This is a genomic window from Pseudomonas sp. Irchel s3a12, assembly GCF_900187485.1.
Lineage (GTDB): Bacteria > Pseudomonadota > Gammaproteobacteria > Pseudomonadales > Pseudomonadaceae > Aquipseudomonas > Aquipseudomonas neuropathica.
In genome coordinates, this window is the sequence record NZ_FYDN01000004.1 from 286,743 (window position 1) to 343,436 (window position 56,694).

Consider the following 56,694-nt stretch of genomic DNA (forward strand, 5'->3'; position numbering starts at 1 on the left):
CCAGCCGCCGGATTTGACCAATTCCCACACAGTGACAGTCCCCTCGAAAAAGTGCGCCACTTTACCATACCGATCCACGATTAAGACCCGCCGCCCCGACGACCGTGACGCCCCATCAACCCACGTCCCGATCAGCGGGCCAGTGCGGGCGGATCACGCCAGAAACGCCGCTGATGACGCATCGTGCGTGGCGCCCTGAAGGTGCCCAGTTGCAGATGAATGGCGCCCTGCTCGGCACTGTCGTAAATGTGCAGGCCCAGTTTGCGATAACGCGCCAGCACGGTCGGGTGCGGATGGCCAAAAGAGTTGCCATGACCTCGAGAGATCAGCACGGACTCGGGTTTCAAGACGTTGAGCAGCGCCATTGACGATGAACTGCGGCTGCCATGATGGGGCGATTGCAGCCATTGCGTCGGCACGGCCAGTGGACCGTCGAGCAGCACGCGTTCGGCATGGCTGTCGATGTCGCCGGTCAGCAGCAGGCGCTCGCCATTGGCCTCGATCTGCAATACGCAGGAACGCTGATTGCTGTCGTCAGCGTCCGCCCACTGCCAGAGTTGAAAACGTACGCCGTCCCATTGCCATTGCTGGCCACTTGCACAGGCTTCGGCGTTCAATTGCGCGGGCAGCCCCGCCGGGTCACCGCTGATTACCTGATCGACAGTCAAACCCCGGCTGATCGCCAAAGCGCCGCCGGCGTGATCGGCGTCGGCATGGCTGAGCAGCATCAAATCGAGTTTTTCCACGCTCAGTTTGCGCAATGAAGGCAGCACCACACGCTCGCCGAGATCGAACTCACCAAAGCGCGGCCCCGCATCGTAGAGCAACGCGTGATGGCGGGTCCGGATCAGGATGGCCAAGCCTTGGCCTACATCAAGCTGCCAGATATCGGCCAATCCTTCATCTATCTGATCGCGTGGCGGCACGACCAGCAGCAGCAACAACGGCCAGCCCAATGGACGCAGCGGCACGCCGCGCGGCAATAGCAACAACCCGGCGCCGAGGCTGCCAATGACCCAGACCCAAGCGGGTATCGAGGGTGCGATCCATGCCGGCCAATGCCCGGCAATCGTCGCCAGCGCGTGAAACAACCCATCGATCAAACCGCCGGCCAGCCACAGCAGGCCGGCGCCGACAAAAGGAACAGGCAGCAACACGGTTCCAAGCAGCGCCGGCGGTAACACCGCAAGACTGACCCAAGGCACTGCAAGCAAATTGGCCAGCGGCCCGCTGAGGCTGATCGGCAGATTCAGCGCCAGCAACACCGGACATAAGCCGATCGCGATCAACCACTGCGCCCGCGTCCAGGTCTGCCACCAGCGCCACGCACCCAAGCGGCCGCCAAAGGTAAAGATCAACACCGCCACCGCCGCAAACGAGAGCCACAGACCCGGACGCAAACTGGCGAGCGGGTCCAGCAACAGCACAGCGTTGAACGCCAGCAACAACGGCCATCCTGCGCCAAGATGACGAAAGCGCAGGCGCCACAACAGCACCAGCCCGACCATCACGCAGGCGCGCTGCACCGGCACGTCGAACCCGGCAAGCAGGCCATAACCGAGCGCTGCCGCGAACCCCAGACCACATGCCCACGGCAGCCACGGCCAGCGCAGCGGCCACAGGCCATATCGCGCCATGCCGGCGACCAGCCCATACATCATCGCCGCCAGCAAACCGATGTGCTGACCGGAAATCACCAGCAAGTGCACGGTGCCGGTGTCCTGCAGAGTCTGCCAGTCCTCGCGACTGAGCCCCGAGCCGTCACCCAGCACTAACGCCGCCAATGCGCCATTTCGCCCCTGCGCATCCACGCTCAGCAAACGCTGGCGAATACTGTCACGCCAGGCCCAGCGCGCTTCGCTCAAGCGCTGGCCGTCCTTGATTGTGCCGGTGGCGCCAATGCGTTGCGCCAGCAGCCAAGCCTCGTAGTCGAAGGCCTCGGGATTGCGCAATCCACTGGGACGCTTGAGCTTGACCGCCAAGCGCCAACGCTCGCCGCTGTTGACCTGCGGCCCGGCGTACCAGGCAAGCCGCATCAGCGATGGCAGTTTTTCATGACGCGAGTGCGCATCAGCCAATTCGAAGCGCACCACGCCGTCGCTGTTCTGCGGCAAACCGACGACCCGCCCTTCAACCCACCGGGTTTCGCCATCCAGCCCGGCCGGCAAACGATCATTCAACGCCCATTGCGCACCGACGCTGGCCCACGTGAAGCCAAACAGCAAAAACGCCAGCGGATAGCTGCGAAACGGCAGCAGCATCAAAGCCACGACCGGCAACAACAGCATCAACCAGACCGGCGGTAATGCCGGCATAAAAACCGCGACCAGCAGACCGACTGCGAGCGCCATCATCCCTGTGCGCATAAGCCCGTCCTTGAGAGTCCCGCACTTAGGCATAGCGGTTGTCAGTTACACGCGTCGTCAACAATTGTCACAAAGTCTGAATAGGCGCTTCGTAGAATCCAGACATACTTGCCGCCTTAACCGACCGAGAAGCCTTATGCCCCGGCGCTTATTCAAACGTTATATGCCCGACCCGACGAGCATCAGGGAACACAAATCCTTACGCTTTCTCGGCAAGTTGCTGCATGACCCGAACCTCTGGCACCTCAATCGTCACTCGGTCGCCCGGGCGATGGCGGTTGGCCTGTTCGCCGCGTTCCTGCCGATCCCGGCGCAGATGCTGGTGGCCGCCGCCCTCGCCGTCACGGTGCGCGGCAACATGCCGATTGCGGTCAGCCTGGTCTGGCTGACCAATCCGATCACCATGCCAGCGGTGTTCTTCTGCACCTATCAGGCCGGGGCGTTTTTGATGGATGTGCCCGCCCGACATCTACCGGACGAGCTGACCTGGGAGTGGATCAGCGGCGAGTTGTCGACGTTGTGGCAGCCGTTTCTGCTCGGCTCGGTGGTAGTCGGACTGGTACTCGGTGCCCTCGCCTACTGCATTGTGATGATGTATTGGCGTTGGTGGGTGGCGCGGCAATGGGCGCGGCGTAAGAAGAGTCGCATGCGCTGAACGCAAAACGGCCTCTGCAGTGGGAGGCCGTTCTGATTTGTGGCGTCTGGATTGGCCCCATCGCAAGCAGGTTCACTCCTACATTGGAATGCGTTCCCCTGTAGGAGTGAGCCTGCTCGCGATGGCCACGACTCGGTCTGGAGTCAGGTACGCATCCCGCGCCCGCTTACCAGCAACCGAGCACAACCGAGATACAGCACCACCGTCGCCACCAGCATAAAGGTGATCGCGATGCCGATCTTGATATCCGACACACCCAGAATGCCGTAACGGAAGGCGTTGACCATGTGCAGCACCGGGTTGGCCAACGACACGGTCTGCCAGAACGGCGGCAGCAAGGTGATCGAGTAAAACACCCCGCCCAGGTACGTCAGCGGAGTCAGCACAAAGGTCGGGATGATCGAAATATCATCGAAGTTGCGCGCAAACACTGCGTTGATGAAGCCCAGCAGCGAGAAAATCGTCGCCGTCAGTACCACCACCAAAATGGTCACGCCTAAGTGATGCACCTGCAAATGGGTGAAGAACAGCGACAGAATGGTCACGATCACGCCAACCATCAGACCACGCAACACGCCGCCAATGGTGAAACCGATCAGAATCGTGTGCGGCGACACCGGCGACACCATCAGCTCTTCGATGGAGCGCTGGAACTTGCTGCCGAAGAAACTCGAGACCACGTTGCCGTAGGAGTTAGTGATCACCGACATCATGATCAGCCCCGGCACGATGTACTCCATGTAAGTGAAGCCACCCATGTCGCCGATCTGCCGACCGATCAGGTTACCGAAGATCACGAAATACAGAACCATGGTGATCGCCGGCGGCAGCAGCGTCTGCGGCCAGATCCGCGTGAAGCGTTTGACCTCGCGGTAAACAATGGTCTGCAGGGCGACGAGGTTGGGACGGAATTCGGAACTCATACCGCCACCTTCGACAGATTTTTCTCCACCAGGGACACGAACAGCTCCTCGAGGCGATTGGTTTTGTTACGCAGGCTCAGCACTTCGATGTTCTGCTGCGCCAACTGGGTGAACAACGCCGTGATGCCCATGGATTTGTCGACCTGGACTTCCAGGGTATGGCTGTCGATCAACCGGGCAGGGTAGCCGAGCAATTGCGGCGCGGCGTTCAAGTCGTTTTTCAGGTCCAGCAGGAAGGTCTCCACGTGCAACTGGCCCAGCAATTGTTTCATGCTGGTGTTCTCGACGATGGTGCCGTGGTCGATGATGCCGATGTTGCGGCACAACTGCTCAGCCTCCTCCAGATAGTGCGTGGTGAGGATGATGGTGATGCCTTTCTGGTTCAGCTCGGTGAGGAACGTCCACATCGAACGGCGCAACTCGATATCGACGCCTGCGGTCGGTTCATCGAGGATCAGCAGACGTGGTTCGTGCACCAGCGCACGGGCGATCATCAAGCGCCGCTTCATGCCACCGGACAGCGAACGCGACGGCACGTCACGTTTGTCCCACAGGCCGAGCTGGGTCAGGTACTGCTCGGCGCGTTCCTTGGCGATCTTCGCCGGAATGCCGTAGTAACCGGCCTGGGTCACGACGATGTCGAAAGTCTTTTCAAACTGATTGAAGTTGAATTCCTGGGGCACCACGCCGATCGAGCGCTTGAGCTGCGCAGGATTTTTGTCCAGGTCATGACCAAAGATATTCACTGTGCCGCTGGTCTTGTTCACCAGGGTCGAGAGAATGCCGATGGTCGTGGATTTGCCAGCACCGTTGGGGCCGAGCAAGGCGAAAAAATCACCTTCGGCAACGTCCAGATCGATACCACTCAAGGCCTGGAACCCGTTGCCGTAGGTTTTGGTTAGCTGCCGGATGGACAGAGCGGAACTCATATCTGATTTACGCACCAAGAAGGGAAGAAAGGGATAAATAAGGGCGGGCGGCGAGGGAAACAACCGCAGCACCAGAGCGCAATGGTGCTTGCCGCCGCTGCACAAGTACAGTCAAGTGTGTCGATAGTAAGTATTAAGTCAACGCGGTCATAACCGCTTTCTGGTAAGCCGGACGCTGCTTCAAGCGCTCGTACCAAGCTTGCAGATGCGCTTGTGGTGCGCGTTCGATGGGCATCTCGAACCAGGCATAAATGAAACTGCCCAATGGGATATCGCCCATGCCGATGTCTTGTCCAGAGAGATAAGGCTGACTGGCCAAGGCATGGTCGGCCATGCTCAGCAACTCATTGCATTCCTTGATCGCAGCGTTGATCGCAGTCCAGTCCTGCTTGTCCGCCGGGGTGCGCAACACGCCCCAGAAAACCGTGCGGAACGGGCCGGCAAAACTCGACGTGGTCCAGTCCATCCATTTGTCGGCGATGGCGCGAACTCGCGGATCTGCCGAATACCAGTTGCTGTCGGGCGCATGCTTAGCCAGCAGATAGCGGACGATGGCGTTGGACTCCCACAGCACGAAACCGTCGTCTTCGATCACCGGCACCCGGCCATTCGGGTTCATCGCCCGGTACTCGGGTGTGTCGACTACGCCGAATGTGCCACCGGCATCGATTGCCTCGTAGGCCAGGCCAAGCTCTTCAGCCGCCCACAATGGCTTCCTGACATTCGATGAGTTTTTCCGTCCCCAGATCTTCAGCATGAGCGCCTCTTTTCAAATGAGTGGGCAGGCAGCATACGCCGGATCAGGTACGGCTCAAATCACTCTGCATATCGCCCAGCCGTTGCGGCTGCTGATCAGTGAATAGATGCGGATAGCACTTTTGCAAATGTTCGAAGAAGAACGTTTCCGGGACATCGGCGAATTGGCCGTGATCGACCAGATACTCCATGAGCTGCGCGCCGTCGCGATTGAATGGGTGGAAAACGCTGTCGTTGATACCGTCGAACTCCAGCGGTGCTACGTTGAACAATTCGCAAAGCTTCTGATTGAACGCCGGCGTGGCTTTGACCCAGCGTCCATTGAGGAACAGTTCGGTGTACCCGTGCATGGCGAACATGTCGCTTTTCAGCAACTCAAGCAGACGTGGCGTCGATAAGTGATTTTTTACGTCGGCCAGACCGATACGCGCCGGGATCCCGCAATGCCGGGCACAACCGGCAAGCAGCGTGGCTTTGGGCACGCAATAACTCTCCCCCGTCGTCAGCGCATAGCTGCCACGCAAGGTCTGCGGATCGCGACTGAAGGTGTAGGGGTTGTAGCGCACCGCCTCACGTACCGCGTAATAAAGATTGATCGCCCGCTCGAGCGGATCGCGGCTGGCACCCCGATGTTGTTCGGCGAACTCCACCACTGCCGGGTGGTCACTATCGATGAAGCGGCCGGGACTCAGATACTCGCGCATGACGACAATCTCCTGGGTGAGCCCCGAGTCTAGCGACAGCGTCAGCACAGAGATAACGACGTTTCGGCCAAACTTGGACGCAAAGACGCGGGATCAGCGAACGATTTCCCACACGTGTTGCCCACCGAACCTACGAAAACCATCCGGGGTTTCCCACGATTTCAATCACCTTGGTCTGACCACCCGGTTTTACAGATGCCGTCTAAGCTCTGGAGGGTCGATTTGCCTTGGTTCACGGAGGACTGAATATGCTGTTGTTGTGGATACTGGTTTTGATCGTTGGTGTGGCGTATCTCGCCCACCGGCGTATTTCACCTCTGCCTGCGTTGGGCATCGTGGCCGTCTACCTGCTGGCGATGGGTATTTTCAGTCATGCGCCGGGCTGGCTGTTGCTGGTGTTCTGGGTGCTGCTCGCGGTGGTCGCTGCTCCGCTGCTGCTGCCTGATCTGCGTCGCAAGCATTTCACTGCGCCGTTGTTCAACTGGTTCCAGAAAACCCTGCCACCCATGTCGCAGACCGAACGCGACGCAATCGACGCCGGCACAGTGTGGTGGGACGGTGAGCTGTTCAGCGGCCGCCCGGACTGGGACAAACTGCTGGCCTATCCCAAGGCGCAATTGAGCGAGGAAGAACAGGCGTTCATCGACGGCCCGACCGAGGAACTCTGCGCGATGGTCACTGACTGGCAGATCGGCCAGTCGATGGACCTGCCACCCGAAGCCTGGGCGCATATCAAGGAACACGGTTTCTTCGCCCTGATCATCCCGAAAGAATTTGGCGGCAAAGGCTTCTCGGCTTACGCCCACTCGCAGGTGGCGATGAAACTCGCTACCCGTAGCGGTGACCTCGCCTCCACCGTGATGGTGCCGAACTCCCTCGGCCCGGCCGAACTGTTGCTGCATTACGGCACCGACGAACAACGCAATCACTACCTGCCGCGCCTGGCTCGGGGCGATGACATCCCGTGCTTCGCCCTCACAGGTCCGCTCGCCGGGTCCGATGCCGGTGCGATGCCCGACACCGGGATCATCTGCAAAGGTCAATGGGAAGGTCAGGAAGTCATCGGCCTGCGCCTGAACTGGGAAAAACGCTACATCACCCTCGGCCCGGTCGCGACCCTCCTCGGCCTGGCTTTCAAGGCCTACGACCCGGAGCATCTGCTGGGCGACAAGGAAGATCTTGGCATCAGCCTCGCGCTGATTCCGACCGACACCGCAGGCGTGGAAATCGGTCGTCGTCACCTGCCACTAGGCGCGGCGTTCATGAACGGCCCGAACTCGGGCAAAGATGTGTTTATCCCTCTGGACTTCCTCATCGGCGGTCAGGAGATGCTCGGCAAGGGCTGGATGATGCTGATGAACTGCCTGTCGGTCGGCCGTTCGATCTCGTTGCCGGCGGTCGGCACTGGTGCGGCCAAATTCACCAGCCTGGTCACCGGTCAATACGCGCAGATTCGCGAGCAGTTCAATGTACCGCTGTCGGCTTTCGAAGGTATTCAGGAAGCCATGGCGCGCATCGGCGGCAACGCGTGGATGATGGACGCGGCGCGCATGCTCACTGCCAACGCAGTGGATCTGGGCGAAAAACCCTCGGTGCTGTCGGCGATCCTCAAGTATCACCTCACCGAGCGCGGCCGCGAATGCATCAGCCACGCCATGGATGTGCACGGTGGCAAGGCGATCATCATGGGCCCGAACAACTACCTCGGGCGTAGCTGGAACGGCGCGCCGATCTTCATCACTGTAGAAGGTGCGAACATCCTCTCGCGCAACCTGATGATCTTTGGTCAGGGCGCGATTCGTTGCCATCCATTCGTGCTGAAGGAGATGGCCCTCGCCGGTCGTGAGGACAAGGATCAGGCGCTGAAAGAGTTCGATGGTTTGCTGCTCAAACACATCGGTTTCGCCGTGAGCAATGCCGCCAGCACGCTGGTACTGAACCTCGGCTTCGGTCACTTCGAACATGCGCCGGGCGACAAGATCAGTCAGGGTTACTTCCGCGCACTGAACCGTCAGGCAGCGGCGTTCGCCATGCTCGCCGACTTCAGCATGATGTTGCTGGGCGGCGAACTGAAACGTCGCGAGCGTCTGTCGGCACGTCTGGGTGATGTGTTGAGCAACCTGTATCTGGCCTCGGCCGCGCTCAAGCGTTATCACGATCTGGATTCGCCGGCGTACATGGAGCCGCTGTTCAGATGGGCGATGGAAGAAAGCCTCGGCCAATCGGAACGGGCGCTGGATGAATTGCTGCGCAACTTCCCGAACAAGGTATTCGGTTGCCTGCTGCGAGCCATCGTGTTCCCGTTCGGTCGTCGTCACAAAGGCCCGTCGGACAAACTCGGTGCCGAAGTGGCAGGCGTGATTGGTCGCGCCAAAGGTGATCCGGCGCTGGAAGAGTTGCTTGCCGGTTGCTATCGCCCGCAATCGGCAGACGATGCAGTCGGCGCGCTGCAACACGCCAGTGATTTGCTGAATGCCGCGCAGCCACTGCACAAAAAACTGCACACGTCGCTGAAAAGCGGTCAGGTCAAACCGGTCGCAGGTGAGCACGCCATCGATGCGGCGCTGGAGGCCGGGGTGTTGCAACCGGGAGAAGCACAGAGCCTGCGCGATGCCGAAGCCGCACGACGCAAGGTGATCGACGTGGATGACTTCGACAAAGAGGAACTGAAACTGGCAGAGGGCAAAGTCCGCTGATCCTGACAACCATGTCCAAGAGGGCGCGGGAGCTTTATACTCCCGCGCCCGTTTTGCTCTTGAGGACTTATCTCGTGTCCAACGTCGTTGCCGATCATCTTGTTTTGCTCGACCACCTGCGCAGTATCCTGGTCGCCGTAGGTGAGGCCGAACAGGTTCCCGAAGAAAGCCATGCCTTGTTCCTGGAGCGCTTCGACGAACTGCTGGCATCGCTGCCGATCGATCCGATCGAAAGCCAGTACCTGGGCCAGGACATCCTGACTCAAGTGATTACCCGTTATCCGCAAATCGCCCACCTGATCCCGCGCGATCTGTTGTGGTTCTTCGCCGGCGACTGCCTGCATTACTTGTCCGATGAAGAGATCGACCTGTATCAGTCACTGGAAGAACGTCGCTACGAAGCCGAACAGAACGATGAACCGTTCGACTGGAACCAGGAAAAACAACTGCTGGCGATGTCCGCTCAGGACAGCAAGCACTGATTTAACAGTGGGTTGAAGATCAAAAGATCGCAGCCTTCGGCAGCTCCTACAGTGGACTCACGCAATCCCCTGTAGGAACTGCCGAAGGCTGCGATCTTTTGCTTTGCGCTACAACAACCCTTCGCTTTCGGGCAATTCATACGCCATCGCCGCGTTGCTTTCCCCCACTGATTTGCCCGGTTTGCTCAAGGTCGGCTCTTTCTCCAGGCACTCCACCAGATAGTCGATGAACACCCGCAACTTGGGTGGCAGATAGCGCGTCGGCGAGTGCAGTAACCACAGTCCGCCGTGATAGGACGCGAGGAACGTCCAGTCCGGCAACACCTGCACCACCAACTTTTGCTCAAGCGCGTAACGGGCGGTGAAATACGGCAGGCTGCCGATGCCGATGTGCTGCAACACCGCGCCCAGCCGCACACCGGTGTGATTGGCGGCATACCGACCGCGGACACCTACCGTCACCGCCTTACTGCCCTTCTTGAATTTCCAGCGCGCATCACTCGGGGTTTCCCCCAGATAAATACAACTGTGATTGAGCAGATCATGCGGGTGAGTCGGTATGCCGTGCTCGGCCAGGTACTGCGGCGTGGCACAGAGCAAATGGTCGATGGTCAGTAACTGCCTGCCGGCCAGCCCGGCCGGTGGTCGATCCGTAATACGAATGGCCAGATCGACATGGTCGTCGATCAAATCGACCTGACGATCCTCCAGCAACAACTCGACATCGACCTTGGGATAACGCCGCAAAAACTCGGGCATGTGCGGATGAATCACGAAACGCCCCACCGCTTTCGGCACACTGACGCGCACCAGTCCTTCCGCTTCATGGGTGAACTGGCCGCTGATTTCCATCACCGACTTGGCCGCGCTGACCATCTCCTGGCAGCGTTTGAATACCTCCTCGCCGCCGTCACTCAAGCGCAGCTTGCGCGTGGTGCGCTGCAAGAGTCGCGTGGCCAGGGCTTTTTCCAGCCGCGAAATACTGCGACTCACCGCTGACGGCGATGAACCCAACTGCCGAGCCGCTTCAGAGAAGCTTCCGGTCTCGACGACCTTGACGAAAATCGCCATTTCACCAAGCAGCGGTAGCGGCAGATTGATGCTCACAGCGCACAAGTCCTTTGATGTTTGAACGGATTATCACGTTATTGCACGATTCATATAATAAAAAAAGAAACTTTAATAAGGGCATGGAATATGACGCTTCGCCTCTTTTTCCATAGTGATGACCTCAAGGCCAATGTGGAAGTCCTCGACTGCACGCCCCAAGAGAACGAATTCGCCGTGGTCTTGCGCGCCACGCTGTTTCACCCGCAGGGCGGTGGTCAGCCGTGTGATACTGGCTGGATCGGCGAAAGCCAGGTACTGCGTGTAGTGCAGGAACCGGACCGGATCATTCATTTTGTCGACCGACCGGTAAAGCTCGGCATGACCTGCATCCGCATCGACGAACAGCGCCGCCAATTCAATACACGCATGCATTCGGCCGGGCACCTGATCGGGCATTTCGTCCAGGCGCTGGGCTGGATGCCGATCAAAGCCCATCACTGGCCGGATGAAGGCCGAGTGCAATTCAAACCCGGCGACACCGCGCAGGAAGTCGATGCAGAGACCGTTCAACACGGGATCGACCAGTGGATCGAGCACGACCTGCCCCGCCTGACCTCGCTACGCGAAGGTGCGCGGGAAATCGGTTTTGGTGAACTGCCCGCCTATGGCTGCGGTGGCACCCACGTACGCAGCCTGAAGGATCTGGGCACAGTCACGATCGCGTCCCTTTCGCAGAAGAAAGGCACGTTATCCGTCCACTACAACGTGGATTGAGCATTTCGGGCGCTGCTTCAGGCAGCGCCCGACGCCGGGGAACCGCATTCGCAGGTTCCGTTGACTATCGATAGATGGACCTAAAAAAATGATGCTAGACGTCGAGCGTCTCGATGAGACGTGCATAAAAAAACTGGCCAACGAAGAAGTCCTCGCCATCCGCGTCAAAGGCTTTTTGCCTGAGCCGCTGGCCATTCAGATTGGCGACAAGATTCTCGCTCCAGGCTTCGAGGGTTACATCAACGCACCGAGTATCGGCCGCATCGGCATGGCGTTTTACGAGGCGGAAAACCAGCCGCTGCTGATTGAGGACTACTTCGAACGCGCCACCAGCAACATCGCTGAACTGCGCAATCGCTGCGCGCCCTACTCCTCACCGATCGACACCTTGCGCTGCATGCTCGACGAATCCTGGCCGGCCGGCGCGCACCTGGAAAACCTCTACGGCCGGAAAATGTATGTCGGCCTTTCGCGCGTGGTGAAGCCCGGGGTGTGCTTCCTCGCCCATCACGACATCTTCGCCAAGGACGCTCCGGACAGTTTCCAGGCCCGCAGCCTGGAGGCGCAGTTCGCCTGCAATGTCTACCTGAACATGCCGACCGAGGGCGGTGCGTTGCAGATGTGGGACGACGACATCACCCCGGATCAATTCGACGAGATGCGCGGTGACAGTTACGGCATCGAACCGGCACTGCTCGGCCCACCCGCGCTGGAAGTCCGACCGCAACCCGGCGATTTCATCATGTTCAATTCGCGGCGCATGCACTCGGTGACCCCGGGCGTGGCCGATCCGCGTTTGAGCCTTTCCTTTTTTGTCGGCTATCGCGGCAATGCTTCACCCCTGACCTATTGGAGCTGAGATGTATTCGAATTATCTGGGCGAGTTTCTGGCGCTGGCAACCATTCACTTTCTGGCTGTGGTTGCTCCCGGCCCGGACTTCGCAGTCACCATTCGCCAAAGCGTACGGTTCGGCCGATTGGTAGGGATCTGCACGGCGCTGGGTATCGGCGCGGGGATTTCCGTGCACGTGCTCTACACGTTGTTGGGTGTCGGGGCATTGATGCACACCACCCCGTGGTTGCTGACCGTCGCCAAGGTGATTGGCGGTGCCTATATCCTGTATCTGGGCGTCAGCCTGTTGCGCAGCAAACCCAAATCGGCCGTTGAAGGTGAAAAAGCTGCGGATGAACCCGTGGTCGAACAAACCCTGTTCAAAGCTTTCAGCACCGGTTTTCTGACCAATGCAACCAACCCCAAGGCCACGCTGTTTTTCCTGGCCATCTTCACCACGATCATCAGCGCCAGCACGCCCCTGCAGATCCAGGCCTTTTACGGGCTGTGGATGTGCTTTGTGAATGCGCTGTGGTTTGTCGTGGTCGCGCTGTTCTTCTCAAGCAATCGGGTTCGCCTGCTGTTCATGCGCATGGGCCATTGGTTCGAGCGCACCATGGGCGTGGTGCTTATTCTGTTTGCTGGCCGACTGATGCTGTCCTGGTAAGCAGACGCAAAACGCAAAAAGGCCCGCCGAATCGCTTCGGCGGGCCTTTTTCTTTATGACAGATGACACAACCACAAATCGCGCGCATACAAAAACGCCGCTCTGTTGAGCGGCGTTTTTGTGAATATGGAGCGGGAAACGAGACTCGAACTCGCGACCCCGACCTTGGCAAGGTCGTGCTCTACCAACTGAGCTATTCCCGCAATGGCGTCCCCTAGGGGACTCGAACCCCTGTTACCGCCGTGAAAGGGCGGTGTCCTAGGCCACTAGACGAAGGGGACACAGACTACAACTTTCACTAATAAAAACGCCGCTCACTGAGCGGCGTTTTTAGAATTTGGAGCGGGAAACGAGACTCGAACTCGCGACCCCGACCTTGGCAAGGTCGTGCTCTACCAACTGAGCTATTCCCGCAAATGGCGTCCCCTAGGGGACTCGAACCCCTGTTACCGCCGTGAAAGGGCGGTGTCCTAGGCCACTAGACGAAGGGGACACGCTACCCGGAACACATGGTGTGTGTTTCGGTGTCCAGATCCGTATCCGAAGACTTGGTTCTGGTTTCACTCAGCACCGCCCGAAAGCGCTACTGTTTAAAATTGGAGCGGGAAACGAGACTCGAACTCGCGACCCCGACCTTGGCAAGGTCGTGCTCTACCAACTGAGCTATTCCCGCATTGGCGTCCCCTAGGGGACTCGAACCCCTGTTACCGCCGTGAAAGGGCGGTGTCCTAGGCCACTAGACGAAGGGGACACACTACAACATTCACTCCCTGCCGCGCTTCGCTGTGTGCTTTACGCTGCAAGTGGCGCGCATTCTATGGATGGATTGAGAGGTCGTCAACCCCCTGATATAAATTTATTTAAATCAATGACTTCGACGACCTTTACGGCGGCAATCAGGCTTTTCCGTCGCCCGACGATTGACGCCTATATTCCGCCACTCGCCAAGACGCTATAGTCCACCCACAGTGATGGCAATCTGCACTCGCAGCGCCAGCATTCATATAAGCAGCGTGCGGCCGATACAGATTGAACCTGCCGATCCAACTCGTCGAGCGGCGCTAGGCGACTAAATGCCCAGCCACTACACTCGCATGCGAACCCTATAAAGAGGTCTTACCGGTGACACCACTCATGATCACCCTGCTAGTCGTAGCCGGGATCGCAATTCTGATCGCCATTGGCTACATGAACCATGTGGTGGAAAACAACAAACTGGAGAAGGCCCGCACCAAGGTCGAACTCAACGACCGCCTGCGCCGTTGCGGCGAACTGACCGAAACCTTCCCCGGCCAGTTCATGACCCCGGCGCTCAAGCTGCTGCTGACCCGTCTGGAACTGAACGTCTGCCAGCGCCTGCTGAACCTGGAAAAAACCAGCGCCACCACCAAAGCACGCATCACCGAACTGAGCGCCCTGGTCGCCCAAGGCGAATCGATCCCGGTCAACAACCCACCGGCACCGATCCTGACCGAAGCCAAAGCCAAAGACGTGCGCTTCCTGCTCGAAGCCCTCCACGGCCAGATCACCCGCGCCGCCCACGATGGTTTCCTGCCACCGAATGAAGCCAAACACTGGATCCGCGAAGTCCGCCACATTCTGGTGCTGCTGCACATCGAATTCTTCAACAACCTCGGCCAACAGTCCCTGCAACAAAACCAGCCCGGCCAGGCCCGCCTCGCCTTCGAACGCGGCGTGCAATACCTGCGCAAACAGCAGGATCCGCAGATGTACGCAGAACAACTGCAATACCTGGAAAAACTCCTGGCCCGCGCGAACGCCCAGGTCATGGACAAGATTGCACCGGTTGAAGGTGAAGAGAACCAACTGACCGCCGGCCTCAAAGATGTCGAGGCCGATGCGGACTGGAAGAAGAAAGTGATTTACGACTGAATGCAGAGGTTGAAAGAGAAGCCACCGAGAGGTGGCTTTTTTGTGGGCTCGCGGGAGTGAACCTGATAGATACCCGGTGGACGTGAGGCCGTCATCGCGAGCAGGCTCACTCCTACATTGGGACTGAGTACATCCGATAGCGGATTGGTCGGCTGTCAGGCCGCCTTCGCGAGCAGGCTCGCTCCCACAGAAAAGCAAAAGCAACGCCCACCTCACAACCGCATCTGCTTCTCACCACTCAACAGGATGAGCGTTAGCTCGGCTGCCGCTCTTGATCTTGATCTGAAAGCCCGTCGGCAGGCTGAGTGGAGGGATTGATCCGGGGGTGGGAGCGCAGCGACCGTTCGACGAAGTCGAACACATCGAGAGGAGGTGCAGCGAAGCAAACCGTAGGCGATGCCCCCGGAGCGATCCCGGAGCGAAGGAACCCCGAGCCCCAGCGAGCGGGCCGAACGTCAGGGCGAAGACCTTTTGGTTACTTTTGGGGCGTTTGCCAAAAGTGACCCGCCGTAAGGGCGGAACCCTAATCAGCAACACCCGCAGCAACGGATATCCCCCCAAAACCCCAAGAACCTGGTCGGCCCAAAGGCCGCCAAGCGTCAAAGCGTCAAAGCGTCAAAGCGTCAAAGCCGAAAATGCCCAACCATCCCGCGCAACTCACTCCCCAACTGCGCCAACTCAACACTCGAAGCCGCATTCCCACGCATCGCAATCGACGACTGATCCGCACTCGCACGAATACTCGTCACACTGCGATTGATCTCCTCCGCCACCGAACTCTGCTCCTCCGCCGCCGCCGCAATCTGCTGATTCATCTGCTGAATCAACGACACCGCCGCCGCAATACTCCCCAGCGCACTCTCGGTCTGCAACGCATCACTCACCGCCAGCTTCACCAACTCGCCGCTGCTCTGAATCTGCTGCACCGACGAATGCGCCGCCAAGCGCAAAGCACTGACCAGCCGTTCAATCTCCTCAGTCGATTGCTGCGTGCGCCGAGCCAGCGCGCGCACCTCATCGGCCACCACCGCAAAGCCCCTGCCCTGCTCCCCGGCCCGCGCCGCCTCGATGGCGGCATTCAGCGCCAATAGATTGGTCTGTTCGGCAACACTCTTGATCACCCCGAGTACCGTGCCGATATTCTGGATTTCAGCACTGAGGCTTTCGATGCTCGAACTGGCCGAAGTCGCCGAATCAGCAAGTTGCTCGATGCGCGCCATACTCTGGCGCACCACCTGCTGCCCACTCTCGACTTTGTCATCCGCCGTTTGCGCCGCCCGCGCCGCTTCTTCGGCGTTGCGTGCAACGTCGTGAACGGTGGCGGTCATCTGGTTCATCGCCGTGGCAACCTGCTCGGTTTCTTCCTTCTGACTGCTGACCTCAAGGTTGGTCTGCTCGGTGACCGTCGACAACGATTGCGCTGAACTGGCCAATTGCTCAATCCCCGCCTGCAAACCACTGACGATGGTGCTCAGACCCGCGCCCATCTGTTGCATCGCCAGCATCAACTGGCCGATCTCGTCGCGACGGGTCACTGCCACGGTCGCACTCAAGTCGCCGGCGGCAATCTGCTGCGCGACCTGAATCACACTGCGCAATGGCGCGACGATAAGTCGGGTGATCAGCCACGCGGCGAGTAATCCCACCAGCAATGCCAGCGCCGATGAGCCGATGATCAGCAGCGAGTTTTTCTTCAGTTCTGCCTGCATCGCGCCGTCTTCAGCGACATACGCCTGATTCACCCGCTCAACCACTTGGTCGGCACGCTGGTGCAATTGCTCGTAGACGGTTTTTTCCTGCGCGAGCAACCCGGTGTATTCGGCCAATTTGTCGTTGAAACCGGCGATGTGCCCGGACACTTCATTGAGCACGGTCAGGTAGCCCTCGTCCTTGACCGTAGTTTTCAATTCTTCGGCCTGCGCCTGCGCCTGCGCGGCCTGTTCGATATTGCCCTTGCCGGCACTGTCGGCATCGCCCTTGCGGCTTTGATCGAGGCGAATCCGCGCTTCATTCATCGCTTGCAGCATCAACCGCGAAACCTGGCTGACCTGACTGGCCTGCTCGATGAACTGCGCGCCATCCTTGCCCTCGGTGTCCTTCAAGGTATAAGCACCGTCGTCGGCAAGCCCGGCCTGCAATACGTCGAGGTTGTTGGCCACACTGGACACCGACCAACTGGCCATTTCCAGCGCCAGGTCCTTGGCCTGAGTCAACGAGACAAACTCGTCGAACGCCTTACGATAAGCGCCCAGCGACTGCTGCACATCATTCATTACCGGCCCATTCGCCGCTGACTGCGTCTTGAGTTGATCAGCCAGAGCAACCAGTTCGTCGACGCCCTTACGCAGGGCATCGGCCGTCTTCGGATCGCCCCGCAAGGCATATTCCTGCTCGAGCAGGCGCACCTTGAGCAAACCACTGTTGAGCGAAGACATCTGTTTCAGCCCGTCGAAATGCTGACTGATGGTTTGCAGGGACCAAACGCCGATGGCCGCCACCAGCGCGGTCAGAAGCAAAACCAGCACAAACCCGATACCCAGTTTTTTCGCCATACCGAGGTTGGCAAAACGTCCTTGCATGGCCGAAATCATTGCGCGTAGTCCCCTGCCATTGTCAGTAGAGCGAAGAGTCGCAACGGCCATGAAGCAGCACAAGTCTCTGGCGTCGGAATAATGGCAAAAAGCTACGCTTGCGTCGTTTTCAGAACACTTGAGGTCGATCCGAACCGGTGTTGCGAAAAAACTGCCGGGCGCGTGGATCACAAGCATAGGCGACGTTGATGCGCAGCCAGTCGCCCGACTCGCCACTGGGGCTGAACGCCTCAGACGCTGAGAGCAATACGCCGCAGCGTTGAGCCTGCCGACGCACCCGAACCTGATCGGCCATGCGCGAGCGGGCCCAGATGAACAAGCCACCCGCAGGCTTGCCGAAAACCTCCCAATCGGCGTCCTCCAGCGCCTGCAATGCGGCCGCGCGATCGGCATTCAGGCGTTGACGCTGGCGCTGCACCAGTTTGCGGTAAGCGCCGCTGACCATCAGGCTGGCCAGCACCGCTTCGGTAAACCTTGACGCCCCCAGACCGCTGATCATCTTGACCTGCGCCAGCCGTCTGACCATGTCGCTGTCGGCAAAAACGAAACCGACCCGCAACGAGCTGCTCAGCGTCTTGGAAAAACTGCCCACGTAAAGGACTCGCCCCTCATTATCCAGAGCCGCCAGGCGCGTGCCGTTGCCGGTGTGCAAGTCTGCGTAGACATCGTCTTCGATCACGCGCAAATCATAGGTCTTGCTCAGTTGCAGGATGCGTTGCGCTACGCTCGGCGACAGGCAACTGCCGGTGGGGTTGTGATGATGGCTGTTGATGAATAACGCGCCGGGGCGAAACTGTTGTAGCAAAGTCTCCAGCGCGTCGATATCCGGCCCGTTCGGGGTGCGACGCACCTCGAGCATGTGCACGCCGTGCATCCGCAGGAGATCGAACAACGGCGCGTAACCGGGCGTCTCGACCACCACACAGTCTCCAGCCTTGAACAAGGTGCGCACGATCAGATCAAGCGCATGGCTGGCGCCGCAGGTACTCAGCAACTGCGCACTGCGGGCCTCGATACCGAACAGTTTCAGGCGCTTGGCGATTTGCTCGCGCAACGCTGGAAGCCCCAAGGGCGTGCTGTAGTTGAACAGGCTGGCCATGTCGGTGCGCGCCACCTCGCGCAGCGCATAGCTGAGGTCGTCAGGCTCGCGCCAGCTTTGCGGCAGGCTACCGGCACCAAGCTTCAAGCCACCTGCTGTATCGCACACGGCATCGCACCAGGCAAACCGGCCCTCGAATGGCGCCAGTTCGTCCTCTGCGCCGGGTGTCGATGGCGAGGCGGCGACAACGAAACCGGTGCCTTGGCATGAGTTCAGAACGCCCTGCGATACCAACCGTTCACACGCCTCGACCACGCACGACTGGCTGAGCAGATTGCCCCGGGCGATTTGCCGCACGGACGGCAAACGGGTGGCCGGCGGTACGCCACTTTGCAGGATCCACTCGGTCAGTCCGTCAACAATCTGCTGCACGACCGGCACCATTGCCTGTCGATCAATTCTCAATTCCATGAGCAAGCAAACTCCTGTCCGTTTTGCTGGCGGCAGTAAATCACAGCCGCGCCGGACAGGCTGTGCGACAACGCCGCCAAAAGCGACCGTTCTAACCGTTTGATACACATTGTTTAAGAGGCTTCACGGAACTGACCGCTGCCCACAAAAAAGCCCGCAACGAATGCGGGCTGTTGTTCTTGGGCGTGATTCAGAAAGCGGTGACGCCGCCATCCACTGCCAGCGAGTGGCCGGTGGTGAATGCCGCACCGTCGCTGCACAGGTACAACACGGCACTGGCGATTTCCTCGACTTTGCCGATGCGCCCGACCGGGTGCATGGCGTTGGCGAACTCACCCTTCTTCGGGTCGGCCTCGTAAGCACGGCGGAACATGTCGGTATCGATCACCGCCGGACACACAGCGTTGACACGGATTTTCTTCTTCGCGTATTCGATGGCCGCCGATTTGGTCAGACCGATCACCGCATGCTTGGACGCCGCGTAGATGCTCATCTTCGGCGCCGCGCCCAGTCCCGCTACCGAGGCGGTGTTGACGATCGCCCCGCCGCCCTGCGCCAGCAACAGCGGCAGTTGATACTTCATGCACAGCCAGACGCCTTTGACGTTGACGCCCATGATCGCGTCGAATTCATCCATCGAGCCGTCGGCCAGTTTGCCTTTTTCGATTTCGATGCCGGCATTGTTGAAGGCATAGTCGAGACGGCCGTAGGTGTTGATGACCTCGTCCATCAGATTTTTCACTTCGCTTTCGACGGTCACGTTGCAGCGCACGAAGGTCGCTTCGCCGCCGGCTGTACGAATCAGCGCCACCGTGCCCTCGCCCCCTGCCGCGTCCAGGTCGGCGACCACCACTTTCAGGCCTTCGGCGGCGAACGCCTGGGCGGTCGCACGGCCGATGCCGTTGGCCGCGCCAGTGACTACAGCAACCTGACCGGAAAACGTCATGCTCATTGTTATGTCCTCGAAGGGATAGATGCAGGGGATGTATGGAATGGCAGCATAGCCATTGGGGTCTGCCGTGCGTCAGCACTATCCAATGGCTGTTTATGTGACCATGCGTCGCAGTGATAGAACCATCCCGGTGATCATCACTGCACTGGATCGGCGTGCATTCGCCGCATCAGCCAACCTTGCGCCAATGCCGGCGAAGGTCTATCAACAAGGCTTCATTCCGTTCGAGTGCCTGCCATGTCCAACCACACCAATCGCCAGTTCCTGCTCGCCAAACGCCCGGTGGGTGCGGCTACCCGCGAGACCTTCACCTATCAGGAAGTACCGGTCGGCGAACCGGCGGCGGGCCAGATTCTGGTCAAGAACGAATACCTGTCCCTCGATCCGGCGATGCGTGGCTGGATGAACGAGGGCAAGTCCTACATCCCGCCGGTCGGTATCGGTGAAGTCATGCGCGCGCTGGGCGTAGGCAAAGTCATTGCTTCGAACAACCCTGGCTTTGCGGTCGGGGACTACGTCAACGGCGCCATTGGCGTGCAGGATTATTTCCTCGGCGAGCCAAGAGGTTTCTACAAAGTCGATCCGAAACTGGCACCGCTGCCGGTGTACCTGTCAGCGCTGGGCATGACCGGCATGACCGCCTACTTCGCCCTGCTGGATGTCGGCGCACCGAAGGCCGGCGACACCGTGGTGTTGTCCGGTGCAGCGGGCGCAGTGGGCAGCATCGCCGGGCAGATTGCCAAGCTCAAAGGCTGCCGCGTGGTTGGCATTGCCGGCGGCGCCGACAAGTGCAAATTCCTTATTGATGAGTTGGGTTTTGACGGTGCCATCGACTACAAGTCCGAAGATGTCGTGGCCGGGCTTAAACGCGAATGCCCGAAAGGCGTCGATGTGTATTTCGATAACGTTGGCGGCGACATCCTCGATGCGGTGTTGAGCCGTTTGAACATGAAGGCGCGGGTGGTTATCTGCGGCGCGATCAGCCAGTACAACAACAAGGAAGCGGTCAAAGGCCCGGCCAACTACCTGTCGTTGCTGGTCAACCGTGCGCGGATGGAAGGTTTTGTGGTGATGGATTACGCGGCGCAATACGCCAGCGCCGCGCAGGAAATGGCCGGCTGGATGGCCAAGGGGCAGCTCAAGAGCAAGGAAGATATCGTCGAAGGGCTGGAGACCTTCCCGGAAACGCTGATGAAATTGTTCAGCGGTGAGAACTTCGGCAAGTTGGTGCTGAAAATCTAAAACCACCACAAAACAAATGTAGGAGTGAGCCTGCTCGCGATAGCGGTGTGTCAGTCAACATTAACGTTGTTTGACACACCGCTATCGCGAGCAGGCTCACTCCTACAGGGTTTTGCGGTGCCTGATCAGGCGATTTCGGCGACAACCGAAGCCAGTGCCTTGGCCGGATCCGCCGCCTGGCTGATCGGACGGCCAATCACCAGATAATCGGAACCGGCATCCAGCGCCTGACGCGGAGTCAGAATGCGGCGCTGATCGTCCTGCGCGCTGCCGGCCGGACGAATTCCCGGGGTCACCAGTTGCAGCGAAGGGTGCGCAGTTTTCAGTGCCGAGGCTTCCAGCGCCGAGCACACCAGACCGTCCATGCCAGCCTTTTCGGCCAGCGCGGCCAGACGCAGCACTTGCTCTTGCGGCTCGATATCCAGACCGATACCAGCCAGGTCTTCACGCTCCATGCTGGTCAGCACGGTCACGCCGATCAGCAACGGCTGCGGGCCGCTGCGTTTATCCAGCTCTTCACGGCAAGCGGCCATCATGCGCATACCACCGGAGCAATGCACGTTGACCATCCACACGCCCATCTCGGCAGCGGCTTTCACGGCCATCGCGGTGGTGTTGGGAATGTCGTGGAATTTCAGGTCGAGGAATACTTCAAAACCCTTGTCACGTAGGGTGCCGACAATTTCGGCGGCGCAACTGGTGAACAGTTCCTTGCCCACTTTGACCCGGCACAGTTTCGGGTCCAACTGGTCGGCCAGCTTCAGTGCGGCGTCACGGGTAGGGAAATCCAGGGCGACGATGATAGGAGTCTGGCAGGCGGACATGAATGGGCTCTCAGGCAGGTCGAAATCGGCGCGCATTGTAGCGGAACCGGCGGCAGCGCGGCACCCGATGATCGGTAAATCGTCGCGCTGGCCGTGATCAGCATAGCGCTCGCTGCTATTGTGTCGACTCCGATACACAACCGACACGCCAGCAACAAGCACCCGCGCTAGCCTCGCCAGCCGCAATACGTCCTTACATCAGCACTTCCCGCCTCACGGCCGGACGCCTATGCTGAAACCACAACCTCGCAGCCCATCTTTTGTGGTTGGCGGCCTACTGGCAGATGAACAGCCTCATGCACAACACCCAAATGACCGCGACGGATGAGCCTAAAGACGACAAGCGCTGGAGCATTCGCGCGCTGATCGTCGATGATGACGTGCCGATCCGCGAGCTGATGATTGACTACCTCGCGCGTTTCAATATCCACGCCAGCGGCGTCACCGACGGCGCGGCGATGCGTCAAGCGATGCAGGCCGAACATTTCGACGTTGTCGTGCTGGATCTGATGCTGCCCGGCGAAGACGGCTTGTCGCTATGCCGCTGGCTGCGCGCTGAATCGGACATCCCGATCCTGATGCTCACCGCACGTTGCGAACCGACCGACCGCATCATCGGCCTGGAACTGGGCGCCGATGACTATATGGCCAAACCGTTCGAGCCACGCGAACTGGTCGCGCGCATTCAAACCATTCTGCGCCGGGTGCGCGACGATCGAACCGAACAGCGCGCGAACATTCGTTTCGACAACTGGCGTCTGAACAGCGTCCTGCGCCAGTTGATCGCCGACGATGGTCTGGTGGTGCCGCTGTCCAACGCCGAATTCCGCCTGCTGTGGGTGTTTATCGAACGTCCGCGTCGGGTACTCAGCCGCGAGCAACTGCTCGATGCGGCCCGGGGTCGCTCGATCGAAGCCTTCGACCGCAGCATCGACCTGCTGGTCTCGCGTCTGCGGCAGAAACTCGGCGACGACCCGAAAGCACCGCAGTTGATCAAAACCGTGCGCGGTGAGGGTTACCTGTTCGACGCGCGAGACATCGGCTGATGCGGGCGCGCTTCGACACGCTGTTCGGGCGCCTGTTTGGCGTGCTGTTCGTGGCGATTGTCCTGGCGCACCTGCTGGCGTTCGCCTGGTTCCGCCTCTACGGGCCACCGCCGCCCCCGCCGCCACCGGAGTTCTCCCAAGGCGCCGAAGGGCAACCGATGGCACATGATCCGCGCTACCCGCCACGGCCACCGCGTCCGTGGTTCGGTGGCCCGGTGGTGCCGCTGACCTTTCAGTTCATCACGCTGATGATCGCGGCCTGGTACGGCGCCAAACTGCTCAGTCGCCCGATCCAGCGCCTGAGCGACGCCGCCGAACGTCTCAGCGAAGACCTCGACAGCCCGCCACTCGACGAGTCCGGCCCGCGGGAATCGCGACAAGCCGCCTACACCTTCAACCTGATGCAGCAACGCATTCGCGAACAGGTGCAACAGCGCGCACGGATGCTGGGCGCGGTCTCACATGACCTGCGCACACCGCTGTCACGCTTGAAACTGCGCCTGGAGAACATCAGCGATGAAAAGCTGCAAGGCCAGATGCGCCAAGACCTCGACGACATGATCGGCATGCTCGACGCCACCCTCACCTATCTGCACGAACAGCGCACCAGCGAAGCCTTGCAGTTGATGGATGTGCAGGCGCTGGTCGAATCGCTGTGCGAAAACGCTCAGGACCAAGGTGCCGACGTGCAGGTCAGCGGCCATTGCGCACCTCTGCCGGTGCAGCCGATGGCGCTGCGTTCGTGCCTCAACAACCTCATGGACAATGCCCTGCGTTATGCCGGCCAGGCACGCATCGAATTGCAGGATCAACGCGAGCAACTGCTGATCCGCGTGATCGACCACGGCCCGGGGATTGCCGAGGACAAGCGTGAAGCGGTGTTTGAACCGTTTTATCGCCTGGAAGGCTCGCGTAATCGCAACTCCGGCGGTGTGGGGCTGGGTATGACGATTGCCCGCGAAGCGGCCCAGCGCCTGGGTGGTCAGCTCAACCTCGAAGAAACCCCCGGCGGCGGCCTTACCGCCATCATTCGCCTGCCGCGCACCTGAGAACACCACCGCCCCCCTGTGGGAGCGAGCCTGCTCGCGAAGGCGTCAGTTGATCCAGTATCTCCTTTGAATGTACCGCCCTCTTCGCGAGCAGGCTCGCTCCCACAGGGTTCGGGGGTGTTCATTGCATCGTGTGTACTCACCGGTACAAACCCCACATACCCCCGACAACTTGCGCCCCGACGCTGCATAAGCCGGTACACCCACCGGTTTTCCATTCCAGGGAGTGAGTCCGATGATCGGTAGCGTCAGCAACTACACGAGCTATACCAGCACCAGCAGTACCTCCACGCAAAACGCCCGTAGCCAGCAACTGCAAAAAGAACTGTTCGCCAAACTCGACAGCAACGGCGACGGCGCGGTGGATCAGGACGAACTGAAAAGCGCCCTGTCGCAGAAGAACGACGACGGTCTGCTGGTCAACCTGAGTAAACAATTCGGTGATCTGGACAGCGACGCCAGCGGCAGCCTCAGCGCCGAAGAAATGACCGCCATGGCGCCCCCGCCACCGCCACACGATCAAGCACCGGACACCGACCTCGCCGACGCCCTGATCAGCGCCCTCGACAGCGACGGTGACGGCGCCATCAGCAGCGACGAACTGAGCAGCGGCCTGACCAGCGCCGGCAGCACTGCCGACAGCAACGAAATCTTCTCCGCCCTGGACAAGAACAAGGACGGCACCGTCAGCCAGGACGAACTCACCGCCAGCCTGACACCGCCACCTCCACCGCCGCCACACATCAACAGCGACGAACTGTTCAGCCAACTTGATGCGGATGGCGACGGTAGCGTGACCGCGACAGAACTCGGCAGCGCACTGCAAGCCAGCGACAGCGCGACTTCAACCACCAGCACTGACACCAGTGCCGCGCTGCTCAAGGTTCTCGATAGCGACAGCAGCGGCGGTGTAAGCAGCGACGAGCTGAAAGCGGCTTTACAGGCAGGGCGAGAACGGCCGGATGAAGAACAGACCGCTTCTACCCAGAGCACCACCGAAGCCCTGAACCGCATGATTGCCAATCTGAGCAAACAGTACTCGCTGGAGAAAACGGCGTCGGTGGGCAAGTATTTGAATGTGGCGACTTGAGTCGAAGACACTATTTGCCGCGGACAATCAAAAGCCCCTCACCCTAGCCCTCTCCCAGAGGGAGAGGGGACTGACCGAGGTGTTTGGGAGAGGCACGCCGACGTGCGATACCGCGTCGAACTGAGGCTTTGAAAAGCACACATTTCGGCCCCCTCTCCCTCGGGAGAGGGCTGGGGTGAGGGGCAGCTACAACGCAAATCAAACGCCGAACACTCCACGCTCTTCACCACTCAACAGGATGAGCGTTAGCTCGGCTGCTGCTCTTGATCTTGATCCACCAGCGACGTCGGAAGGCTGAGTGGAGGGATTGATCCGGGCGTGGGAGCGCAGCGACGGTTTGGCGCAGCCAAACACAGCGAGAGGAGGTGCAGCGAAGCAAACCGTAGGCGCTGCGCCCGGATCGATCCCGCAGCGAAGGAACCCCGAGCCCCAGCGAGCGGGCCGCACGTAGGAGCAAGCCTTTTTGGTTACTTTTCGCTGGGCCGGCATTCCGGCGTCTGGAAAAAGTGACCCGCCGTAAGGGCGGAACCTTAATCAGCAACACCCGCAGCAACGGATATGCCCACAAAAATCAGCGCCGCTCCTCAACCCGCCCCTGACTCTTGCTCCAATCCGTCAACAAACTATAAGCCACCGCCAACAACGTAGGCCCGATAAACAACCCGATAAACCCAAACGCAATCAACCCGCCAAACACCCCAAGCAACACAATCACCAACGGCAAATTCCCCCCGCGGCTGATCAAATACGGCTTGAGCACGTTGTCCACGCCACTGATGATGAACGTCCCCCAGATCCCGAGAAACACCGCCATCCCGTACTCACCCTTCCACGCCAGCCAGGCCGTCGCCGGCACCCACACCAACGGCGGCCCCATCGGAATCAGACTCAACAGGAAGGTGACAATCCCGAGCACCAGCGCCCCCGGCACCCCGGCAATCAAAAACCCGATCAACGCCAGAACCGCCTGCGCCGCCGCCGTGCCGATCACCCCGTTGACCACCCGCTGCACCGTACCCGCCACCAACTCGATGTAATACCCGGCACGATCCCCGATCAAGCGCTCCAGCAGACTGTGCACAAACGCCGCCAGTCGCGGCCCGTCACGATAGAAAAAGAACACAAAGACAATGCTCAACGTCAGCTCGAGAATCCCGCCACCAATCTGCGCACTGCGCGCCAGCAGCCAGTTACCGACCTGCCCCAGATAAGGTTTGATCGACACCATCAGCGCGGCGCCCTGCTGATCGATGCTGTTCCACAGCCCGACCAGGCGCTCGCCCACAAACGGCAAAGTCCCCAGCCACACCGGCGCTTCCGGCAGACCGTCGACCTGCACATCCTTGATGAACGCCGTGGCATCACGCACATGATCCCCCACGTTGAACCCCAGCCAGACCAGCGGCGCGGCCACCAGCAGCATCCAGCCCAGCGTCAGAATCCCCGCAGCCAGCGACTCACGGCCATTAAGCCAGCGGGTCAACAGACGCATCAGCGGCCAACTGGCGAATGCCAGCACCGCGCCCCAGAACAGGGCCGACCAGAACGGCGCCATCACCCAGAGGCTGGCACCAAACAACACCAGCAGCAGGATCTGCACCAGCAGGCGATCGTTATTGAGCATGTAAGGTCTCGAAAAAGTCAGTCAGGCAAAGAGTAGGCGAACACGCAGTTCGTGCTCGCCCGAAACAGCTTAACGCAACAGATCGATGCGCAGGCCAGAGCCTTCGACACTGCCGGTCTCCATGCGTGCCGCCCGCACGCCCTGATTGATCAGAGCCTGTCGCCAGGCCTCGGCTTTCGGCCCGGACACCGTCACGCGCAACGTCGTATCGAGATTAAGGCCACGGGAAATCAGGCGTAGCCATGTATAGTCCGGGTCATTCACGCGATCAGGAAAATCCAGCTCACCGGTGCTTTTCAACTGACGCAACAGGGTCGCCGAGGTCGGCAGCAGCTCACCCAACGGTGCAGCCGCCTCGAACTGTTCGACATGCAGATAGGCTTTGCGGTTGCCGCGCGTGATGCTGTAAAGCGCCACCAGCGTGTTGTCACGCGGTGCGGCCAGTCTCAACAACAGATACGCCTGTTGTTCGTCAGCACCGTACAACTTGGCGTTGCCGAACACCTCGTTGGCCCACAGGCTGCTTTCGCCGCAATCACGCGCCTGACACCAGAACAGCAATTCGGCGTCCTGCTTTTGCAGGGCTTCACGAGCGGCGGTAAAAGCTTCGGTGGCGGAGTGTTCGGGGGGTAACTCGTAGGTCACCGAAGTGGTCTGGCCACGGGCGGTGACCTGGCCGTCGAAACGCAACTGCCCGCTGATCTTGCGGATCGAACCCAGCGGATAGATCCGCTCAAGCTCCACAGGCGGGCGGTAGTCGACGATCTGTGCATCGGCCAGACGCGGCACGATCTGCAGATCCTGACTGCCCGGCACATCGGCGGCGAACGAAACAGTACTGAAACAGCACAGTGCCAACAGACTGAGTGACCGCATAGTCAGGCTCATCGGATCGGCATGACTGGGTAATTCGAGGTCGCAGCGGTATAGAAATCCATCGTAGTTGTCTCCCATTTCAACCCGCCCAGCCTCGACAGTTGCCCGCAGCAAGTCAAGGAATGGCGAAGAACCGATTGAAACAGTCTGCGACAAGGATCGCCCCGGCCTCATCGTTCAGGTGCAAATGGTGCCCGCCCGCCAACTGTTCCCGGCTAAAGGGTAGACGCTCCAGCAGCTCCGGATGTTTGGCCAGCATGCCGTCAGCCGCGACCACTAGCTGCGCCGGACAACTGACCCGCAGCGCGAAAGCCATTGCCTGTTCCTGGGTCAGACGCAGCGGCGATGGCAGGGTCAGGCGATTGTCGGTGCGCCAGGTGTAACCGCCGGGCACCGGCATCAAACCGCGCTGGGCCAACAATTCAGCCGCCTCACGGCTGACCGCCACCAGACCTTTCATGCGCGCTTCGATGGCACGGTCGAGGGTGCTGTAAACCGGTTTGCGCTTCTCGCGCAGATCCAGTTGCGCTTGCAGGGCCATGCCCATGCGCTCGGCGGCGTTTTCGCCTTTGTCTGTAGGAGGAATGACGCCGTCGATCAGCGCCAGATGGCTGATGCGTTCCGGCAGCGACCCCGCCAGCACCATGGAAACGATGGCACCCATCGAATGCCCAAGCAGGCCGAAACGCTTCCACCCCAGTTGTTCGGCGACTTGCAGCACGTCATGGGCGTAATCCCACAGCGCATAGCCGGGGCCGTTCGGCCGATGCCCGGAATGACCGTGCCCGGCCATGTCCAACGCAATGATGCGCAAGCCTTTGAGTTTGGGCGCCAATCGGGCAAAGCTGTTGGCATTGTCGAGCCAGCCATGCAGTGCAATCACCGGCAGACCGTCCTCGGGGCCGAACAAATGCGCGGCCAGCTCGATATGCGGCAGGCTCAGGCGCACTTCTTCGAAGGTCGGGCTCATGCGCAATCCTTGTCCTGACGGTTTTCCCAGCGAGTAAACAGATTCTTCAATAGTCGTGCGGTGTCCTGTGGCCGCTCAAGCGGGAACATGTGGCCGCCAGGCATGCTCAGCGCCTCGCCCTGGGCCAGACGCGAAACGAAACGGGTGTGATGACGCATGACCACGCGACTCTTGTGCCCGCGCACCACCGCCAGCGGTACCTGTAATTGGCGGGTACGACCAGGGCTGGTATGCGGCACGCCACGATAGATGCTGATTTCGGTCGCCGGATCGAAGCGCAGGCGCAGCTTGTCGCCGACCTGGTGCAAACCATGTTGCAGGTAGGCATCGAAGCATTCCGGATCGAAACCACGGAACAGTGTCTTGCCAGCAAAATAGCTGCGCGCACTGTCGAGGTCGGCGAACTCTTCCCGCCGGCCCAGGGTGCGGCCGGCCGGGGTCAGTCTGTCGATGAAGCCAAAGCGCTTGGCCGCGCGAATCACCCATTGATCAGTGCGGGTCAGCACCGGCGAATCGAGCATCACCACGCCGCGATACAGCTCAGGGCAACGCAGCGCCGCGTGCAAATGCAGTACGCCGCCGAACGAATGGCCGACGCCCCACACCGGCTGATCCTGCTGCTGCAAATGGTGGATCAACTCGTCGACGAGGTTGTACCAATTGTCATCCGCCGGGAAACGCGGGTCATGGGCATGCTGCTCCAGATGCGCAACCCGGTACTCGGGCGCCAGCGCCGCGAACAATTTGCCATAGGTGCCCGAGGGAAACCCGTTGGCGTGGGCGAAAAAGATTGGTTGCGACATACGGGCAAATCCATGAGCGGGAAACGTGGCGTTGATTGTCCGTAAGACCGCGCCTTACAGCAATGACCGTAACTGCCAGGAATGATGACAGTCCGGTCAGCGTGATGGTGTGTCAGGGAGATCGCTTCCCCCTCACCCCAGCCCTCCCGAAACGTCGGACCGCCCCCAAGGGGGCGAGGGGAAAGGGAGCAGATTTGCATGAGTTTCAAAACCTGAGTTCGGCTCGATAACTCAGGTCGGCGCAACTCGAACATCCAGCCCGGTCAGTCCCCTCTCCCTCTGGGAGAGGGTTAGGGTGAGGGTGGCTGCTCACCCAGCGGTACCACCGCCATGGTCAACCGCGACACACAACTGGCCTTGCCTTCATCGCTGGTCAAACGGATATCCCACACATGAGTCGTGCGACCGATGTGAATCGGCTTAGCCACCGCCGTCACCCGCCCACTGCGCAAGCCGCGCAGATGGTTGGCGTTGATCTCAAGTCCCACGCAGTAAAACTTGCTGGCATCGATGCACAGATAGCTGGCCATCGAACCGACGGTTTCCGCCAGTACCACCGAGGCGCCGCCGTGCAACAAACCGTAGGGCTGATGGGTACGATGGTCGATGACCATGCTCGCGGTCAGCGATTCTTCGTCGAACGCTTCGAAGCGGATGTCCAGCACTTCGCCGATGGTGTTCTTCTGGATTGCGTTCAACTGCTCGATGTTCGGAGTGGTACGCCACAAGCTCATCGCAGACTTCCTTTATTGTTTTAGTGGTCGCTCAATCCTGCCACAGCACCGCCTCGCTGCGCTCGCTCCATTCTTCGAAACGCGCGCCATAGGTGTCTTCGATGACGTTGCGCTTGATCTTCAGGGTTGGCGTGAGGAAGCCGTTTTCCACCGCCCAACTGTCCTTGACCACCACCAACCGGCGCAGGCGTTCATGCTTGTCGAGTACGGCGTTGACCTCCTCCAAGAGTTTTTCCAGGCTCGAGTGCAGGCTCGCCCGGCCCTCTTCCTGATTGACCGTGGACAGCACACACAAACCCAGCGGCGCACTCAGGCCATCACCGACCACACACACCTGTTCGATCCGCGAATGCACGGCCAAGCGATTTTCGATCGGTGCCGGGGCAACATATTTGCCCTTGCTGGTCTTGAAGATCTCCTTGAGTCGGCCAGTCAGGCGCAGGCGCCCTTCAGCATCCTGTTCGCCCTTGTCACCGGTGCGCAGAAAGCCGTCCTCGGTCAACGTTTCGGCGGTTTTCTGCGGTTCCTTGAAATAGCCGAGCATGTTCGCCTGACTGCGCACCTGCACCTCGCCCGACTCATCGATGCGTACTTCGACATCCGGGCACGGCTTGCCGATCCAACCCTGCTTGTATTGCCCCGGCAGACAGATGTGCGAGTAGCCGCAACTCTCGGTCATGCCGTAGACCTCCAGCACATCCAGGCCAAGTTTCTGATACCAGGCGAGCAAGGTCTGCGGCACCGGCGCGGCGCCGGATAACGCCACGCGCAAAGCATCCAGCCCCAGGCCTGCCAGTACCTTGTGACCAACGCGCTTGCCAATGAATGGCAGGCCGAGAAGAAAATCCAGACGTTTCGCCGGGATCTTGCTGTACACGCCCATCTGGAATTTGGTCCAGATGCGCGGCACACCGAACATCGCGGTCGGCCGTGCTCGCTGCAGGTCAGTGATGAAGGTCTCAAGGCTCTCGGCGAAGAAAACCGTCTGCCCGGTGTAGATCGACGCCAGTTCCACGAACATGCGCTCGGCGACGTGGCACAGCGGCAAGTACGAGAGCAATCGATCGTTCTCGTTAAGCCCGAACAGTTGCGTGCCGCGGGTGGTGGCGAAACCGAGATTGGCAAAACTGTGCATCACGCCTTTGGGCAGGCCGGTGGTGCCGGAGGTGTAAATGATCGTCGCCAATTGCTCGGCCGCCGGACGTGGATCGTCCTGAATTGGCGAGCTGCGCTGCAAGTCCGCCCAACTGAAATCGAAATCCCCGGGCGGGTGCAGTGGCAGACTAATGGTCGGCAGATCCGCCGGCACGCCTTTGCACATGCCCGGCCAGTCGTCGAGCTTGCCGATGAAGGCCAGCGCGCTTTCCGAATGATTGAGCACTTGCGCAACGGAGTCGGCAGTGAGGTTGGGATACAACGGAACCGAGACGTGCCCGGCCATCCAGATCGCCAGGTCGGCGATGATCCAGTGCGCGCAGTTTTTCGAGATCAGGGCGATATGGCTGCCCTGCGGCAACTCCCGCGCACGCAACCAATGTGCGGCGCAGCGGGCCTGATGGCCGACATCCGCCCAGCTCAGCGTCTCGACCTGGCCGCCGCCAATGGGCTGCACGAGGAAGCGCTGGCGCGGGTGCCGGGCTTCACGTTCGTAGAACACGTCCAGCGGCAAACGGAAGGCGGCAGACATGCGACTCGCTCCTGTTTTTTGGGTCTGGAGCAAGCGTAGTCAACCAAGCAAGTGCTTGGTTGGAAAATTCACACAAATAATTTCATGGTGTACGCAGTACCTGTAGGCCTTCGCCTGCTCGCGATAGCGGTATATCAGTCGACATAAATAGCGACTGATATACCGCTATCGCGAGCAGGCGAAGGCCTACACGGTCGGTGTTTACAACTTCAGGGATGTTTGAGGCTGTTGAGGTTCATCGAGCCGATCAGCAGTTCAGGGCTTTCCAGCTCAGCCAACCCGGCAGTACTGACCTTCTCCGGCGGATACCCGGCGCCATGTTGCAGATAACTCAGCAGATTGCCCACCAGCGGGTTGTGACTGACCAGCAGGACGTTGCTCACCGACACCAGTTGATCGGTGACCTTGTCCGGATCAACCTCCGGCGTCAGCCACTCGACCGTGCGAATCTCCGGCTCGAAACCCAGCGCCTCACGAACTATCTGCGCAGTCTGTTGCGCGCGCAGATAAGGGCTGGCGTAGATCGCCGTCAGCGGTTGGCCGATCAAATGGGCCGCGCTGTTCAAGACTTCTTTACGGCCGTGATCGGTCAGTTCCCGTTCGGAGTCGGGGCACGAGCCGTAAGGCACGGCTTCACCGTGACGTAATACCCAGAGTTTCATAGCTTGGGTTCCTCATCTCGAACCGGATGCGGTGCCGGTGCGACGGCGTGCGGCGCTTCACCTTCCGGAGTACGCGGGGTTGGCCAGTCGGCGAACGGCCACGGTTTCTGGTCGCTGTGGAAACTGCCGAAACGGCCGATCTGCGCCAGAAACTGGCTCAGGCTGTCGCCGAAATTCATCAGGCTGGCGCTCGGGGCGCCATAGATCAAACGATAGATCAGTTGCACCAGCACCACCGCGCCGAGGATGAACTGCGCCACTTGCCAGACCAGCACGTAGACGATCATCCACAACACGCGCAGAAGGATGGATTCGTACTTGGCTTCGGTTTTCGGATCGTTCATGGCTTGCTACTCCCGGCTCACTCAGTTGAAACCACTGGTGGAAATAAAGTCGACGTCGGTTTTCGGCTCGGCCCGCATCAGTAGACCGATCACCTGTTCCAGCGTGCGTCCTTCGAACAGGATTGCGTGCAGCCCGGCGACCAGCGGCATGTACACGCCGACTTCCTGAGACTTGGCCTTGAGCACCTTCAAGGTGTTGACCCCTTCAGCGACTTCACCGAGACGTGACACCGCTTCGTCGAGACTCAAGCCCTGACCCAGCGCAAAACCGACTTGATAGTTGCGACTCTTCGGCGACGAACAGGTCACGATCAGATCGCCGACACCGGCCAGACCGAGGAAGGTCATGGGGTTAGCGCCCTGATTCACGGCAAAACGGGTCATTTCCGCCAGTGCCCGGGTGATCAGCATGCTCTTGGTGTTCTCGCCCATCTCCAGCGCCACCGCCATGCCGGCGATGATCGCGTAAACGTTTTTCAACGCCCCGCCCAGTTCCACACCGAAACGGTCGGCGCTGGCATAAACGCGGAAGGTACGACCGTGCAGCGCGGCTTGCACGGCTTTACACAGTTCTTCGTCTTCGCTGGCGACCACGGTGGCGGTCAGTGCGTGTTCGGCAATCTCGCGCGCCAGGTTCGGCCCGGACAACACGCCGATGCGCGCCTGCGGGGCGATCTCTTCGAGAATCTGGCTCATCAGTTTGAAGGTCTGGGCTTCGATGCCCTTGGTCAGGCTGACCAGCATCTTGCCGCTCAACCGCTCGGCGTGGGCGGCAAGCACCGTGCGCAACGCGCTGGACGGCAGCGCGACAAAGCACAAATCGCAGGCGTCGAGGGTTTCCTGCAGGTCGGTGACGGCAGTCACCCCCGGCAGAATCTTGATGCCTTTGAGGTAACGCGGGTTTTCGCGATTGACCCGGATGGCCTCGGCCTGCTCGGGGTCACGCATCCACTGCCGGACTTGATGGCCGTTCTCGGCCAAAAGATTGGCCACGGCGGTACCAAAACTTCCGCCTCCCAGGACCGCAATCGGGCGCTGTTCAGTCATATGCAATCCGTTAATCCATACCAGTGGCGATGCCGGCATTATACGGGGCGGCCAACGCGCGGCCAGCCCCAGCAACAATTACCGACACTTGTAGGAAGAAGACCAATAAAACCTAGGAAAATGCCTGCAACGTGACTGGAAAAGTCACTGCCCTCGGTTAACATGCGCGCCAATTCTTCGCTATCAAGGTTGTGTCGTGTCTTTTGGCTCTGCGTCCCCGCGTTCGTCCGTCTTACTGGCGCTGCTGTTCAGCCCGCTAGTGCTGGCCGACGACCTGTTCATGGACAACGAAGCACTGCCACAGGTGCTGACTGCCACGCGCCTGAAACAAACCCCGGCGGAAGTGCCAGGGAGCATGACCGTAATTGACAACGAACTGATCCACGCCAGCGGCGCCCGCGATGTCAGCGAACTGCTGCGCCTGGTGCCGGGGATGATGGTCGGCAACATCAGCGGCAATCAGGCGGCGGTCAATTACCACGGCACCAACGCCAGCGAAGCACGGCGCATGCAAGTGCTGATCGACGGCCGCTCGGTGTACCGCGCCGGTTTGTCCACGGTGGACTGGAGCGATATTCCGGTGGCCATGGAAGACATCGAGCGCATCGAAGTTTTTCGCGGCCCCAACACTGTCAGCTACGGCGCCAACGCGCTGATGGCGGTGGTCAACATCATCACGCGAAACCCGGCGGACAGCCACGGTACACGGCTGAAGTACACCCGTGGTCAGCGCGGCATCAACGATTTCTACGCCAGCCAGGGCACCGGCTGGAATGGCGGCGATCTGCGCCTGTCGCTGTCCGGGCAAGAAGACGACGGCTTCGACAGCGATCGCAGCGGCGCCGATTATCGTGACAGTCGCCGCTTGAACCGTTTCAGTCTCGCGGTCAGCCACACCCTCAGCGATAACCAAAGCCTCGACTGGCAGGTCAATGCAAAGGACGGCAGCAACCAGCGGCCCTACACCTATCGTCCGGTGTTCTCAGGGATTACCGCCGCCGGGAACAATTCCGACGTAGTCGCCAAAGATTACGCCGGCTCGGTGCGCTGGAACCTCGATATCAACCCGGAGCACAGCCTTTATATACAAGGCTCGGCGCAACACTGGGATCGCCAGCAAACCTGGCGCGCCTGTGATGCCGAGGTGTCATTCAGCCCCGAGCTGACGCAACTGTGGCAGCTCAATCCGAATTACACCGAACGTCTGGCGCGCAACATCACCCGCTTCACCGGCCCCGGCGCGGCGCCCGGCACTCCGCAAGAAATGGCCCTGGCCAATCAGGTGCTCGAGCAATGGCGTAACGGCGCCAGCCGCACCCTGTGCGGCGACATCGACCAGAGCGCGCGGGAATCGCGTTACGACCTCGAATTGCAGGACACCCTCAGCCTGTCCGACAGCCTGCGTCTGGTCAGCGGTATGAACTATCGTTACGACCGCGCCGACTCCGAAACCTACTTCAACGGCACACTGGACGACACCACGTGGCGCGCGTTCGGCCAACTGGAATGGCGCGCCACGGAGCATTGGCTGTTGCAGGGCGGTGCGATGTTCGAAAACACGCAACTGATCGGCAGTTCGCTGACCCCCCGATTTGCCGTCAATTACCTGATCAACCCGCGCCACGGCCTGCGCGCGGTTTACTCGGAAGCGATCCGCTCGCCGGACATGTTCGAGAACAACGTCAACTGGAGCTATCAGGTCAGCAACCTGCGGCCTTCGGCTTACGGCCAGTCGTCGGCGCGTTACTTCGTCAAGACACGCGGCCCGGGCGATCTCGATCAGGAGCACATGCGCTCACGGGAGCTGGGCTACAACGGCTATTTCGCCGAGCGGGGTCTGGCCCTGGATGTGAAGCTGTTCTACGACGAGATCACCGGAATGATCAGTGAGCCGCTGCGTAACAACCAATACATCGCCAGCAACGCTAACAGCTCGCGGTTTCGTGGCGCCGAAACCCAGCTCGACTGGCGCGTGAGCCTGGCCGACCGCTTGCGGTTCACCTACGCCTTCGTCGATGCCGAAGCGAGCAATCCGCTGGATCAACAATTCACCTCACGCAATAGCGGTTCGGCCGGTTGGCTGCGCGATTGGGGCCATGGCTGGAACAGCGCCCTCTTCTATTACGGCGACAACGCGCTCAATGGCTACCGTTTCGAGCGGGTCGACACACGCATCGCCAAACGCATCCCGCTGGGCAAAGCCCAGCTGCAACTGGCCGGCGTGCTGCAACAGCGCCTCGACCATGAGCCGACCACCTTCGTCGACAATAATTACGACGAGCGTCGGGTGATGTATTTCAGCGCTGAGCTGGAGTTCTAGGATGCGCTACGGGCCGTCACGGAAGCTGCCAACCCTTGGCCACTGGCTGGCCGGGTTTTGCCTGTTTCTGACCGCATGGCTGCATGGCATGGCGGTGCAAGCCGCCGATATTCTGTTGACCGGTGCCGAGGAAAGTCCTGGCGTGCAAGCATTCGTCCAGGCACTCAGCGAATTGCGTCCGACTGACAACGTGCGTTTCCAGCCGTTGGCCAGTCTGCCGGCACCGGGAAAACTGCCTGCCAGTCTGCGCCTGATTCTGCTCGACCTGCCGAGCCTCGACTGGCGCCTGCAAGACCCCCAAGGCCCGGCAACGCTGGTGCTGCGCATCAGTCGTCTGCAAGCGCGCCAGCGCCTCGGCAGCGCGCAACCGGCGCACCTGAGTTTGCTGTGGAGTGATCCACCGCTGAGCCGCCAGTTGCAGTTGATCCGACGCATTCTGCCCCAGGCCCAGCGGATCGGCGTGCTCTTCGATCAACACAGCGAATTCCTCCTCAAGGAACTCAATCTCGCCGCCGAACCACTGAACCTGCAAATCGTCAGCCAGCGCTGGGACAACATCCACGACAGCCGCCCGCTGCAAACCGTGCTGAAGAACAGCGATGTGTTACTCGGCCTCGACGACCCCGATCTGTACAACCCGAAAACCGCGAAAAACCTGCTGCTCAGCAGCTATTCACGGCAAGTCGCGCTGGTCGGTCCCAACGTGGCGTTCGTCCGCGCCGGCAGCCTGGCGAGTACCTACAGCGATCAGAACGACTGGCTGGCCGTGCTCGATCATTTGCTCGACCAATCGCCGGCCAGTTGGCCGCGAACGCTTTACCCCGCACGTTTTAAAGTCTCAAGTAATGCGCAGGTCGCTCGTTCCCTAGGGATCGAGCCGCTAAATGAAGCGTCTGTCGCCCAAGCGCTGGCTGAAGGAGAACGCCGCCCATGAGTTTTCGTCGCCGTTGGGACATCAACACCCGCACCCAGCTGATCAGTCTGGGCCCGGCGCTGTTGTTGACCCTGTTGTTGATCAGCTTCTTTACCTTTGTGCGCATTCAGGATTTGCGCCAGGAGCTGAACCACACCGGCCAACTGATCGCCAACCAACTGGCACCCGCCACTGAATACGGGGTGATTTCCGGCAATAACGAAGTGCTGGAAAGCCTGCTCAAAGCGACACTGGCCACGCCCAACGTGCGCTTTCTCGAAATACAGGACAGCGCCAACCGGATTCTGGTGTACGTCGAACAGCCCGCCGCCGCGCACAGTCGCCCGCATCAGGTTGAAGTGTTTCAGGCACCGGTGCGCCTGCAACGCATCGCCCTGCACAATGATTTCTTTCAAGACGGCAAGGTCAGCAACGGCGGGGCCAGCGAGGACTATCTGGGCCGAGTGATCGTTGGCTTATCCAACGATGCCTTCAGCCAGCGCCAGCAGGAGATTCTGTTCAAGGCCGGGATTCTCGCGCTGTTCGCCCTGCTCTTCACTTTTGTATTGGCACGACGCCTGGCCGGCAGCCTGTCGCAGCCGATTCGCGACATCGGCGATGCGGTCAAGGCGATTCAGGACGGCGATTACAAAACGCCGCTACCGATTGTCGATGACACCGAACTGGGCGCGCTGTCGCAGCACATCAATAACCTCGCTCAAGCGCTGGAACAGGCCAGCCGTGAGCAGCATCAAGCCATGGCGCAACTGATTCAGACCCGCGAAGAGGCGGAAAAGGCCAACAACGCCAAGTCGGACTTCCTGGCGATGATGAGCCACGAACTGCGCACGCCCATGAACGGCGTGCTGGGTATGCTGCAACTGCTGGAAACCACCGAGATGACCGAGGAGCAGGTCGAATACGCCGCACTCGCCTCGGAATCCACCGAACACCTGCTGAAAGTCATCAACGATATTCTCGACTTCTCGCGCATCGAACGCTCGGAGCTGGAACTGGAGCACATCCCCTTCAACCTCGCCGAACTGATCAGCGCCTGCGCGCAGTCGTTCCAGCACAGCGCGGTACAGCGAGGGCTGGCGCTGAATCTGCGGATCCCGGACGACATGCGCGGTTTGCAGGTGCAGGGCGATCCGACGCGGATCCGGCAGATTCTGGTCAACCTGGTTGGCAATGCGCTGAAATTCACCGAACAGGGCCGGGTCAGCATCGAGGCGCAGTGGCAATCGCTGGATCACGAATTGCTGTGGTTCACCTGTTCGGTGCGTGACAGCGGCATCGGTATTTCTTCTGAAAGTCTGGAGTTGATGTTCAATGCCTTCCAGCAGGCCGACAGTTCGATTTCACGGCGCTATGGCGGCACCGGTCTCGGTCTGCCGATCGCCCGCACGCTGGCCGAACGCATGGGCGGCACCTTGCGCGCGCAGAGCGAGGAAGGTCGCGGTTCGGTATTCACTCTGGAAATTCCGCTGGCACTCTATAAGCAGGCGCTGCCGCCCCTGGCTGCGCCGCGTGCACTGAACGGCAAAGAGCATGGTGAAGGACGCAATGTCTTGCTGGTCGAAGACAATCCAGTGAACCAGACAGTTATTGAAGCGATGCTGCGCAGTCTGGGCTTTACTGTCAGTGTTGCTACCGATGGCGCACAAGCCGTGCGCAGCGCCGAGGGCAGCGACTTCGAAGTGATTCTGATGGATTGCCGATTGCCGATCATCGATGGCTATGAGGCCACCCGACAGATCCGTTGCCTACCCGGACGCAGCGAAGTGCCGATCATCGCGCTGACCGCCAACGCCTTGCAGGGCGACCGGGAAACCTGCCTGTCGGCGGGCATGAACGATTATCTGGCGAAGCCGTTCAAACGTAATGATCTGCAGCAGATTCTGCAGCGCTGGGTGTCGTAGTGTGGGCCTTTCGACCATCTGCGACTGGCGTGAAAAGCGAAAGTGCGGCAGTCTTAGGCACCCGAACGAGCCTCAAAAGGGGCTTGAATAAAAATTTCAGTGCACAAGTGTACATTCATGTCCTTGGTGCTGTGACTTTCACCACAACGCAATAGTCTATGAGTAGGCTGCCGGTTCGAGGCATGAACGCTTCGAACGGTCGGGAAGATTTGCCCCACCTGCCGCATGGGATTATTGAGGAGCTCGCATGACCAAACAAAACGCCTTTACTCGGGAAGATCTGCTGCGCTGCAGTCGCGGTGAGCTGTTCGGCCCAGGTAACGCGCAACTGCCCGCCCCGAACATGCTGATGGTCGATCGCATCACCCTGATCAGCGAAGAAGGCGGCAAGTACGGCAAAGGTGAATTGGTCGCCGAGCTGGATATCAACCCTGACCTGTGGTTCTTCGCGTGCCACTTCGAAGGCGATCCGGTGATGCCGGGCTGTCTGGGTCTGGATGCCATGTGGCAACTGGTCGGTTTCTTCCTGGGCTGGCAAGGCCTGCCGGGCCGTGGCCGTGCGCTGGGTTCAGGCGAAGTGAAGTTCTTCGGTCAGGTGCTGCCGACCGCCAAGAAAGTTACTTACAACATTCATATCAAACGCGTCCTCAAGGGCAAGCTGAACCTGGCCATTGCCGATGGTTCGGTGACTGTCGACGGTCGCGAAATCTACACCGCCGAAGGCCTTCGCGTCGGCGTGTTCACCTCCACTGACAACTTCTAAGGGTTATTCGCATGCGCCGCGTCGTTATCACTGGTCTGGGCATCGTTTCGTGCCTGGGCAATGACAAAGAGACCGTCTCCGCTAACCTGCGTGCAAGCCGCCCTGGCATCCGGTTCAACCCGGAATATGCTGAAATGGGTCTGCGTAGCCAGGTTTCCGGCTCCATCGACCTCAACCTTGAAGAACTGATCGATCGCAAGATCTATCGCTTCGTCGGCCACGCAGCCGCGTACGCCTACCTGGCCATGAAAGACGCCATTGCTGACTCCGGCCTGACCGAAGAGCAAGTGTCCAACCCGCGTACCGGCCTGATCGCCGGCTCGGGCGGTGCTTCCACGCTGAACCAGATGGAAGCGCTGGACATCCTGCGCGAGAAAGGCGTGAAACGCGTTGGCCCATACCGCGTGACGCGGACCATGAGCAGCACCGTTTCCGCTTGCCTGGCCACGCCATTCAAGATCAAAGGCCTGAACTACTCCATCGCATCTGCCTGCGCCACCAGTGCTCACTGCATCGGTACTGCCATGGAACAGATCCAGATGGGCAAACAGGACATCGTTTTCGCCGGTGGCGGTGAAGAAGAGCACTGGAGCCAGTCGTTCCTGTTCGACGCAATGGGCGCTCTGTCCAGCAAGCGTAACGACACCCCAGAACAAGCTTCCCGTGCCTACGACGCCGACCGTGACGGTTTCGTCATCGCTGGCGGTGGCGGCATGGTCGTGGTTGAAGAGCTGGAACACGCTCTGGCCCGTGGCGCGAAAATCTACGCCGAAATCGTTGGCTACGGCGCAACGTCCGACGGCTACGACATGGTTGCCCCAAGTGGCGAAGGCGCGATCCGCTGCATGCAGATGGCGATGTCCACCGTTGATACGCCGATCGACTACCTGAACACCCACGGCACCTCGACTCCGGTCGGCGACGTCGCGGAAATGAAAGGTGTGCGTGAAGTGTTCGGCGACAAGGCACCGGCGATCAGCTCGACCAAGAGCCTGTCCGGTCACTCCCTGGGCGCCGCCGGCGTTCACGAAGCGATCTACTGCATGCTGATGATGGAAGGCAACTTCATTGCCGGCTCCGCCAACATCGACGAGCTGGACCCTGAAGTGGCCGACCTGCCGGTGCTGACCAAGACCCGCGAGAACGCCACCATCAACACTGTGATGAGCAACAGCTTCGGCTTCGGCGGCACCAACGCCACGCTGGTACTGAAGCGCTGGGAAGGCAAGTAATTCCCCCCGCTTGAGCCACACATGAAAACGCCCCGACTGGTTCGGGGCGTTTTTTTTCGTCTGTAGAAAATAGCCGGGACACCGCTGATCCCTGTGGGAGCTGGCTTGCCAGCGATAGCGGAGTGTCAGGCAACGAAGATGCTTGCTGTGCCGACGTCATCGCTGGCAAGCCAGCTCCCACAGGGATCCAGAGCGTTCTGGAGATGAAACTTCTGTCATGAAACTTTGCCCCCTGCGACCGAATGTCGCGGATTACGCGGGCTGCAGCACTGTTGCAAAAAACGCAATAACACCTTGCGCAAATCAAGCGTTTACTTAGCAAGCTAACAAATCATATAAAAGAGTCCTGCACACGCCTTGCTGCAGATAACTTGAGATTTGGAGCTAGCAGATGACTGTAAAAGTAACTGAACGCGACGATTCACACATGTCCCACGAAGGCGTAGCCGCCGGTATCCGCATCTGGGACGTGCATCAACAAGACTTGCTGGTCGGCATGTTCCACAACGAGATCGATGCCCACAACTACAAGGCCGAACTCGAAGTACAAGAGCAACAACGCGAAACCCGTTCCTCCTGATTCAACCACAGCATTGAAAACGACAAACCCCGCCATGAGCGGGGTTTGTCGTTATTACAGCTTTATCGATTTACCACATCAGATCATCAGGGATCTGATACGCCGCGTACGGATCGTCCTCGGTGCTGACCTCTTCGGTCTGCACGTTGAGCTGGACGATGCGCTGTGGATCGCGCTCCTGGATCTTCAGGGCCGCTTCACGCGGGATCACTTCGTAGCCGCCGGCATGGTGCACGATCGCCAGCGAACCGCTGCTGAGCTTGTTGCGCATCAGCGTGTTGACCGAGATGCGCTTGACCTTCTTGTCGTCGACGAAGTTGTAGTAGTCCTCGGTGGTCAGCTTCGGCAGACGCGAGACTTCGATCAGTTGCTTGACCTGTGCTGCACGCGCCTTGGCTTCGGCTTTCTCTTTCTGCTGGCGGTTCAGCTCCTGGTCACGCTTGACCTTCTCAGCCATGGCTTCCTGGGCGGCACGCTGCTGCGAGTCATCCAGTTCGATCTGACCTTTGTGCGCCAGACGTTGCTGCTTCTGCTTGTCCTTGCTGACCTGCTTGGCCTGCTTTTGGTTGACCAGGCCTGCTTTGAGCAACTGGTCGCGAAGGGAAATACTCATGGTGCTTACTCACTTGGGCAGTGGCTCAGCCGCAGCCGGGCAAATTCTTTTCCTGACGTTTGGCTTCACCCCACAGGGCGTCCAACTCTTCGAGGGTGCAATCTTCTATGGGACGGTGGGTGTCGCGCAATGCCTGTTCGATAAATCGGAAACGTCTTTCGAACTTGCCGTTGGCGCCACGCAGCGCAGTTTCCGGGTCGACCTTCAGATGCCGGGCCAGGTTGACCACGGAAAACAGCAGATCGCCGATCTCGTCAGCCACGGCGACGGGATCGTTTTCGGACATGGCTTCGAGGACTTCATCGAGTTCTTCACGCACCTTGTCGAGCACCGGCAAGGCGTCTGGCCAGTCGAAACCGACCTGGCCTGCGCGCTTCTGCAACTTGGCCGAACGCGACAATGCCGGCAACGTCGCCGGCACGTCATCGAGCAGTGACAGTTGCTCGGGCGCGGCAGATTTCTCGGCGCGCTCTTCAGCCTTGATCTCTTCCCAGCGCTGCTTGACCTGTTCTTCACTCAAGCGCGGCACATCCAGCGGTGCGTAGAGATCACCGGTGGGGAACACGTGGGGATGACGACGGATCAGTTTGCGGGTGATGCTGTCGATCACCCCGGCAAATTCGAAACGCCCTTCTTCCCTGGCCAACTGGCTGTAATACACCACTTGGAACAGCAGATCGCCCAGCTCGCCCTGCAAGTGATCGAAGTCGCCGCGCTCGATGGCGTCGGCCACTTCGTAGGCTTCTTCGAGGGTGTGCGGAACGATGGTCGCGTAGGTTTGCTTGATGTCCCACGGGCAACCGTATTGCGGATCGCGCAGACGGTTCATCAGGTGGAGCAGGTCTTCAAGGCTGTACATACAAAATCTCACTCAACCCTTTCTGCGATCTTGATCGTTCCCACGCTCTGCGTGGGAATGCAGCCCGTGACGCTCCGCGTCACTGGACGCAGAGCGTCCCTAGAGGCATTCCCACGCGGAGCGTGGGAACGATCAATCGAAGTCATCTTCAAGGGGTACGGTTACGCCGCGTTTCGATGATGTTCGGCAACTGCGAAATCCGCCCGAGCAACCGCCCCAGTGCATCCAGTCCCGGGATCTCAATGGTCAGGGACATCAGCGCGGTGTTGTCTTCCTTGTTCGAGCGGGTGTTGACCGCCAGCACGTTGATGCGCTCGTTGAGCAATACCTGCGAGACGTCACGCAGCAGACCGGAACGGTCGTAGGCGCGGATGACAATGTCCACCGGGTAGGTGAGCACCGGCACCGGGCCCCAGCTGACCTGGATGATCCGCTCCGGCTCGCGCCCACCCAGTTGCAGCACCGAGGCGCAGTCCTGACGGTGAATGCTCACACCACGCCCCTGAGTGATGTAACCAACGATCGCATCGCCCGGCAGCGGCTGACAGCAACCGGCCATCTGCGTCATCAGGTTGCCGACGCCCTGGATCTGAATGTCGCCACGCTTGCCCGGTTTGTAGCCGGTGGCCTTGCGCGGAATCAGTTCTAGCTGCTCGTTGCCGCGTTCCGGTTCGACCAGTTGCTGCGCGAGGTTGACCAGTTGCGCCAGACGCAGGTCGCCGGCACCGAGGGCGGCGAACATGTCTTCGGCGGTTTTCATGTTGGCCTTGTCGGCCAGCTTGTCGAAGTCCACCGCTGGCAGGCCGAGGCGCGTCAGTTCGCGCTCGATCAGGGTTTTACCGGCGGCAACGTTCTGATCGCGCGCCTGCAATTTGAACCAGTGAACGATCTTCGCCCGCGCCCGCGAGGTAGTGACGTAACCGAGATTCGAGTTCAGCCAGTCGCGGCTCGGCGTACCGTGCTTGCTGGTGATGATCTCGACCTGCTCACCGGTCTGCAGGCTGTAGTTGAGCGGCACGATGCGCCCGTTGATCTTCGCGCCACGGCAGTTGTGGCCGATCTCGGTGTGCACGCGATAAGCGAAGTCCAGCGGTGTCGCGCCCTTCGGCAAGTCGATGGCGTGGCCATCGGGGGTGAAGATGTAGACCCGATCCGGCTCGATATCGACGCGCAGTTGTTCGGCCAGACCACCGATATCGCCCAGCTCTTCGTGCCACTCGAGGACCTGTCGCAGCCAGGAGATTTTCTCTTCGTAGTGGTTCGAGCCGGATTTGACGTCGGTGCCCTTGTAGCGCCAGTGCGCGCAGACGCCGAGCTCGGCTTCTTCGTGCATCGAGTGCGTACGGATCTGCACCTCGAGCACTTTACCCTCAGGGCCGATCACCGCCGTGTGCAGCGAGCGGTAGCCGTTCTCTTTCGGGTTGGCGATATAGTCGTCGAATTCTTTCGGGATGTGCCGCCACAAGGTGTGGACGATACCCAGCGCGGTGTAGCAGTCGCGCATTTCCGGGACCAGCACGCGCACCGCACGCACGTCGTAGATCTGGCTGAATTCCAGACCCTTGCGTTGCATTTTGCGCCAGATGGAATAGATGTGTTTGGCCCGGCCGCTGATGTCGGCATCGACGCCGGTGGCTTGCAATTCATCCTTGAGCTGGGTCATCACATCGGCGATGAAACGCTCACGGTCCAGCCGTCGCTCGTGGAGCAACTTGGCAATCTGCTTGTATTGATCCGGCTCGAGATAACGGAAGGACAAGTCCTCCAGTTCCCATTTGATATGACCGATGCCGAGGCGGTGCGCGAGCGGCGCATAAATGTCGAAGACTTCGCGGGCGACGCGGTTACGCTTTTCGTCGTCGGCGGTTTTCACCGCACGAATGGCGCAGGTGCGTTCGGCGAGTTTGATCAGGGCAACGCGAACGTCATCGACCATCGCCACCAGCATCTTGCGCAGGTTTTCCACCTGCCCTTGCGTGCCCATAACCATCGACTGACGCGGGCTGAGGCTGGCACTGATGGCGGCCATGCGCTGCACGCCGTCGATCAGTTTGGCCACCACCGGGCCGAAGCGCTGGCCGACGGCCGCGAGTTCGATCTGGCCTTCACGCACGCCGCGATACAGGACCGCTGCGACCAGCGAATCCTGATCGAGCTTGAGGTCGGCGAGAATCTCGGCGATTTCCAGGCCAGTACTGAAGCTGCCGGAGCCTTCGGCCCACAGATTCTTCCTGGCATTGGATTGTTGTTCGGCCTCGCGAGCGAACTCGCAGGCTTCTTTCAAGGCTTCGCGATCCAGTGCCAGATCGACACTGACCGCGTGATCGAGCCAAGCCTCGAGATTGATACTGCCGTCAGTGTTGATCGGCTGGTGTGCTCTCACCTGTACCATCTTGCTTTACCTTCCCTACGACGCAGATTCAATGCGTCAAATCGCTGATCCTTGTTGCCCGTTTGCGCTCGCGGGGCTAAAGCGAGCGCTGCGCGGACAGATCAGGCGGATTCAGACGAGCCATCCTGGCTCGCTTCAAATAACGCCATGGCCTCGACATGTGCCGTCTGAGGAAACATATCGAGAATCCCGGCACGTTTTAACCGGTAGCCCTGCTTGATCAATTCGACCGTATCGCGCGCCAGAGTTGCAGGGTTGCACGACACATACACCAACCGTTTGGCACCCAGGGTCGCCAGCTTGCGAACTACCTCGAAAGCACCGTCACGCGGTGGGTCCAAGAGTACCGCAGAAAAGCCGTTTCCGATCCACTGGGCATCGGTCAAAGGCTGGGATAAATCGGCTTGAAAAAACTTTGTGTTATGCAAATTGTTACTAGCGGCGTTGGCTTCAGCGCGATCAACCATGGTCTGCACGCCTTCGACCGCCACCACTTCCCGAACGGTTTTGGCCAGCGGCAAGGCAAAGTTGCCCAGGCCGCAGAACAGATCCAGCACGCGCTCGTCGCTACCGGGTTTCAGCCAGTCCAGCGCTTGCGCAACCATGGCTTCGTTGACGCCGGCGTTGACCTGGATGAAGTCACCCGGGCGGTACGCCAGATCCAGATCCCACTGTTCCAGGCGATAGCCCAGCGCCTGGGTCGCATCGACCGGTTGCGGCTCGCCTTCGCCATGCAGCCATAATTGCGCTTCATGGAACTGGCAGAATTCCTTGAGAATGGTCAGATCCGCTTCCGACAACGGCGCCATGTGCCGCAGCAGCACCGCCAGTGACGAGCCACTGAACAACTCGACATGGCCCAATGCTTGCGGTTTGCTCAAACGACGGAGCATCTCCGGCAAACGGGTCATGATCGGTTGCAAGGGCTGTACCAGCACCGGGCATTCGTTGATCGCGACGATGTCCTGGCTGCCGGCGGCACGGAAACCGACTTCGAGTTTCTTCGCCTTCATGTCCCAGCGCACCGCGATGCGGGCACGACGGCGATAGCCAAATTCGGGACCGGTCAGCGGCGCTGCCCACGCGTCAGGTTCGACACCGGCGACACGCGACAATTGCTCGGCGAGCATGCGCTGTTTCAGGGCAAGCTGTTCGCTGTGGGGCAAATGCTGGACGCTGCAACCGCCACAACGACCGGCGTGCTGACACGGTGCCGGGCGACGCAGTTCGCTGGCCTTGAACACCCGCTCGGTGCGCGCCTCGACCACTTTGCCGTGGGCGCCGAGCACCCGCGCTTCGACCTCTTCGCCGGCGAGGGCGCCGAGGACGAACCAGGTTTTGCCTTCGAAAAACGCGATACCGCGACCGTCATTGGCCAGGCGCTCAATGCTCAAGCGCTGTTTTTTGCCGGTCGGAATTTGCGCGGCCTTACTCCCACCCGTGGGCTGGAAGCGCAGGCCTCTCTCGTGCTTGGCCATCAGTTAGGCGCGTCGAAAATGCCGGTCGACAGGTAACGGTCGCCACGGTCGCAGATGATCGCGACGATCACCGCGTTTTCAACTTCTTTGGACAGGCGCAGCATCGCTGCCACCGCACCGCCCGAGGACACGCCGCAGAAGATACCTTCTTCGCGGGCCAGACGACGGGTCACGTCCTCGGCCTCGCTTTGCGCCATGTCGACGATACGGTCGACGCGGTCGGCCTGATAAATTTTCGGCAGGTATTCCTGCGGCCAGCGGCGGATGCCGGGAATGGCCGAGCCTTCCATCGGTTGCAGACCGACGATCTGCACGCTGTCGCTCTGCTCTTTCAAGTAGCGCGACACGCCCATGATGGTGCCGGTGGTGCCCATCGAACTGACGAAATGGGTAATGGTGCCCTGGGTCTGACGCCAGATTTCCGGACCTGTGGTGGTGTAGTGCGCCTCAGGATTGTCGCCATTGGCGAACTGATCGAGCACCTTGCCACGGCCTTCGACTTCCATCCGCTGGGCGAGGTCGCGGGCGCCTTCCATGCCTTCTTCCTGGCTGACCAGAATCAGCTCGGCACCGTACGCGGTCATCGCCGCTTTACGCTCGGCGCTGGAGTTGTCCGGCATGATCAGGATCATCTTGTAACCCTTGATCGCAGCGGCCATGGCCAGCGCGATCCCGGTGTTACCCGAGGTCGCTTCGATCAGCGTATCGCCGGCGTGGATCTGCCCGCGCAACTCGGCGCGGGTGATCATCGACAACGCCGGACGGTCCTTGACCGAACCCGCCGGGTTATTCCCTTCGAGCTTGAGCAATAGGGTGTTGCTGGTAGCACCGGGCAGGCGCTGCAAACGCACCAGCGGCGTGTTGCCGACGCAATCGGCGATGGTTGGGTACTGCAAGGTCATGGCGTATTCGCAATCCAGACGTGCGGGGGCGCCTATCATACCGGCAAACCCGCGCAGGCCATATCACGCAAAGTGCGGTGCTTATGGTTTATGGGAATAAGGGATTGAAAGTCGCACGAGTGGTGCGACTTTTACGGTGGGTCATCTTAATTGGCGGTGATGCGTATGGCCTCTTCGCGAGCAGGCTCGCTCCCACAAGGAGTAGTGTCAGCAGTGATGACACTATTAACTGTTGATCACACAATCTGCGGCGAACCGAGTTCCAATGTGGGAGCGAGCCTGCTCGCGAAGGCGTCAGTCGGCGCAACACCGTCATCCGCCAGCAACCGCAAACTCAACCGCAACCCTGCCCCGCTATTTTCCGCCCAAATACTCCCGCACTGACGCTGCACGGCATTGCGCGCGATGCTCAGCCCCAAGCCAAATCCACCGTCGCCGGGCCGCGAGCCGTCAAGGCGGGTGAAAGGCGAGAAGATCCGTTCCAGATCCCCTTCCGCTACGCCGCCGCCCTGATCTTCCAGCCACAGGTGCCAGTAATCGCCATCGCGCCGTCCATCGAGCCGCACAATCCCGCCCGCAGGCGAATGCCGAATCGCGTTGCGCAAAATGTTCTCCAGCGCCTGCGCCAGGGTATTCAAGTTGCCGCGCACCCAGCACGACGCCTCGACCGAACACTGCAATTGCAGACTCGGCCAGCCGCTTTCATAACAGGCATTGTCGGTGAGCATTTCCCACAGGGCCTGAATCTGGATCGCCTCGTCGGGCAATGGCGAGCGCTCGGTATCGAGCCAGGCCAGTTGCAGGGTGTCTTCGACCAAGCGTTGCATACCGTCGACTTCGCGACCGATACGTTCGCGTAGCTGCACTAAATCTTGCTCGCTTTCGCTGGCGACGCGCAGGCGGCTCAGCGGTGTGCGCAATTCATGGGACAGATCGCGGAGCAATTGCTGTTGCAGGGCGACGGTGGATTGCAGACGCTCGGACATGGAGTCGAACGCCCGCGCCAGCTCGCCGAGTTCATCCGGGCGCTGGGTGATACCGCTCGACAGGCGCACATTCAATTGATCGGCACGCCAGGCGTTAGCCTGTTCGCGCAGGTTGTTCAGGGGCACGACCAGCAAGCGGTACAGACCGACACACAGCAATAACGTGAACAGACCTGGAATCACGCCGTTGGTGATGACGCGCCAGAACACCCGGTACTTACCCGGAACAAATCGTTCGGGCAATTCGATCACCAGGCTGCCGGCAGACGGCTCTTTGGGGAAAGGAATACGCAACCACGGGCGGCCTTTCTTGTGGATCGGCCAGTCGAGCCCACGCAAGAAGGTCAGGTGCTGAATTTCCTGATCATTCAGCGGATCATTGCTCAGCGACTGTAAGTTGCCACCGATCACACCGACCCAACTGGCTTCACGCAACTCCATGCTCTGCAACCAGTCATCGACCCCGCTGCGGCCACCGTGCTGCCAGGCCTGTTCCGCTTGCGCGGCGTAACGCGTCAGGGTGCCGCGCGCTTCGTCGGAGAGGAACTGGTTGCGCTCCTCCATATAACGGCCCCACGACCAGCTCAGCCAGATCATCAGCAGACAAAATGCGACCAGCAGAAACGCCAGTTTCCAGAACAGTGAATGCCGCCCCGGCAGTTCAGAGCGTTTCATCAGCGGCGCTCAACACGTAACCCTTGCCCCAGACGGTGCGCACTTCACGCTCGGTGTAACCGATGGCTTTCAGTTTGCGGCGGATCTGGCTGATATGCATGTCGAGGCTGCGATCGTGGGCCGCGTAGCCGCGCTGCAAAACGTGCTGATAAAGGAAGGCTTTGCTCAGCACTTCCTCGTCATTGCGATTGAGGGTTTCGAGCAAACGGAATTCGCTGCGGGTCAGCCCGGCGGGTTGTTCGCGGAAAAACACATCGCACTGTTCGTCATCGAATCGCAGCGTACCGACCGCCACTGGCGCCGCCAGCGCTGCCGGGCGCCGATCCAGCGCAACCCGGCGCAGGATCGCTTCGATGCGCACATGCAACTCGGCCATGCTGAACGGCTTGGGTAAATAATCGTCAGCACCGAGACGGAAACCGCTGATGCGATCCGCCTCGGCGCCGAGGGCCGACATCAGCAGTACCGGTGTCGAATGGCTCTGGCGCAATTGCGTCAACACCTGCAAACCGTCCAGGCCCGGCAAGAGAATATCCATCAGCACCACGTCGAACGGCTGGCGCGTGGCGATGTTCAGGCCTTCCTGACCGTTCTGGCACCAGGTCACCTGAAAGCCGCTGCGGCCCAGATGTTCGTGAACATAGGCGCCGAGTACCGGATCGTCTTCGATGGAGAGAATGCGTGGCTGGCCAGCGGAAACAGGAGTCATGAGTATCTGCAAGTAATTCTCAGTTGAGACTGATTATTCAAGATTGCCGGGCATCGGGCAACTCAAGGTTGACCGAGCTGACCAACGAGCAGCGACGCCCTGCCCCGACGCGAGCGCATTTTTCCGGAGATTGCCCGCGAGCAAATCGCTACACTGCGCCAATGTCGCGTGCCGGATGCACGCATGAGTCAACAGATCAGCGGGATGCAGGAGATAGGCGTGCTCAAGAAACTGGGAATCAAAGGTCGCGTGTTATTGCTGACCTTGTTGCCGACCAGCCTGATGGCGCTGGTGCTGGGTGGTTATTTCACCTGGACGCAGCAGGCCGACTTGCAGACCCAATTGATGCAGCGCGGCGAAATGATTGCCGAGCAACTGGCGCCGCTGGTGGCACCCGCCATGGGCCATGGCAACAGCGAATTGCTGGAGCGCATCGCCACGCAATCCCTTGAACAGCCGGACGTGCGCGCGGTGACCTTCCTCGCCCCGGACCGCTCGCCGCTGGCGCATGCCGGCCCGACCATGCTCAATCAGGCACCGAGCGGCGACAGCGCGCATTTGCAACGGCGCAGCGGCAATGACGCGACGCGTTACCTGATGCCGGTGTTCGGCAAACATCGCAACCTCGCCGGCGAACTGATCCCGGAAGAATCCGAGCGACTGCTTGGCTGGGTCGAATTGGAGCTGTCGCATAACGGCATGTTGCTGCGCGGTTATCGCAGCCTGTTTGCCAGCCTGCTGCTGATTGCCGCCGGTCTGGCGGGCGCCGCCCTGCTGGCGTTGCGCATGGGCCGCACCATCAACCGGCCGCTGAGCCAGATCAAGCAAGCCGTCGCGCAACTCAAGGACGGCCATCTGGAAACGCGTTTGCCGCCACTTGGCAGCCAAGAGCTGGATGAGCTGGCCTCCGGGATCAATCGCATGGCCGGCACCTTGCAGAACGCCCGCGAAGAACTGCAACACAGTGTCGATCAGGCCACCGAAGACGTGCGCCAGAACCTGGAAACCATCGAGATCCAGAACATCGAACTGGACCTGGCGCGCAAAGAAGCGCTGGAGGCGAGCCGGATCAAATCCGAATTCCTCGCCAACATGAGCCACGAGATCCGCACGCCGCTCAACGGCATTCTCGGCTTCACGCACCTGTTGCAGAAAAGCGAACTGACCCCGCGCCAGCTCGATTATCTGGGCACCATCGAAAAGTCTGCCGACAGCCTGCTGGGGATCATCAACGAGATCCTCGACTTCTCGAAAATCGAGGCGGGCAAACTGGTGCTCGACCATATTCCGTTCAACCTGCGCGACCTGTTGCAGGACACCCTGACCATCCTCGCCCCCGCCGCACACGCCAAGCAATTGGAGCTGGTCAGTCTGGTCTACCGCGACACGCCGCTGTCGCTGGTCGGTGACCCCTTACGCCTGAAGCAGATCCTCACCAACCTGGTCAGCAACGCAATCAAGTTCACCCGCGAAGGCACCATCGTTGCCCGCGCGATGCTTGAAGATGAACACGAAGACAGCGTGCAGTTGCGCATCAGCATTCAGGACACCGGCATCGGCCTGTCGAATCAGGACGTGCGCGCGTTGTTCCAGGCCTTCAGTCAGGCCGACAACTCGCTGTCGCGGCAACCGGGCGGCACCGGCCTGGGACTGGTGATTTCCAAGCGTCTGATTGAGCAGATGGGTGGTGAAATCGGCGTCGACAGCACACCCGGCGAAGGCTCGGAATTCTGGATCAGCCTGAGCCTGCCGAAAACCCGTGACGACGCCGAAGACTTGCCGGCCCCGCCGCTACTCGGGCGCCGCGTGGCAGTACTGGAAAGTCATGAACTGGCGCGTCAGGCCTTGCAACATCAACTGGAAGATTGCGGCCTCGATGTCACGCCGTTCAATACGCTGGAAACCTTGACCAATGGCGTCACCGGCGCGCACCAGACCGATCAGGCGATTGATCTGGCGGTCATCGGCATCACCAGCAACGACATGCTGCCCGAGCGTTTGAATCAGCACATCTGGGACCTCGAACACCTCGGCTGCAAAGTGCTGGTGCTGTGCCCGACCACCGAACAGACGCTGTTCCATCTGTCGGTGCCGAACCCGCACAGTCAGTTGCAAGCCAAGCCGGCCTGCACACGCAAACTGCGTCGTGCGCTGGCCGATCTGGTCAACCCGCGCCAGCCGCGCAATGAGCCAGGGGAACCGCTGTCGAGCCGCGCGCCGAAAGTGCTCTGTGTCGACGACAACCCGGCCAACCTGCTGCTGGTGCAAACCCTGCTCGAAGACATGGGCGCCAAGGTACTTGCGGTGGAAAGTGGCTACGCGGCGGTCAAAGCCGTACAAAGCGAGTCCTTCGATCTGGTGTTGATGGACGTGCAGATGCCGGGCATGGACGGCCGCCAGAGCACCGAAACCATTCGCCAGTGGGAAAGCGAGCGGCACTGCACGCCGCTGCCGATCGTCGCCCTCACCGCCCACGCCATGGCCAACGAAAAACGCGCGTTGCTGCAAAGCGGCATGGACGATTACCTGACCAAACCGATCAGCGAACGGCAACTGGCGCAGGTGGTGCTGAAATGGACCGGCCTGGCCTTGCGCAATCAAGGGCCGGAGCGGATCAGCGACAGCGCGGCGGGCAATAATGAACTGCCGGTGCTCGATCACGAGGAAGGTTTGCGCCTGGCCGCCGGCAAGGCTGATCTGGCGGCAGACATGCTGGCCATGTTGCTCGCCTCACTGGAAGCCGACCGCGAGGCCATCCGCGCGGCGTGCGAAAACCGCGACCAGAATGCATTGATCGAACGCGTCCATCGCCTGCACGGTGCCACCCGTTATTGCGGCGTACCGCAATTGCGCGCGGCCTGCCAGCGCAGCGAAACCCTGCTCAAGCAGGACGACCCCAAGGCCGTGGCAGCGCTGGAAGAACTGGAGCGCGCGATCAACCGGCTCGCGGCACAAGCGAAGATCAGCGCCTGATCCACGGCAATGCCGGCCAACACCGGCAGCGCTAAAGTGGGTTCGGGTGATTCAATCCGTGTCGATGTTCCAGGAGGATTTCATGCGCACGCTCGTTTTCAGTAGCCAGACCTATGACCGCGACAGCTTTCTCGCCGCCGCTTGCCCGGCAGGTATCGAGCTGCACTTTCAAGCGGCCCGGCTCAGCCTCGATACGGCAGCGCTGGCCGATAAACATGAAGTGGTCTGTGCGTTCATCAATGATGACCTCGGCGCTGCGGTGCTGGAGCGCCTGGCTGCGGGCGGCACGCGTCTGATTGCCCTGCGCTCGGCGGGCTACAACCATGTCGATCTGGCCGCAGCGAAACGTCTCGGACTGGCCGTGGTGCGCGTGCCGGCCTACTCGCCGCATGCGGTGGCCGAACACGCCGTGGCGCTGATCCTGGCCCTCAACCGTCGCCTGCACCGTGCCTATAACCGCACCCGTGAAGGCGATTTCAGCCTCCATGGCCTGACCGGTTTCGACCTGGTCGGCAAAACCGTGGGGATTGTCGGCACCGGACAGATCGGCGCCACGTTCGCGAAAATCATGCACGGTTTCGGTTGTGAGCTACTGGCTTACGATCCCTTCCCCAACCCCGATGTTCTGGCGTTGGGTGCGCGTTACCTGAGCCTGCCGGAACTGCTCGCGCAGTCGCGGATCATCAGCCTGCACTGTCCGCTCAACGAGCAAAGTAAACACCTGATCAACCGCGATTCACTGGCGCACATGCAGGCGGGCGCCATGCTTATCAATACCGGCCGTGGTGGGCTGGTCGACACACCGGCACTGATCGATGCATTGAAGGACGGCCAACTCGGCTATCTGGGGCTGGATGTCTATGAGGAAGAGGCACAACTGTTTTTCGAGGATCGCTCCGACCTGCCTTTGCAGGACGATGTGCTGGCGCGATTGCTGACCTTTCCCAACGTGATCATCACCGCGCATCAGGCCTTTCTGACCCGCGAAGCGCTGGGTGCAATTGCCGCAACCACCCTGCACAACATCGCGACCTGGGCGGCGGGAACGCCACAGAACCAGGTCGAGGGCTGAGGTTTTTTGCGCTTATTTCGGTGAAAGCGAAGACGCCAGAATCAGCATCGCCAGCCAGCCGAAACCAAAAAAGCGCTGTTTCATCGAGTGGCCGTAGCGCAGCAGGAACCAGACGAAAAACATCGGCAGCAGGAAGATCATGATCTTCAGCCAGCCTTCCACCGGACGACTGCCGTCGGCATTGGCCTGCTCTGTGGCCGGTTGCTCGGTTGGCTGCTGGCGCCGACGCCGTGCGGCGGCCGGCATGACTTTCGGTAAAGGTTGCGGTTCAGGCGCTGGAGCAGTGACTTCGGGCACAGCCTTGTTACGCGGCAGACTGCCAAAAGAAATCGTCGAAGGCTGAGCCGGGGCCGCAGTTGCCTGCGCCTGGGCGTGAGCGGTTTGCTCCGCCATCGGAGCTCCACAATGAATGCAGGCCGAGGCTTCGGAGCTGATGCTCTTTTTGCATTCATAACATTCGATCAGCGCCATGTTCCGTTCCTTCAGATTCGAGGCCGGCAGTTTGCCATGAGTGTCGCGGTATTTGAACCGGATCGAAGGTCGCACGCGCGCATCATTCTGCAATCAACCCCGTGCTAGCATGTCGCGCATATTTGGAGGACCCATGGTCGAACACGATTTCCGCTATACCCTGATGAACCCGCAACACACCCTCACCGAATGCCGCGCCCTCGTTCCGGGCCGCTATCAGGTCACCGGCAATGGTGGCTCGATTCGCATCGGTGACGCGCTGTTGGTCACCCTCAAAGGCAGCAAGGACTTGTCCATGCGCCTGACCGTTGAAACCGTCCGCCACCTGATCAACCCGCCGGGCCAATGGACCGCGATGACCACTGGCCCGGTGTTCGGCGAACTGGCGATCCACACCTGGCAGGTCAATTGCGACAGCTGCGCCAAAGAGCTGAGCTTCGAATTTGCCGTGGACGCCAAACTCGGCAAGGCCGCAGAGAAACCGGCGGCCACCGCGCGCATCGCCGAGCTGGGCTGGAAAGCCGTGGGCGAAAAGCACCTGTGCCCGAAATGCCAGGAGCCTGCGTGATGAAACGGCTTGCCCTGACCGCTATGGTCGGTGTGGGTCTGGTGGGTTGCGCGGCAGAGCCTGTGCAACTGCAACAGAACCGCAGCTACATTCTGGAGTGGATCGGCGAGCGCCCGCTGATGGATTACAGCCATCTGACCGTGACCCTGGGCGATGATGGCCGCGCCTACGGCAACGGCGGCTGCAACCATTGGTTTGCGCCGTATACGCTGGACGGCGACAAGCTGACCTTCGGCAAGATCGGCAAGACCCGCAAACTCTGTGCACCAGCGTTGATGGAGCAGGAACAACGCTTCCTGCAGGCGCTGGAACACGTCGAGCGCTGGGATATCTCGCCGATCGAGCAGATGCGCTTCTGGCCGGCTGAAGGCAAGCCGCTACGCTGGTGGCTGGAAGAGGGTTGATTGGCTAGTCCGCCGATGCCCTCATCGGAACGCCGCCCGCCTAGCCCTCTCCCAGGGGGAGAGGGGACTGATTGGGGGATATTGGGGAGCTACGCCGACCTGAAGGGTCTTCATCGAATCCATAATCGATCGAATCCCGCTCTTGCGACTGCCTAATCGAGCGGATCTGGTTTTGACGAATTCACAATCGACTCGATCTCTCAGGTCGATGTACCTCGCCAGACACCTCGGTCGGCTCCCTCTCCCTATGGGAGAGGGCTGGGGTGAGGGTTGCTCTTTAGCGGCAACTCACTTGGTCGCTTGTAACGCCTCCAGCTTCGCCATCACCCCCGCCGCCGTCTGCTCCCCCATCAACTGCTCACGCACCTTGCCTTTGTTGTCGATGATGTACGTCACCGGCAGCGCCTCACTGCGCGGTAACTCAAACAACTCCGCCGGATCCTGCGCCAGCACGGTGAACTTGATGCCCAGTTTTTCACTGGCGTCTTTCAGCTCCACACCTTGCACATTGTCAAAGTTGACCCCGAACACGCCGACGTTCTTGCTCTTCAGCTCGTCAGCCAGATGGTTGAGCTCCGGGATCTCGGTGCGGCACGGGCCGCACCATTCGGCCCAGTAGTTGAGCACCACCCATTGTTTGTCGAGACGTTCGGACGCGACCTTCTGACCGTTCTGGTCGATCCCGTAATCATTGCCGCAGCCCCCCAGCATCAACGCCCCGATTATCGTCAATGCCGCTGCCAATCGCCGTGTCATGTCGTGTTCCTTGAGAAAATTTGAAGGCGCCTGCGACCCATTGCCTCCGAAGGTTCTGGATTGCGCGCTGCACAGTTAGAATAGCCGCCACTTTACGCCAGAAGCGACCCGCCATGACCGATCTGACGCTTTATCACAATCCGCGCTGCTCGAAATCCCGCGGCGCGCTGGAGCTTCTTGAAGCCCGCGGCCTGACCCCGAACGTCGTGCGGTACCTCGAGACCCCGCTGAATGCAGCGCAAATCAAGGCCCTGCTCGGCAAGCTCGGGATCAGCGCACGTCAGTTGCTGCGCACCGGGGAAGATGAATACAAAATGCTTCAACTGGC

51 protein-coding genes, 6 tRNA genes and 1 pseudogene (2 of these 58 running past the window's edge) are annotated in these 56,694 nt (G+C 60.2%); 22 read left to right on the top strand and 36 right to left on the bottom strand.

What is annotated here, in order from left to right; all coding sequences use genetic code 11:
- Together CKW14_RS09415 and CKW14_RS09420 are read right to left on the bottom strand one after the other, a co-directional pair.
- Positions 1-30, bottom strand: the start of a protein-coding gene (locus CKW14_RS09415) for a MotA/TolQ/ExbB proton channel family protein (RefSeq protein WP_042560451.1). The gene continues 606 nt to the left of window position 1, outside the view; 30 of the gene's 636 nt are visible here — the first part of the coding sequence; the start codon lies at positions 28-30; the stop codon falls past the left edge of the window.
- A 101-nt stretch (positions 31-131) separates the two neighbouring features.
- On the bottom strand, positions 132-2,366 hold the full coding sequence (locus tag CKW14_RS09420; RefSeq protein ID WP_095125210.1) for a DNA internalization-related competence protein ComEC/Rec2: 2,235 nt from the start codon (positions 2,364-2,366) through the stop codon (positions 132-134).
- A 136-nt stretch (positions 2,367-2,502) separates the two neighbouring features.
- Between CKW14_RS09420 and CKW14_RS09425 the strand changes: the two genes are divergently transcribed.
- Positions 2,503-3,021, top strand: coding sequence for a DUF2062 domain-containing protein (locus CKW14_RS09425; protein ID WP_095048627.1), 519 nt, complete (start codon positions 2,503-2,505; stop codon positions 3,019-3,021).
- 143 nt (positions 3,022-3,164) lie between these two features.
- Here the strand turns inward: CKW14_RS09425 and CKW14_RS09430 are convergent, their stop codons facing one another.
- From CKW14_RS09430 to CKW14_RS09445, 4 genes are all read right to left on the bottom strand, one after another.
- Positions 3,165-3,944: an ABC transporter permease gene (locus tag CKW14_RS09430; RefSeq protein ID WP_008087860.1), complete on the bottom strand. Its 780-nt coding sequence runs from the start codon at positions 3,942-3,944 to the stop codon at positions 3,165-3,167.
- Positions 3,941-4,873: an ABC transporter ATP-binding protein gene (locus CKW14_RS09435; protein ID WP_093435472.1), complete on the bottom strand. Its 933-nt coding sequence runs from the start codon at positions 4,871-4,873 to the stop codon at positions 3,941-3,943. The genes CKW14_RS09430 and CKW14_RS09435 overlap by 4 nt, the downstream gene beginning before the upstream one ends.
- A 133-nt stretch (positions 4,874-5,006) precedes the next feature.
- Positions 5,007-5,630, bottom strand: coding sequence for a glutathione S-transferase family protein (locus tag CKW14_RS09440; protein WP_095125211.1), 624 nt, complete (start codon positions 5,628-5,630; stop codon positions 5,007-5,009).
- A 43-nt stretch (positions 5,631-5,673) separates the two neighbouring features.
- Complete coding sequence (locus tag CKW14_RS09445; RefSeq protein ID WP_093435478.1) at positions 5,674-6,333, bottom strand: transglutaminase family protein; 660 nt, start codon at positions 6,331-6,333, stop codon at positions 5,674-5,676.
- A gap of 248 nt (positions 6,334-6,581) precedes the next feature.
- Between CKW14_RS09445 and CKW14_RS09450 the strand changes: the two genes are divergently transcribed.
- Together CKW14_RS09450 and CKW14_RS09455 are read left to right on the top strand one after the other, a co-directional pair.
- Positions 6,582-9,029, top strand: a complete 2,448-nt coding sequence (locus tag CKW14_RS09450; RefSeq protein ID WP_093435481.1) for an acyl-CoA dehydrogenase — start codon at positions 6,582-6,584, stop codon at positions 9,027-9,029.
- Between the two features lie 74 nt (positions 9,030-9,103).
- Positions 9,104-9,511: a PA2817 family protein gene (locus tag CKW14_RS09455; RefSeq protein ID WP_095048630.1), complete on the top strand. Its 408-nt coding sequence runs from the start codon at positions 9,104-9,106 to the stop codon at positions 9,509-9,511.
- Between the two features lie 108 nt (positions 9,512-9,619).
- On the opposite strand, the gene CKW14_RS09460 is transcribed toward CKW14_RS09455, so the two are convergent.
- Entirely contained in the window at positions 9,620-10,618 is a 999-nt protein-coding gene (locus tag CKW14_RS09460; protein WP_095048631.1) for a LysR family transcriptional regulator, read from the bottom strand.
- Positions 10,619-10,708: 90 nt separating this feature from the next.
- Between CKW14_RS09460 and CKW14_RS09465 the strand changes: the two genes are divergently transcribed.
- The 3 genes from CKW14_RS09465 (at position 10,709) to CKW14_RS09475 (ending at position 12,834) form a co-directional block, all read left to right on the top strand.
- Positions 10,709-11,335, top strand: coding sequence for a hypothetical protein (locus tag CKW14_RS09465; RefSeq protein WP_095048632.1), 627 nt, complete (start codon positions 10,709-10,711; stop codon positions 11,333-11,335).
- Positions 11,336-11,423: 88 nt separating this feature from the next.
- Positions 11,424-12,194: a 2OG-Fe(II) oxygenase gene (locus tag CKW14_RS09470; RefSeq protein WP_095125212.1), complete on the top strand. Its 771-nt coding sequence runs from the start codon at positions 11,424-11,426 to the stop codon at positions 12,192-12,194.
- A 1-nt stretch (position 12,195) separates the two neighbouring features.
- Positions 12,196-12,834 (top strand): LysE family translocator, encoded by a 639-nt coding sequence (locus tag CKW14_RS09475; protein ID WP_095048634.1) that lies wholly within the window; start codon positions 12,196-12,198, stop codon positions 12,832-12,834.
- 127 nt (positions 12,835-12,961) lie between these two features.
- Here the strand turns inward: CKW14_RS09475 and CKW14_RS09480 are convergent.
- From CKW14_RS09480 to CKW14_RS09505, 6 genes are all read right to left on the bottom strand, one after another.
- A tRNA-Gly gene (locus CKW14_RS09480) sits at positions 12,962-13,037 on the bottom strand.
- 2 nt (positions 13,038-13,039) lie between these two features.
- A tRNA-Glu gene (locus tag CKW14_RS09485) sits at positions 13,040-13,115 on the bottom strand.
- A 57-nt stretch (positions 13,116-13,172) separates the two neighbouring features.
- Positions 13,173-13,248: transfer RNA gene (locus CKW14_RS09490), tRNA-Gly, on the bottom strand.
- A 3-nt stretch (positions 13,249-13,251) separates the two neighbouring features.
- Positions 13,252-13,327, bottom strand: a tRNA-Glu gene (locus tag CKW14_RS09495).
- A gap of 104 nt (positions 13,328-13,431) precedes the next feature.
- Positions 13,432-13,507, bottom strand: a tRNA-Gly gene (locus CKW14_RS09500).
- A 2-nt stretch (positions 13,508-13,509) separates the two neighbouring features.
- Positions 13,510-13,585 (bottom strand) — tRNA-Glu (locus tag CKW14_RS09505).
- Positions 13,586-13,968: 383 nt separating this feature from the next.
- Between CKW14_RS09505 and CKW14_RS09510 the strand changes: the two genes are divergently transcribed.
- Positions 13,969-14,727 carry a hypothetical protein gene (locus CKW14_RS09510; protein ID WP_176471267.1) on the top strand — a complete coding sequence of 253 codons (759 nt, stop codon included), beginning with the start codon at positions 13,969-13,971 and terminating at the stop codon, positions 14,725-14,727.
- A gap of 623 nt (positions 14,728-15,350) precedes the next feature.
- Here the strand turns inward: CKW14_RS09510 and CKW14_RS30395 are convergent.
- From CKW14_RS30395 to CKW14_RS09525, 4 genes and pseudogenes are all read right to left on the bottom strand, one after another.
- Positions 15,351-16,232, bottom strand: coding sequence for a methyl-accepting chemotaxis protein (locus CKW14_RS30395; RefSeq protein ID WP_371857737.1), 882 nt, complete (start codon positions 16,230-16,232; stop codon positions 15,351-15,353).
- A pseudogene (locus CKW14_RS30400) lies at positions 16,212-17,495 on the bottom strand (HAMP domain-containing protein); the annotation flags it as partial. The gene CKW14_RS30395 and the pseudogene CKW14_RS30400, both read right to left, overlap by 21 nt.
- On the bottom strand, positions 17,428-18,828 hold the full coding sequence (locus tag CKW14_RS09520) for a PLP-dependent aminotransferase family protein (protein ID WP_095048637.1): 1,401 nt from the start codon (positions 18,826-18,828) through the stop codon (positions 17,428-17,430). The gene CKW14_RS09520 and the pseudogene CKW14_RS30400, both read right to left, overlap by 68 nt.
- A gap of 190 nt (positions 18,829-19,018) precedes the next feature.
- Positions 19,019-19,780, bottom strand: coding sequence for an SDR family oxidoreductase (locus CKW14_RS09525; protein WP_016983635.1), 762 nt, complete (start codon positions 19,778-19,780; stop codon positions 19,019-19,021).
- Positions 19,781-20,017: 237 nt separating this feature from the next.
- On the opposite strand from CKW14_RS09525, the gene CKW14_RS09530 reads away from it, so the two are divergent.
- On the top strand, positions 20,018-21,022 hold the full coding sequence (locus CKW14_RS09530; RefSeq protein ID WP_095048639.1) for an NADP-dependent oxidoreductase: 1,005 nt from the start codon (positions 20,018-20,020) through the stop codon (positions 21,020-21,022).
- 125 nt (positions 21,023-21,147) lie between these two features.
- Here CKW14_RS09530 and pyrF read toward each other — a convergent pair whose 3' ends face one another.
- Positions 21,148-21,846 (bottom strand): orotidine-5'-phosphate decarboxylase, encoded by a 699-nt coding sequence (gene pyrF, locus CKW14_RS09535; protein ID WP_176471268.1) that lies wholly within the window; start codon positions 21,844-21,846, stop codon positions 21,148-21,150.
- A 284-nt stretch (positions 21,847-22,130) separates the two neighbouring features.
- On the opposite strand from pyrF, the gene CKW14_RS09540 reads away from it, so the two are divergent.
- The 3 genes from CKW14_RS09540 (at position 22,131) to xopAW (ending at position 25,031) form a co-directional block, all read left to right on the top strand.
- Complete coding sequence (locus tag CKW14_RS09540) at positions 22,131-22,892, top strand: response regulator (RefSeq protein WP_095048649.1); 762 nt, start codon at positions 22,131-22,133, stop codon at positions 22,890-22,892.
- A complete protein-coding gene (locus tag CKW14_RS09545; protein ID WP_095048641.1) occupies positions 22,892-23,941 on the top strand; it encodes a HAMP domain-containing sensor histidine kinase in 1,050 nt (349 codons plus the stop codon). Before CKW14_RS09540 ends, CKW14_RS09545 begins: the two co-directional genes overlap by 1 nt.
- A 235-nt stretch (positions 23,942-24,176) precedes the next feature.
- Positions 24,177-25,031 carry a XopAW family type III secretion system calcium-binding effector gene (gene xopAW, locus CKW14_RS09550; protein WP_095125214.1) on the top strand — a complete coding sequence of 285 codons (855 nt, stop codon included), beginning with the start codon at positions 24,177-24,179 and terminating at the stop codon, positions 25,029-25,031.
- 571 nt (positions 25,032-25,602) lie between these two features.
- Here the strand turns inward: xopAW and CKW14_RS09555 are convergent.
- The 9 genes from CKW14_RS09555 to CKW14_RS09595 form a co-directional block, all read right to left on the bottom strand.
- A complete protein-coding gene (locus CKW14_RS09555) occupies positions 25,603-26,655 on the bottom strand; it encodes an AI-2E family transporter (RefSeq protein WP_093442276.1) in 1,053 nt (350 codons plus the stop codon).
- A gap of 69 nt (positions 26,656-26,724) precedes the next feature.
- Positions 26,725-27,531: a DUF4892 domain-containing protein gene (locus CKW14_RS09560; RefSeq protein ID WP_095125215.1), complete on the bottom strand. Its 807-nt coding sequence runs from the start codon at positions 27,529-27,531 to the stop codon at positions 26,725-26,727.
- Between the two features lie 115 nt (positions 27,532-27,646).
- Positions 27,647-28,501 carry an alpha/beta hydrolase gene (locus tag CKW14_RS09565; RefSeq protein ID WP_095125216.1) on the bottom strand — a complete coding sequence of 285 codons (855 nt, stop codon included), beginning with the start codon at positions 28,499-28,501 and terminating at the stop codon, positions 27,647-27,649.
- Positions 28,498-29,304, bottom strand: a complete 807-nt coding sequence (locus CKW14_RS09570) for an alpha/beta fold hydrolase (RefSeq protein ID WP_095051071.1) — start codon at positions 29,302-29,304, stop codon at positions 28,498-28,500. Before CKW14_RS09570 ends, CKW14_RS09565 begins: the two co-directional genes overlap by 4 nt.
- A gap of 290 nt (positions 29,305-29,594) precedes the next feature.
- Complete coding sequence (locus CKW14_RS09575; RefSeq protein WP_095051070.1) at positions 29,595-30,038, bottom strand: hotdog fold thioesterase; 444 nt, start codon at positions 30,036-30,038, stop codon at positions 29,595-29,597.
- Between the two features lie 31 nt (positions 30,039-30,069).
- Positions 30,070-31,725 (bottom strand): AMP-binding protein, encoded by a 1,656-nt coding sequence (locus tag CKW14_RS09580; protein ID WP_095051069.1) that lies wholly within the window; start codon positions 31,723-31,725, stop codon positions 30,070-30,072.
- 209 nt (positions 31,726-31,934) lie between these two features.
- Entirely contained in the window at positions 31,935-32,387 is a 453-nt protein-coding gene (gene sixA / locus CKW14_RS09585) for a phosphohistidine phosphatase SixA (protein ID WP_095051068.1), read from the bottom strand.
- The gene (locus tag CKW14_RS09590; protein ID WP_008087808.1) at positions 32,384-32,731 is read right to left on the bottom strand and encodes a DUF4389 domain-containing protein; all 348 of its coding nucleotides are present in this window, start codon (positions 32,729-32,731) and stop codon (positions 32,384-32,386) included. Before CKW14_RS09590 ends, sixA begins: the two co-directional genes overlap by 4 nt.
- A 21-nt stretch (positions 32,732-32,752) precedes the next feature.
- A complete protein-coding gene (locus CKW14_RS09595) occupies positions 32,753-33,778 on the bottom strand; it encodes an NAD(P)H-dependent glycerol-3-phosphate dehydrogenase (RefSeq protein WP_090285290.1) in 1,026 nt (341 codons plus the stop codon).
- 196 nt (positions 33,779-33,974) lie between these two features.
- On the opposite strand from CKW14_RS09595, the gene CKW14_RS09600 reads away from it, so the two are divergent.
- From CKW14_RS09600 to CKW14_RS09625, 6 genes are all read left to right on the top strand, one after another.
- On the top strand, positions 33,975-36,098 hold the full coding sequence (locus CKW14_RS09600; protein WP_095125217.1) for a TonB-dependent siderophore receptor: 2,124 nt from the start codon (positions 33,975-33,977) through the stop codon (positions 36,096-36,098).
- Position 36,099: 1 nt separating this feature from the next.
- Positions 36,100-37,032, top strand: coding sequence for an ABC transporter substrate-binding protein (locus CKW14_RS09605; RefSeq protein WP_095051066.1), 933 nt, complete (start codon positions 36,100-36,102; stop codon positions 37,030-37,032).
- Positions 37,029-38,933 (top strand): ATP-binding protein, encoded by a 1,905-nt coding sequence (locus CKW14_RS09610; RefSeq protein ID WP_095125218.1) that lies wholly within the window; start codon positions 37,029-37,031, stop codon positions 38,931-38,933. Before CKW14_RS09605 ends, CKW14_RS09610 begins: the two co-directional genes overlap by 4 nt.
- Before the next feature lie 247 nt (positions 38,934-39,180).
- On the top strand, positions 39,181-39,696 hold the full coding sequence (gene fabA / locus CKW14_RS09615; protein WP_003227150.1) for a 3-hydroxyacyl-[acyl-carrier-protein] dehydratase FabA: 516 nt from the start codon (positions 39,181-39,183) through the stop codon (positions 39,694-39,696).
- Between the two features lie 11 nt (positions 39,697-39,707).
- A complete protein-coding gene (gene fabB, locus CKW14_RS09620) occupies positions 39,708-40,928 on the top strand; it encodes a beta-ketoacyl-ACP synthase I (RefSeq protein WP_003227152.1) in 1,221 nt (406 codons plus the stop codon).
- A gap of 391 nt (positions 40,929-41,319) precedes the next feature.
- Complete coding sequence (locus CKW14_RS09625; protein ID WP_077574113.1) at positions 41,320-41,508, top strand: hypothetical protein; 189 nt, start codon at positions 41,320-41,322, stop codon at positions 41,506-41,508.
- A 70-nt stretch (positions 41,509-41,578) separates the two neighbouring features.
- On the opposite strand, the gene CKW14_RS09630 is transcribed toward CKW14_RS09625, so the two are convergent.
- From CKW14_RS09630 to CKW14_RS09660, 7 genes are all read right to left on the bottom strand, one after another.
- Positions 41,579-42,121 (bottom strand): DUF2058 domain-containing protein, encoded by a 543-nt coding sequence (locus CKW14_RS09630; RefSeq protein WP_016987455.1) that lies wholly within the window; start codon positions 42,119-42,121, stop codon positions 41,579-41,581.
- A gap of 25 nt (positions 42,122-42,146) precedes the next feature.
- Entirely contained in the window at positions 42,147-42,980 is an 834-nt protein-coding gene (mazG, locus tag CKW14_RS09635) for a nucleoside triphosphate pyrophosphohydrolase (RefSeq protein WP_095125219.1), read from the bottom strand.
- Positions 42,981-43,128: 148 nt separating this feature from the next.
- On the bottom strand, positions 43,129-45,372 hold the full coding sequence (gene relA / locus CKW14_RS09640) for a GTP diphosphokinase (protein WP_077574114.1): 2,244 nt from the start codon (positions 45,370-45,372) through the stop codon (positions 43,129-43,131).
- Between the two features lie 101 nt (positions 45,373-45,473).
- A complete protein-coding gene (rlmD, locus tag CKW14_RS09645) occupies positions 45,474-46,850 on the bottom strand; it encodes a 23S rRNA (uracil(1939)-C(5))-methyltransferase RlmD (protein ID WP_095125220.1) in 1,377 nt (458 codons plus the stop codon).
- On the bottom strand, positions 46,850-47,752 hold the full coding sequence (gene cysM / locus CKW14_RS09650) for a cysteine synthase CysM (protein WP_176471271.1): 903 nt from the start codon (positions 47,750-47,752) through the stop codon (positions 46,850-46,852). The genes rlmD and cysM overlap by 1 nt, the downstream gene beginning before the upstream one ends.
- A gap of 236 nt (positions 47,753-47,988) precedes the next feature.
- Complete coding sequence (locus tag CKW14_RS09655) at positions 47,989-49,413, bottom strand: sensor histidine kinase (RefSeq protein WP_095125222.1); 1,425 nt, start codon at positions 49,411-49,413, stop codon at positions 47,989-47,991.
- A complete protein-coding gene (locus CKW14_RS09660) occupies positions 49,400-50,122 on the bottom strand; it encodes a response regulator transcription factor (protein ID WP_095051062.1) in 723 nt (240 codons plus the stop codon). The genes CKW14_RS09655 and CKW14_RS09660 overlap by 14 nt, the downstream gene beginning before the upstream one ends.
- Positions 50,123-50,341: 219 nt before the next feature.
- On the opposite strand from CKW14_RS09660, the gene CKW14_RS09665 reads away from it, so the two are divergent.
- Complete coding sequence (locus tag CKW14_RS09665) at positions 50,342-53,095, top strand: response regulator (RefSeq protein ID WP_095051076.1); 2,754 nt, start codon at positions 50,342-50,344, stop codon at positions 53,093-53,095.
- Positions 53,096-53,177: 82 nt separating this feature from the next.
- Entirely contained in the window at positions 53,178-54,167 is a 990-nt protein-coding gene (locus CKW14_RS09670) for a 2-hydroxyacid dehydrogenase (protein ID WP_095051075.1), read from the top strand.
- A 12-nt stretch (positions 54,168-54,179) separates the two neighbouring features.
- On the opposite strand, the gene CKW14_RS09675 is transcribed toward CKW14_RS09670, so the two are convergent.
- Entirely contained in the window at positions 54,180-54,638 is a 459-nt protein-coding gene (locus CKW14_RS09675) for a hypothetical protein (protein WP_095051074.1), read from the bottom strand.
- A gap of 133 nt (positions 54,639-54,771) precedes the next feature.
- Between CKW14_RS09675 and CKW14_RS09680 the strand changes: the two genes are divergently transcribed.
- Entirely contained in the window at positions 54,772-55,206 is a 435-nt protein-coding gene (locus CKW14_RS09680) for a hypothetical protein (protein ID WP_095051061.1), read from the top strand.
- On the top strand, positions 55,206-55,610 hold the full coding sequence (locus tag CKW14_RS09685; RefSeq protein ID WP_093442194.1) for an META domain-containing protein: 405 nt from the start codon (positions 55,206-55,208) through the stop codon (positions 55,608-55,610). The genes CKW14_RS09680 and CKW14_RS09685 overlap by 1 nt, the downstream gene beginning before the upstream one ends.
- 288 nt (positions 55,611-55,898) lie before the next feature.
- Here CKW14_RS09685 and CKW14_RS09690 read toward each other — a convergent pair whose 3' ends face one another.
- Positions 55,899-56,366: a TlpA disulfide reductase family protein gene (locus CKW14_RS09690; protein ID WP_007917494.1), complete on the bottom strand. Its 468-nt coding sequence runs from the start codon at positions 56,364-56,366 to the stop codon at positions 55,899-55,901.
- A 113-nt stretch (positions 56,367-56,479) separates the two neighbouring features.
- Here CKW14_RS09690 and arsC point away from each other — a divergent pair, with 113 nt between their 5' ends.
- On the top strand, positions 56,480-56,694 hold the 5' portion of the coding sequence (arsC, locus tag CKW14_RS09695; protein ID WP_093442189.1) for an arsenate reductase (glutaredoxin). 139 nt of this gene lie beyond the right edge of the window; only the first 215 of its 354 coding nucleotides appear in the window; it begins with the start codon at positions 56,480-56,482; its stop codon lies beyond the right edge, outside the window.

Bases quoted from the DNA above. Each gene is read 5' to 3' on its own strand.
- CKW14_RS09420 (WP_095125210.1), bottom strand. From the start codon at position 2,366: ATGCGCACAGGGATGATGGCGCTCGCAGTCGGTCTGCTGGTCGCGGTT.
- CKW14_RS09425 (WP_095048627.1), top strand. From the start codon at position 2,503: ATGCCCCGGCGCTTATTCAAACGTTATATGCCCGACCCGACGAGCATC.
- CKW14_RS09430 (WP_008087860.1), bottom strand. From the start codon at position 3,944: ATGAGTTCCGAATTCCGTCCCAACCTCGTCGCCCTGCAGACCATTGTT.
- CKW14_RS09435 (WP_093435472.1), bottom strand. From the start codon at position 4,873: ATGAGTTCCGCTCTGTCCATCCGGCAGCTAACCAAAACCTACGGCAAC.
- CKW14_RS09440 (WP_095125211.1), bottom strand. From the start codon at position 5,630: ATGCTGAAGATCTGGGGACGGAAAAACTCATCGAATGTCAGGAAGCCA.
- CKW14_RS09445 (WP_093435478.1), bottom strand. From the start codon at position 6,333: ATGCGCGAGTATCTGAGTCCCGGCCGCTTCATCGATAGTGACCACCCG.
- CKW14_RS09450 (WP_093435481.1), top strand. From the start codon at position 6,582: ATGCTGTTGTTGTGGATACTGGTTTTGATCGTTGGTGTGGCGTATCTC.
- CKW14_RS09465 (WP_095048632.1), top strand. From the start codon at position 10,709: ATGACGCTTCGCCTCTTTTTCCATAGTGATGACCTCAAGGCCAATGTG.
- CKW14_RS09470 (WP_095125212.1), top strand. From the start codon at position 11,424: ATGATGCTAGACGTCGAGCGTCTCGATGAGACGTGCATAAAAAAACTG.
- CKW14_RS09475 (WP_095048634.1), top strand. From the start codon at position 12,196: ATGTATTCGAATTATCTGGGCGAGTTTCTGGCGCTGGCAACCATTCAC.
- CKW14_RS09510 (WP_176471267.1), top strand. From the start codon at position 13,969: ATGATCACCCTGCTAGTCGTAGCCGGGATCGCAATTCTGATCGCCATT.
- CKW14_RS30395 (WP_371857737.1), bottom strand. From the start codon at position 16,232: ATGCTGGCGATGCAACAGATGGGCGCGGGTCTGAGCACCATCGTCAGT.
- CKW14_RS09520 (WP_095048637.1), bottom strand. From the start codon at position 18,828: ATGGAATTGAGAATTGATCGACAGGCAATGGTGCCGGTCGTGCAGCAG.
- CKW14_RS09525 (WP_016983635.1), bottom strand. From the start codon at position 19,780: ATGAGCATGACGTTTTCCGGTCAGGTTGCTGTAGTCACTGGCGCGGCC.
- CKW14_RS09530 (WP_095048639.1), top strand. From the start codon at position 20,018: ATGTCCAACCACACCAATCGCCAGTTCCTGCTCGCCAAACGCCCGGTG.
- pyrF (WP_176471268.1), bottom strand. From the start codon at position 21,846: ATGTCCGCCTGCCAGACTCCTATCATCGTCGCCCTGGATTTCCCTACC.
- CKW14_RS09540 (WP_095048649.1), top strand. From the start codon at position 22,131: ATGAACAGCCTCATGCACAACACCCAAATGACCGCGACGGATGAGCCT.
- CKW14_RS09545 (WP_095048641.1), top strand. From the start codon at position 22,892: ATGCGGGCGCGCTTCGACACGCTGTTCGGGCGCCTGTTTGGCGTGCTG.
- xopAW (WP_095125214.1), top strand. From the start codon at position 24,177: ATGATCGGTAGCGTCAGCAACTACACGAGCTATACCAGCACCAGCAGT.
- CKW14_RS09555 (WP_093442276.1), bottom strand. From the start codon at position 26,655: ATGCTCAATAACGATCGCCTGCTGGTGCAGATCCTGCTGCTGGTGTTG.
- CKW14_RS09560 (WP_095125215.1), bottom strand. From the start codon at position 27,531: ATGCGGTCACTCAGTCTGTTGGCACTGTGCTGTTTCAGTACTGTTTCG.
- CKW14_RS09565 (WP_095125216.1), bottom strand. From the start codon at position 28,501: ATGAGCCCGACCTTCGAAGAAGTGCGCCTGAGCCTGCCGCATATCGAG.
- CKW14_RS09570 (WP_095051071.1), bottom strand. From the start codon at position 29,304: ATGTCGCAACCAATCTTTTTCGCCCACGCCAACGGGTTTCCCTCGGGC.
- CKW14_RS09575 (WP_095051070.1), bottom strand. From the start codon at position 30,038: ATGAGCTTGTGGCGTACCACTCCGAACATCGAGCAGTTGAACGCAATC.
- CKW14_RS09580 (WP_095051069.1), bottom strand. From the start codon at position 31,725: ATGTCTGCCGCCTTCCGTTTGCCGCTGGACGTGTTCTACGAACGTGAA.
- sixA (WP_095051068.1), bottom strand. From the start codon at position 32,387: ATGAAACTCTGGGTATTACGTCACGGTGAAGCCGTGCCTTACGGCTCG.
- CKW14_RS09590 (WP_008087808.1), bottom strand. From the start codon at position 32,731: ATGAACGATCCGAAAACCGAAGCCAAGTACGAATCCATCCTTCTGCGC.
- CKW14_RS09595 (WP_090285290.1), bottom strand. From the start codon at position 33,778: ATGACTGAACAGCGCCCGATTGCGGTCCTGGGAGGCGGAAGTTTTGGT.
- CKW14_RS09605 (WP_095051066.1), top strand. From the start codon at position 36,100: ATGCGCTACGGGCCGTCACGGAAGCTGCCAACCCTTGGCCACTGGCTG.
- CKW14_RS09610 (WP_095125218.1), top strand. From the start codon at position 37,029: ATGAGTTTTCGTCGCCGTTGGGACATCAACACCCGCACCCAGCTGATC.
- fabA (WP_003227150.1), top strand. From the start codon at position 39,181: ATGACCAAACAAAACGCCTTTACTCGGGAAGATCTGCTGCGCTGCAGT.
- fabB (WP_003227152.1), top strand. From the start codon at position 39,708: ATGCGCCGCGTCGTTATCACTGGTCTGGGCATCGTTTCGTGCCTGGGC.
- CKW14_RS09625 (WP_077574113.1), top strand. From the start codon at position 41,320: ATGACTGTAAAAGTAACTGAACGCGACGATTCACACATGTCCCACGAA.
- CKW14_RS09630 (WP_016987455.1), bottom strand. From the start codon at position 42,121: ATGAGTATTTCCCTTCGCGACCAGTTGCTCAAAGCAGGCCTGGTCAAC.
- mazG (WP_095125219.1), bottom strand. From the start codon at position 42,980: ATGTACAGCCTTGAAGACCTGCTCCACCTGATGAACCGTCTGCGCGAT.
- relA (WP_077574114.1), bottom strand. From the start codon at position 45,372: ATGGTACAGGTGAGAGCACACCAGCCGATCAACACTGACGGCAGTATC.
- rlmD (WP_095125220.1), bottom strand. From the start codon at position 46,850: ATGGCCAAGCACGAGAGAGGCCTGCGCTTCCAGCCCACGGGTGGGAGT.
- cysM (WP_176471271.1), bottom strand. From the start codon at position 47,752: ATGACCTTGCAGTACCCAACCATCGCCGATTGCGTCGGCAACACGCCG.
- CKW14_RS09655 (WP_095125222.1), bottom strand. From the start codon at position 49,413: ATGAAACGCTCTGAACTGCCGGGGCGGCATTCACTGTTCTGGAAACTG.
- CKW14_RS09660 (WP_095051062.1), bottom strand. From the start codon at position 50,122: ATGACTCCTGTTTCCGCTGGCCAGCCACGCATTCTCTCCATCGAAGAC.
- CKW14_RS09670 (WP_095051075.1), top strand. From the start codon at position 53,178: ATGCGCACGCTCGTTTTCAGTAGCCAGACCTATGACCGCGACAGCTTT.
- CKW14_RS09675 (WP_095051074.1), bottom strand. From the start codon at position 54,638: ATGGCGCTGATCGAATGTTATGAATGCAAAAAGAGCATCAGCTCCGAA.
- CKW14_RS09680 (WP_095051061.1), top strand. From the start codon at position 54,772: ATGGTCGAACACGATTTCCGCTATACCCTGATGAACCCGCAACACACC.
- CKW14_RS09685 (WP_093442194.1), top strand. From the start codon at position 55,206: ATGAAACGGCTTGCCCTGACCGCTATGGTCGGTGTGGGTCTGGTGGGT.
- CKW14_RS09690 (WP_007917494.1), bottom strand. From the start codon at position 56,366: ATGACACGGCGATTGGCAGCGGCATTGACGATAATCGGGGCGTTGATG.